Below are 53,876 nucleotides of genomic sequence, written 5' to 3'. Positions count from 1 at the left end.
GTAAGCATCCGGCGAAGACCGCGCGCGGGTCATTTTCGGCTCAGGCGGCTTGATCAACGTTCCGGATGGCAGAGCGCCAATTCCATGGCAGCAGTTCGTCGAGCCTTTGGACGGGATGCTCGGCGATGCGCGCCAGAACGTCGGCGAGCCAGGCTTGCGGATCGACGTCGTTCATCTTGGCGGTGACGATCAGGCTGTACATCACCGCCGCCCGCTCGCCGCCGCGATCCGAGCCGCAGAACAACCACGACTTCCGACCTAAAGCGATGCCGCGCACGCCACGCTCCGCCGCATTGTTGGACAGGCAGATGCGGCCGTCATCGAGGAAGCGGGTAAATGCGCTCCAGCGCTTGAGCATGTAGTCCATGGCCTTGGCGACATCGTTGCTGCGCGAGAGCTTGGCGCGTTGTGTGCGCATCCAGGCTTCCAGATCGGCCACGAGCGGCGCGCTGAGTTCCCGGCGAACTGCCTGGCGCCTTTCGGCGCTCTGACCGTTGATGGTCCGCTCGATCTCGAACAGGGCGTCGATCCGGCGGACTGTTTCCAGCGCCAGCGGCGAGATCACTGCCGGCCTCTTGCCCTGAGCCTTGCGACGCGCATTCTCGGCCAGATCAGCCATCACGAAGAACGGCCGCCGGGCATGGACCCAGCACGCGGCTTCCAGGATCGGACCTGCGTTGCGGCCCGGTTCGTAAAGCCTGCCATAGCCGCCATAGGCATCGGCCTGGAAGATTCCGCTGTAGTTGGCCAAGTGAGCCTGGGGATGCTCGCCGGCCCGATCGCGCGAGTAATAGAACACCGCGCCCGGCGGGGCCTGCCCTCCAAAAGGCTTGTCGTCGCGCACATAGACCCAGATCCGGCCGGTGTCGGTCTTGCCTTTGGCCAGGACCGGAACCGTGGTGTCGTCCCCGTGCAATCGCTCGGCGCTCAGTACGTAGGCCTCGAGGCGCTTGAACAAAGGTGCCAGCGCCGCGGTGCAGCCGCCGACCTGGTCGGCCAGGGTCGACAGACTGATCGGCACGCCCTCCTTGGCATAGCGCTCCGCTTGCCGGTTCAGCGGCTGATGTTGACCAAACTTCTCGAACAGCACCATCGCCAGCAGGCTTGGCCCCGCCCAGCCGCGGGCAAGCACATGGAACGGCGCCGGAGCCTGGCTGATCTTCTCGCAATCACGGCAAGTAAACTTCTCGCGGACGTGCTGGATCACTTTCCAGGATTTCGGGATCACCTCCAGCGTCTCGGTGATGTCCTCGCCGAGCTTGGACAGCCGCGCGCCGCCACAGCAGGCGCACGCCACAGGTCCCGGCACGATCACCCGCTCGCGAGGTAGATGCTCCGGGAACGGCTGGCGTGACGGCCGCTTGCGCGTGAACGACGCCACCTTCGTGGTTTTGGCCGCGGCCATTTCGGCGGCGAGTTCGTCCTCCGTCGCCGAACTCTCCAGCTCCTCCAGCGTCAGTTCAAGCTGATCCAATAGCCGCGCGGTACGCTCCGAGCGCGGACCATGGCGGTCGCGGTTGAGTTTCTCGATCTGCAGCTTCAGATGGGCGATCAACGCCTGGTCGTCGGACTGCCGGGCACGGGCGGCCGCAGCCTCCGCCCGAGCAACGATCAATGCCGCTTGCAGCGTTTCGATGTCGTCTGGCAGCGATTCAAGGCCGTCACCCATGGCCCCGATGGAATCACAAAAGAGGCGATTTGAGGCGTCTTTTCTTCCGCACCTCAGAACTTTTTTGAGCCTATCCTGCGCTCTGTGGCCGCCACGTGTGCTGCGGATTGCGCCAGTCGATCGCCTCCAGCAGATAACTCATCTGCGCCGCGCTCAGCCCCACCACACCGCCCACCGTCGCCGGCCAGACAAAACGGCCACGGTCCAACCGCTTCGCGTAGAGCGACAATCCAATTCCATCGTGCCACAAGGCCTTGATCAGCGAACCGCCGCGTCCGCGGAACACGAAGACATCTCCGGCGAACGGATCGCGACCAAGGCTTTCCTGCACCAATAATGACAAACCCTGCATGCCCTTGCGCATGTCAGTGTAGCCGGTCGCAATCCAGATGCGTGCGCTCGAAGAGACTGGGATCATCGACGCTCCAGAACCTGCAGCACCCGCGCCAGGGCGGCCGCATCGACGCCCGCATCGACAATCACCCGACGATCCCGGCCAACGACGATCACCATCTGCCCGCTCGTCGCTGTGGCAGCAACCGCCGGCTCGACCTCAGCGGCAAGGACGACCCGCGCAAAGCCGGATTGCTCGCTTTGAGGGCTGATCGGCTCGGGACCGAACGAGCGCCGCCATGTCATCAGCAACGAACGTGATATGCCATGGCGTCTTGCTGTCGACGATATCGCGCGCGGCGCTTGAAAGCTTTCGGTCACGATCCGCAGCTTTTCGTCATCCGACCAGCGTCGCCGGCGACCAGTCTCGACCACCTCAAGCCGTTCAAGCTGAGTACTGCGCTTATGGCTGTCCATAAGGACTGTTACGCACCAATTGGACTAATCCAACAAGGCGGCCCTCGCCGGAGGGAGACAAAGGATTTGGCGCAGGGTTAACTCCAAGCGCGCCGGAAGCTTTGGACCAAATTGACCAGAACCGGCGGAATAAACATCCTCACATTTTGCTTAAAGCGGAAGTTGTCATTCTTGGACTGGAAATATTCCGTATTGCCGGCGTGTTCGCTTTCGTCTTCGCGGCCATTGGAATAATAATAGCAAGCGGCCGAACGCCGCGGCTTGGCGCCGCGCGCTTTCTTCGTCAGGCTGACACCATGCAGGCTGAGCGCCGATTGGTAAAACAGGATAGTGCGACCTATGAGGGGCACAACTTTCTTGGCGCAGGCATTTGCTTCCTTGTCCCATAATTCCAGCAAACCGCCGTCGTCCTCGATCCAGCCTTCGTTAAGGTAGGTAATCAAAACCAACCGATTGTCGAGATTGGTGACCGGATGGTGGGTAAAATCGATATGGACGCTAAAATGGCCGCGGTTCGGGATCTCATGCAACCCGCCATTGTATAGTTCAGTATCGCAGACCAGACCGTCGATCCGGGTAATCTGTTTTAGGATATCGATGAACCGCCCGGAAGCAATCGCCTGGAAGTAGATCTGCGCCGCCGGGCCGAACTTCGCGTTGGGCAGCGAACCGCGCTTGATCTCTACCGCCGTCGCCGCGACGCGCAAGTCGTTCCACTTCATATCGTCAAATTCGGCGTACATCAGCTCAAGCAATTGAGGCGAGAACAAACGATCGATCACGAGGTGGGGAAATGGCGTGTTGGTTTGGAATTGCTGGCGCATCGCCTTGATACCCGCCGACGTCAGCATGTCTTCGTTGATGATTTCGCTGAAATCTATCCGAATGCCATGGCAAACAACATAATCGCCCGTGGCTTTGTCAGCTTGCACGTTGGTTTCGAAGGCGCTCATGACACGTCCCGCGTCTTTCCGGATTTGAAAAGCGGATCGATTTTCTACAAGTCGCGCTCTTACACCAAACTGGCTGCATTGCCGGCCATTTCAGGTGTTGGATCGCAAAATCGAACTATTCCCGCACTTCGGACCATTTAATAATCTAAAATTAAATAAAACTAATAAATAAAAATCACAACACAAATAATTAAAAATGCGGAGCAAAAAAGAGAAAAAGGGGTGACCTTTCTCATCAATGACAAGAAGATGGGAGGGCGGTTGATAGGGGGAGATCGGAAGTTTCCGACTGAGCGCCAACCGATGCTTTTGACCCCGAAGCAGATGTCACAAGAGCTGTTCTTGGTGACATAAGGACGGCCACCGGCTGTTTGATTCATCAGGCTTTGTCTGTGACGACGACATCGAAGCAATCATCAAGGCGACAGTGCTTGCCATAGGCATTTTAATCGACATTCCCGAAGACGATCCTGAACGGCGGCTCGCCATTATCGACGACGCGGGGCACGAAATTGGCACCCGTGCCCGTATACTCCAAGCCATCATACGAGAATCCCGCCAAATAAGGTTAGAGGTCCGCAGCGCGGCGTTGCCGTTCGCAGTTGATCATGGCAGCGTGCTCTCTCCGCGCTATGGAGTGCTTGACACTTTGGCGTGGCCCGACCGTCGAATCGCGCCGGAGGCTGACCACCGCTTGACCACCGAAACCCCGTCAACAAACGGGGGTAGAGGCGGCAATCGCGAGCAAACCTTATTGTTTTTGTTGATCTTTTCGCTTGCTACTTACGTTCGGGACGCAGGGGTCGCAGGTTCGAATCCTGCCACTCCGACCATTCTTCCAAAAGTCGACGTTTTCCAGAGGCTTGGCCGACCGGCCGCCGGCGCCTCGGGAGCGCCTTTTTGCAACGATTTTCGGGGCGGGTCCACGGCCGATTTGGCCGGGCAGGGCGGCCTGCCCGGGTGACATGGCTCCATTCACCGAGAACGGCAGCACAGATCCCATCGTCCAGTGATCGCTGGCCGCATGTCATGCCGTGACTGCGAAACAGGCCAGACGACCAAGCTATCATCAGGAATCGCCCAACAAATCTGCACGTGACCGACTGGTCTCGTAGCGGCAAGGCGCCTCGATTTTGTAGTTTACACATGGCCGTTCCGCAGAGCTTACTTCGCCCGAGCTGGATCTCACAGGACCGATGATGGACGCGATCCGCACCTTCCCGCCGCTTCGAGACGATCGCGCCGATGCGTTTCCGCTGGCCGGGCGTTCCGGGTCCGGTGCTGCCAATGATGTCCCGGCATCCAGTTCCGCTGAACGGTCTGCCGCGCAGGTGAAGCTGCATGTCCGCGGCGTCTCCAAGACCTACGGCACCTCGACCGTCCTCAAGCCGCTCGAATTGAAGGTGATGTCGGGAGAGCTGCTGGCGGTGCTCGGGCCCTCGGGATCGGGCAAGACGACGCTGCTGCAAATCATCTGCGGGCTGGTCGAACCGTCCGGCGGACGGCTGGTCATCGACGGGCGAGACGAGACCGACAATCCGGCCAACAAGCGCGACATCGGCGTCGTCTTCCAGAATTACGCGCTGTTCCCGCATCTCACGGTCTATGAGAACGTCGCCTTTCCGCTCCAGATGCGCAAGCTCGCCCAGGCGAAACTGCGAAACAGGGTTGAGGAGACGCTCGCGATGGTCGGGTTGTCCGACTTCGCCAAGCGTTTTCCGCGCGAATTGTCCGGTGGTCAGCAGCAGCGTGTCGCGCTGGCGCGCTGTTTCGTCTACCAGCCGTCCCTGATTCTGATGGATGAGTCGCTGTCGGCGCTCGACAAGAAGCTCAGGGACAGCATGCGGGTCGAGATCAAACGCCTGCATCGCGAGACCGGCGCGACCATCATTTTCGTCACGCATGACCAGGAAGAGGCGCTGGCGCTGGCCGACCGGATCTGCCTGATGAATGACGGCAGAATCGAGCAGCTCGGCGCGCCCGAAGAGATCTACGAGCGGCCGGCCAACATTTTCGTCGCCGACTTCATCGGCGCTTCGAACCTGATCCATGGCGAGGTCGCCGGCGACGGCACTTTCGACACGCCGGATGGCCGGGTGCCGCTGCCGCCCGGGCAGGCGATGCCTGCCGGACGCAAGGCGGCGCTGGTGATCCGTCCCGAGAAGCTCGAACTGTGCGCGCGCGACGACGCCTATGTCGCCGGGCATGTCGAGGAGACCATCTATGCCGGTTCCGAAACGCGTCTCCTGGTGCGGCTTGGCAGCGGCAGCCTGATGACGGCGCGCCGCGCCGCCGGCCTTCCACCGATCACAATCGGAGAACCGATCTTCATTCGCTGGGACCGCACTCAAGCCCGCCTGCTGGAAGGCGCGTCCACCGTCACCTGAACCACACCATCATTGCAACTCGATCTCGCGCATCACGGAGACCAGGATGTCCACCAACACGATCTCGCGACGCAAGCTTATCAAGACAACCGGTGTGGCGGCCGCAGGCCTCGCGCTGCCGGCGATCTGGACCGGACCGGCAACCGCCGCCGAGCAGATCACCGTGGCCGATGTCGGCGGCGCGCCGGGTGCTGCGATCCGCACCGCCTTCTATGAACCCTTCGAGAAGGAGACCGGCATCAAGGTGGTCGGCGTCGTCCACGAGTCCGATCCGGTGACGCAATTCAAGGTCATCGTCGACACCGGCACCAAGCTCTGGGACGTCTGCATGGTGACGCCGGATGACGTGCTGCGCCTGACCAATGAGAAGGATTATCTCGAGCCGCTCGAGATTTCGAAGGGACCGGACGACGAGTTCATTCCGGGCTCGCTGATGCCGAACTGGTTTGGCTTCTCGGCCTATGGCATCGTGATGGCCTACCGGACCGACACCTACAAGGCGGCGGCCCCGACCGGGTGGGCGGACTTCTGGGACACCGCCAAGTTTCCGGGGCGCCGTGGCCTGTACCGCAATCCCAAGGGCGTGCTGGAATCGGCGTTGCTGGCCGACGGCGTCGCGCCAAAGGACCTTTATCCCCTCGACGTCGATCGTGCCTTCGCGATGCTGGAGAAGATCCGCTCCGAGGTCGCCGTCTGGTGGACCGCCGGCGCGCAGAACACCCAGATCCTTCAGAACGGCGAAGTGGATATGGCCGACACCTGGTCAGCGCGGGCCTTTGCCGCGATCGATTCCGGCGCGCCGGTCGGCATCGTCTGGAAAGGTCTGTATTCGGTCGACGGCTGGTCGATCCCGAAGGGCACGACGAAGCTGAAGCCGGCGCGTGAGTTCGTGAAGTTCTGCATGCACCCGGAGCGGCAGGCGGCCTATTCGAACATCGTCGCCAATGGGCCGACCAATCTGAAGGCCTACAACTTCATCAAGCCGGAACGCGCAAAGGTGCTGCCGACGCTGCCCGAGAATCTCGCCGGCCTCACCATCCGCGACTTCGCCTATTGGGGTAAGAACTATGCCGCCATTTCCGAGCGCTTTCAGGAATGGCTGCTGATGGGCGGCAAGAAGGGCTGAGGCTTGGGAATCATTTCGAAGTCAACGAGGGTCGATCATGAGCAAGAAGAAACAGATGGCGATCGGGGCGTTGGTTCATGCCAACGGATCGCACGCGGCGTCCTGGTTGATGGATGAGGCGCGTCCTCATGCGTCGACCGACATCGACTACTACCGCGAGATGGCCCAGCTCGCCGAGCGCGGCAAGTTCGACTTCTTCTTCATCGCCGACACGCCGGCCGCGCGCACCGAGAACCTGAAGGCCTGGAGCCGCTCGCCGCTGTTCATGAACGTGCTGGAGCCGCTGACGCTGCTCTCGGCGATCGCCGGGGCGACGAGCCGTATCGGTCTCGGCGCCACCGCCTCGACCAGCTTCTACGAGCCGTACAACATCGCCCGGCTGTTTTCCTCGCTGGATCACATCTCGCACGGCCGCGCGGCCTGGAACGTCGTGACCTCCGCGAACGACTATGCGGCGCGCAATTTCGGCCTCGACCGTCTGCCGCCGCATGCGGACCGCTATGCCAAGGCCAAAGAGTTCATCGATGTCGTCGAAGCGCTGTGGGACAGCTGGGAGGACGGCGCCTTTGTCTACGACAAGGCCACGTGCCAGAGCTTCATTCCCGAAAAGCAGCATCTGGTCGATCACCAGGGCAAGTACTTCACCGTGCACGGCGTGCTCAACCTCGAGCGGCCGCCGCAGGGCCGCCCGGTCATCATCCAGGCCGGCGCCTCCGACACGGGCAGGGATTTCGCTGCCGAATATGCCGAGGTGGTGTTCGGCTCCAGCGGCAATCTCGACGGCGCAATCGCGTTCTATCGCGATCTGAAGGAGCGGATGGGCAAGTTCGGGCGCCATCCGGATGATCTGAAGATCGCCTCCGGCATCTCGGTCGTGATCGGCGAGAGCGAGCAGGAGGCGCGCGACAAGCTCGACAGCTGGCAGGAGCTCGTTCACCCCGATGTCGGCGTCCTGAGGCTCAGCCAGGACCTCGAAACCGATTTGTCGGATCTGCCGCTCGACGAGCCGGTGCCGGTGAGCCGGATTCCGGCAACCTCGAACCTTCATAAGGCCTATTTCGACGAGATCGCCGGCCTGATCCGGCAGGGCCTGACGCTGCGCGATATCACGCGCCGCTTCAATCGTGCCAAGGCCACGTTCTGCGGCACGCCGACGCAAGTGGCCGATCACATGGAGTCCTGGATCGAGGCGGGGGCCTGCGACGGCTTCATGATCTCGTTCGTGGCGCTGCCGAGCACGATGCAGGACTTCGTCACCAAAGTGGTGCCGGAACTCCAGCGGCGCGGCGTGTTCCGCAACGACTATGAGGGCCGTACCCTGCGCGAGCATCTCGGCCTGTCGCGTCCGGAGAACCGCCACGCCGTGGCTGCTCCTGCGCCGGTCGCCAAGCGCGCCTGAACTTGGAGCCGTGAGGGAGAGCGACCGACCGATGACCGATATCGCCTCCCTCGAGGGCGCTGCCCGACCTGCGCGGGCCAAGCTGAAGTTCGATCCGCTCTGGCTTGCAGCGCCCGCGATTGCCTTCCTGGCGGTGTTCCTGATCTGGCCGACGGCGCAGGTGTTGTCGCTAAGCGTCATCGACAAGACGGGTGCGCTGAGCGCGGCGGCATTCCTGCGGATCTGGAACGGGCCGTATCTCGCGGTGCTGTCGACCACCTTCTCTGTTGCGCTGTGGACGACGGCGCTGTGCCTGTTGCTCGGCTATCCCCTAGCCTATTGGCTGTCGTGCAAGCCGCCGCGTCAACAACGTATCGCGGCGCTGGTCGTGCTGCTGCCGTTCTGGACCAGCGCATTGATCAAAAACTTCTCGTGGCTGGTGCTGCTCGGCCGCAACGGCATCGTCGCCAAGACCATGCTCGCGCTTGGCCTGGCCGGCGGCGACAAACTCCTGTTCAGCCGCACGACCGTCATCTTCGCGATGACGCATACTTTGCTGCCGCTCGCCGTCGTCACCATGTTGCCGGTGATGAACCAGATCGATCGCCGTCTCCTGATGGCGGCATCGACGCTCGGCGCCAACGCCTCGCGCGCGTTCTGGCAGGTGTTCTTTCAACTTTCGATGCGCGGGGTCGCAGCCGCCGGGCTGCTGGTGCTGGTCGCCTCGCTTGGTTTCTTCATCACACCGGCGCTGATCGGCGGTCCCAGGGACTCGATGATCGGGCAGCTGATCATTCTGCAAATCAACGAGCTGCAGAACTGGCAGCTCGGGAGTGCGCTGGCGGCGATCCTGCTGATTTCGGCGGTCGCGACCTGCTTTGCCTACGACCGCATCTTCGGCCTGTCGTCGGTGACCGGCGGGGGAGCGAGGCCCTCCCGGCCGGACGGCCTGTTGCGGCGGGCAGGGCTCGGCATGGCACACGCGATCGGGCTGGTCTTCGGTCTCATCGAGGACGGCTGGACGCGCCACGTTCGCGGCCTGCGCGGAGCCATGTTCATGTCGGTCTACGCCTGGGCCATCCTCGGCGTGCTGCTGATCCCGATCATCGCCTTCGTGCCGATGGCGTTCACGGCATCGAACTTCCTGTCGTTCCCACCGCCTGGGTTCAGCATGCGCTGGTTCGAGGAATTCGCGACGTCGCCGCTGTGGGTTGCGGCGATGATGCGTTCATTCGGCATCGGTTTCGCGGCGGGGGCGATCACGCTGGTGGTCGCATCGATGGCCGCACTTGGCGTTGTCCACACCAAGGGACGGTTCGGCAGCCTGGCTTTCCTGCTGTGCCTGTCGCCGATGATGGTTCCCTCGATCGTGATCGCAATCTCGCTGTTTTATCTGTTCGCGAAGATGTCGTTGGTTGCGACCGATCTCGGCATCATTATCGGCCATGCCGTGATCGCGCTGCCGGTGGTCTTCATGGTGATGCTGGCAACCTTCAAGGGCTATGATTGGGGTCTCAATGCCGCGGCTTCGACGCTCGGGGCGGGGCGCTCGCGCATCCTCTGGCGGGTGACATTGCCGCTCGTCAGCGGCGGTCTCGCGGTCGGCTTTGTGACCGGATTCCTTCAGTCTTTCGAGGAATTGACGGTGGCGATGTTCGTCGGTGGAGGCCTGAAGACCACGCTGCCAAAGCAGATGTGGGACAACATCCTGCTCCAGGTCAATCCGGTCATTGCTGCGGCGTCCGTCGTCGTGCTGATGGTCGTGATCCTGATGTTCATCGTTGTTGAAATGATACGGGCACTCGCGGCGAGCCGCCAACACGCCCAATAGAAACGCGGCGGACGTTGGTCCCACTGACGACTGGGCTGAACGGCCCCCGTTAAGCTCCGCAATCGCCGCGAACGGACCGCAGCGCCGCAATGAGACCCACCAGCTCCGCCTGACCACGCACGCCGGTCTTGGCGAAGACGCGACGCAGATGCGTCTTGACCGTATTCGGTGAAACCTTGAGCCGGACCCCGATGTCGGACACGGAACGGCCGAGCGAGGCCTGCAGCGCCACCTGGGCCTCCGCCATCGTCAGCTGGTAGGCGTCCATGACCCAAACCGGCGGGAGTGTCGACGGTCGGGCCGGGTCGAGCATGAAGATGATCGCCGCGCTGTCGCGATGCCCAGGGACGGTCAAGCCGTCGTATTCGCGGCCGTGCGCCGGCGTCACCAGAATGGTGATGAGGCGCCCGTCGTCCGGATGTGGAATGGCCATCGTGCCGCCGGGCGCGCCGAGCAGGGCGGAGCGGGTCATGCGATCGAATTGTCGTGCCGAGGACGGCCAGGAGCTCGAAAGCGTCCGGCCGCGCAAGGCCAGCGCTCCATCATTCGTCATGGCTCGGAAGGCTTTGTTGGCAAACTGAACGTGGAGCTTGCGATCGAGCAGGGCTACGCCGGCAGAGAGATGATCCAGAACGGCGGGCACTGCGTGATGGTCCGCGTCCGGAAAAAGTTCCACAAGTCCGTTGGTGCGCATCCGATGTGGGCTCCTTTCGACAACGCCGCGTGCGGCGGACGATGTCGCGATTAAACAACGAAACGCGTGCGCCGACTATTCCGCCACGTGTGCAGTCCTGGCCAAAGATGGTGTAAATCCGGCCAAGGTTTACACGCATAAGTTGTTCAGGCGGATTTGCCGGCGACGTCGTTCTTCTGAAACTGCGCCCGATACCATTGCGGTGTCACGCCGAGCTGACGCACGAACGCGCGCCGCAGGCTGTGCACCGTGCCGAAGCCGCATCGTTTTGCGACAGTCTGGGCGGGAAGGTCGGTATCCTCGATTTGACGCCGGGCCTCGTCGAGGCGGATCCTCTCGACATATTCGCGCGGTGTCTCGCGCAGTTCATCGACGAACATCCGGCGAAAGTTCCGCTCGCTCATCCCGACATGGGCTGCAAAAGCCTTGGCGCTGAGGTCTTCGGAGAGATGGGCGAGCGCCCATTCCTGCGCCTTGCGGATCGCGGGAACCGATGAGAACTGCGCCTGAAGGTGCGTCGAGAATTGCGACTGCCCACCGGGGCGCTTCAGGAATACCACCAGGCTGCGGGCCACACGCAGTGCGAATGTCCGCCCGTGATCTTCCTCGATCAGCGCGAGCGCAAGATCGATTCCGGCCGTGATGCCGGCCGACGTATAGGTCTGGCCATCGCGCACGAAGATGCTGTCGATCTCGAGCGTCGTCGCCGGAAAACTTTGTGCGAAAGACAGCGCAAGAGCCCAGTGCGTCGTCGCGCGCTTGCCGTCGAGAAGACCTGACGCCGCCAGCGGAAACGCGCCGGTGCAGATCGAGCCATGTCGTCGCGCGCGAGGCGCTGCTTCGCGCAGCCAGCCGGTCAGCGCCGGGTCGCGCAAGGCTGCGACGTGACCATATCCGCCCGCGACCAGCAGGGTGTCGATCGGGCCTTCGAGATCCCTGAGCGCGTAATTCGGAACGATGCAGAACCCGAGCGACGTCCTGATCGGATCGATCGTGACGGCAGCGACCGAAAGGCGATACAGGCCGCGACCAGCAAGCGCATTCGCCATGGCGAAGGCTTCCATCGGGCCGCAGACATCCATCGCCATGATGTCCGGATAGACGAGAACGACGACATGGCGTTCAGGGCTGACTGATCCGGACATGCTCATGGATTGGGTCAATCCCTGGGATTTGCGACCGCTGTTGTTCCCTGAGATGTGGACCCGCGCGATGAACGTTCAAGATGTGGCGGGATTGTGCACAAAAGACGGGTGCTCGGCGGGCGGCGAAGAAACCCGTCGAGCGGCCCGCTGTCTTATTTCCGCAGCAATTCTCCCAACGCGGCCGTCGCTTCGGCGCAGCGGATGTCGTCGATCTCTCGCGACAGGCTGAGCGCATTCGATTTCAGCTCGTCGATCTTCCAGCTTGCGGGATGCTGATTTTCGAGCTGGCTGAGACGCTTGTTCAGGTCGTCCAGTCTGGATTGAAGCTGTCCGATGCTGGCGGCTCCATTCACTTTCCAAACGCGTTGTGCACGCATCGTCGTTCCCCTGCTTGTCTCACGGCGTTGTGAGCGGGGTTCGTGGCCGCAATGGGCGTTTCTTTTGTCCGGCTTCAGACCGTGGGGAACCGTTGCAGATTGGCAACGCGAATCCATGGGCGCTCGACATCGCAGTCGATCGAGCTACCGCCCCATCGCCACCTGCCAGCACGTCGCGCTGCAGGTCGGGCGGACACCATTCGCATCAGGCGGCGCGTTGCCACGCGGCCGATTGTTTCTCAAGGCGGCTTTCGAGGATCGTGATGCTCACCTGGATATTGTCGCGCCGAGCCCTCAGGTTCAGAGCGAGCATCGGGTAGGCCAGGTTCTTTGGGTCGGAGATCCCAGCCCGCCGCTCTTCCTCCAAAATGTCAGCATCGAGCATTTGCGTGCGCCAGCGCAGATCGGAAATCAGTGCGTGGAGCTGTGTCGGGATAGTCGCTTCGAAACGGGACGTCGGCTGCATGTGATCGCCTCACAATGAGACAGACCCACTGCGGGTCTGAGGGATTGACCCTCATGCAGCAAGGAGAATGCCAGCGCGCCGGTCAGTCGCTGTAGGATCTGAGGATGCACCGGCGACGTCTGGCCGTAGATCTGAAAGCGAGGATGGAACTGGTCTGGGAATTGTCGATTCCCAGATCAACCGGCCCTTGCCCAGGCGGCCTTGCCAGCCGAACCGGCTGGTGCCGGCTCGGCCGTAAGGATCCTGATTATCATTCGCCCGCGGGGAGAGCGGCAATGACGCTGCTCTCCTGTTTCGAGAGCGCGCTGTAAACGATCGCGCCGACGCTGGCGCCGATCAACCAGCCCCAGTCGCCGACGTTGAACATCAGCCCATAGGCGCCAGCAAGCGACAGCCCCATCGATAGCGTGCCGGATACGGCGAGCGCAATCAGCGCCTTGTGGTTCCAGCCGCCATCGTAGTGGAATTCGCCGCTCGGCGACATCGTGTAGAGGTCCTCCAGCACGACGATCTGCCGCTTCACGAGGTAGTAGTCGGCGATCATGATGCCGAACATCGGCCCGAGCGCGGAACCGAAGATGCTGACGAACAGCGTGATGGCCGACGGGCTTGCCACGAACAGCCACGGACATACCAGCACCGACAGGATCGAGGTGATGAGGCCCCCGAGCTTGAAATTGATGCGCTGGGGATTGAGGTTGGAGATGTCGTAAGCCGGCGAAACGAAGTTGGCGACGATGTTGATGCCCATCGTCGCGACGATGAAGGTGATCGATCCGACGATGACGACGAACGGATTGCCGATCTTCTCCACGATCAGTACGGGATCCATGATCGCCTCCCCGAACACCTTCAGCGTACCGGCCGTCACGATCACCGTGATGATCGAGAAGACCAGGAAGTTGACGGGCAGCCCGAGGAGATTGCCCATCTTCATGGCCTGCTCATCTTTGCCGAACCGGGCGAAGTCACCGAAATTGAGCAGGAGGGCCGAGAAGTAGGCCACGATCAGCATCGCGGCATTCGCCATCACCCCGATCGTCGCGGCGTTGGAGGCGGCCGGCGGGCTGAGCTGCAAGGACAGGCTCGAGAAACCGGCTTGCCACAACATCCAGATCGCCAGCGCGAACATGACGACGTACACCACCGGCCCGCAGAAATCGATGAAGCGGCGGATGCGCTCCATGCCGCTCAGGAAGATGAGAAGCTGGAACAGCCACATGAAGAGGAAGCTGAACCACGCGAGCGTGGATAGGCCCACGATGCTGTTGTGGGTGAGATCGGCGGCCGACGGCACCAGGGTGACGATCAGGACCTGCACGGCCTTGGAGGCGAAGTAGGTTTGCACGCCGTACCAGACAATGCCGACGACGCCCCGCACCATGGCGGCAAGATTGGCGCCCATCACCCCGAATGAGATGCGGGCAACGACCGGAAACGGAATGCCGTAGCGCAGCGACGGGCGTCCGATCAGGTTCATCAGGAAGTAGACCGCCGTGATGCCGACCAACATGGAGATCAGCACCTGCCAGCCGGTCAGGCCGAGGAAGAACAGGCTCGCAGCGAACGTGTAACCGCCGACGGAGTGGACGTCCGACATCCACATTGCAAACAGGCTGAACACGCCCCAGGTGCGTCCTTCGGGGGCGGTCGGCGCGAGGTCGTGGTTGTAGAGTTTGGGGTGAGCACCGGTGATGACCAGGGTTGGAACTTCGCCGCTCTTGGATGACATAGGCTCTCCCTCAACTGCTGGCCGCTGGTGCGATGGCCCAGAGGCGATTGTTCCGTTGTCGAGGAGCCCGCCGCTTCGGCAGCGGTCCTCGTGTCGATGCCTGCACTGCGAGGCAATTGGGTCCCAGCAAACATCGTACCAAATTATAACGATCGATAAAATTATTTTACAAAGGTGATTTCGGGCTGGAGCAACCGGCGTTTCGCCGGCGGACGTCGCGCAACGACACGCGTCGGAACGTTGGTTCGTTTGGTGGATCAAGCGAGAGGCGCGCCGTCGTGTCGAGCTGTCACAGGCCAGCGCGAAGAAAGCGCGACAAAACAAAAAGGTAAGCGCTTTGCGTGCAAGGCCGAGGCGGACGCCTCGGAGCGGTCACCCGGCCTTGCGAGGACGGCTCGATTTACCCGGCGGCCGTCCGTCGCCTTCGAGGCCGAGCCCTCCGAGAACGAGCTGGACGATTGTCGCCTTGGCGGCGTCGTAGTCGATCTGTTCGAGCTGGCGCTTCTGCTTCATGATGGTCATCTGGCTCGAAAAATCGGCATAAGCCTGGGTCATTGCCCAGATACAGAAGAACAGGTCGGCCGCGCTGATCGGCCGGACGGCTCCGCCCGCAACCCATTGGTCGACGGTTTTCACCTTCTCGAGAAGCAACGGGGTTGAGACTTTTTCGATGAAGCTGCCGACATATTGAGCGCCACTGATGATTTCGTTGGCGTAGATCCGCGACAAATGCGGGTGATCTCGCGAGAAATCGACCTTCTTGTGGATGTATTGGGTGAGGATCGTCTTGATGTCGGTCGCGGTATCGAGGCTGTCGATATCTCGGGCCCACATGTTCATCGCCCGCTCCAGGATCGCGCGATACAAGTCCTCCTTGTCCTCGAAGTAGTAATAAATATGGGGCTTCGCGATTGAAGCCTTCTTGGCGATCAGCGCAGTCGTTGCGCCGCGGAAGCCGAAGTGCCCAAAAACGAACTCGGCAGCATCAAGGATCTTTCCTTCGATATCCGGCCCTGGCGGCGGCTTGCGCCGGCCCTTTGGCGCGAGGCGGATACGAAAGAGCTTGAGCTTGTCGGCTGACGTGGCGGGCATAACGCCTTCCTGGAAAGCACCGTCATTCCGCTCGAGATGGCTGAACGGGGTACGCAGGCGCGGTTGCGTGGGTGGTTCCAGGCGCAAATTGCCCCGCCCGTCCCGGTTTATCAAGTGGAGAGACTGGCGACTGCCCGACGGGGAGAGCACGGTGTAATACGCCGCGAGAATGCGAAGTCGTAGGTATGCACATCCGGTTCAGCGCCTGAGCGGCCTGTGCGCGTGGCGTGGCGCGCGCTAAGCTTGGTTGGCTCAATGCAATCCACGAACCAAACGAAGGAACGACGCGTGGCGAGATTTGTGACGATCGCAGCCGGCCAGCTTGGCCCGATTGCCAGGACTGAGACGAGGACCGAGGTCGTGGCGCGGCTGATGGCGTTGATGCGCCAGGCCAAGGGCTGCGGCTGCGACCTGATCGTCTACCCCGAGCTCGCGCTGACCACGTTCTTTCCGCGCTGGTATTTTGAGGATCAGTCCGAGATCGACAGTTTCTTCGAGCGCGAGATGCCGGGGGCGGAGACGCAGGCCCTGTTCGACCTCGCCCGCGAGATCGGCATCGGATTTTACCTGGGTTATGCCGAGCTGACGATGGAGGCGGGCATCGTCCATCGCTACAACACGTCCATCCTCGTCGACAAGAGCGGCGCGATCGTCGCTAAATACCGCAAGGTCCACTTGCCCGGTCATGCCGAACACGAGCCATGGCGCAAGTTTCAGCATCTGGAAAAGCGCTACTTTGAGCCCGGCGCCGGCTTCGGTGTGGTCGATGCCTTCGGCGGCGTGATGGGGATGGCGATCTGCAATGACCGCCGCTGGAGCGAGACCTATCGAGTGATGGGGCTCCAGGGCGTCGAATTGGTGATGATCGGCTACAACACGCCGGTGCACAATCCGCCTGCGCCCGAGCACGACGACCTCTCGCTGTTCCACAACCACCTGGTCATGCAGGCCGGCGCCTATCAGAACGGCACCTTCGTGGTCGGCGTCGCCAAGGCAGGCGTTGAGGAGGGCGTGGACCATATCGGCGGTAGCTGCACCATCGCGCCCTCCGGTGAAATCGTGGCGAGATGCACGACCAAGGGCGACGAAATCGCGCTGGCGCGCTGTGATCTCGATCTCTGCAATTCCTACAAGCGCACTACTTTCAACTTCGACGTCCATCGCCAGCCCCGCGCCTACGGGCTGATCGTCGAGCGGAAGGGGCGATCGACCATGGCGGATGGAACGCCGGTGCCCTTGAAGGGGTGATGCGCTCCATCCGGGTCTGTTTCGCCCGTCTGTCAATCCGCCATCACGAAAATATTCCACTTTACCGAAATTCGGAATTGCGGCATAAGTCACGCAGCCCGGCCTACGGTAGAGGGGCGGTTCGCGAGTCGTTCGAAACGCGGGCCGGGTTGCGGTGGACGCGGCAGCGTCGTGTACGAGAGGTGCGGGCAGGGCGGATTGCTCTCCGTGAGCCCGAGGCATCGTGCGGACGAGCGGCGCTGTGTGCGTACGGCAAAACCGTGTGGTCCTGGCCGTCGTTGCTACGGTCAAGCTTTCGCGGAGGTGGAAGCCGGCTCAACCGGGCAGGCTTTCGCAAGTCTTCGCGAAGCAAGGGAGGCCAGAACGAACTCGGCTCCCGGGAGAGCACGGCATAAGCCGTCAACCCACTGCGCAGGGAAGGCCGTGTGTTCGGCTTCACCTGTATGCCGCTGTGCAGTTTTTCTGCGTGTGCTTTCGCACAGCGGACCGTGGGTGCCAGCCGGCACCCGGCCTTCCCTGCGCCCTCTTGGATAAGAGGGTGGAGAGATCAAGCAAAGCTCGGGCGAAATGCGTCGCGAGAACGCGAAGGCGTGTCTGTAAGTGAGGTGCGAGTTGGGGATGACGACGTTGAAGTCACGGGCGCAATTCCGACACCGTCACCCTGAGGTGCGCGCCCTACGGCGCATTAGCGCCGCAGGGCAAGCCTCGAAGGGCGACGGCCGGGCTGCATCCCGGCCGTGCATCCTTCGAGGCTCCCGATGGGGGCGCTTCGCGCCCCATCACTCGCACCTCAGGATGACGGGTACGGCAATGTCATGCAGGCAGCCACCCAATCACAATCAAATGTCTTGATTAGGAAACATTCATTTCCTATTATTCCGCAATGCAAAAAGCCGCGCGCCAATCCCTGCCTGCTGCCCATCCACCCGGCCGTCCCCGGGAATTCGACATGGACACGGCCCTGGACGGGGCGGTGCGGGTGTTTTGCGAGCGCGGCTATCATGCGACATCGATCGGAGATTTGACCGCGGCGATGCGGCTTGCCACCGGCAGCGTCTACAAGGCGTTTCGCGACAAGCATGCCGTGTTCGTCGCTGCCTTCGAGCGCTATGCCGCGGTGCGCCGGGAGCAGACCCGCAGCGCGGCTGCGCGCGGTGCAAACGGCCGTGAGCAGCTGCGCAACGTGCTGCTGTCCTATGTCGAGCACTCCCAGGGCACCGAGGGGCGCCGCGGCTGCATCGTGGTCGGCAGCGCGGTCGAGCTGTCGGCGGTCGATCCGGTGATCCGCGCGCGTGTCACGGCACAACTCAAGACCAACGAGGCTTTCATGGCCGGCCTCATTCGTGAGGGGCAGGCCGATGGCTCGATTCCCGGCCATGTCGAGGCCGACGACACCGCTCGGCTGATGATCTGCATGACGCAGGGTCTGCGCGTCGTCGGCAAGGCGCGCCTGCCGCTCGACGGCGAACGCCTGGTCGGCGTCGCGATGAAGCTGCTTGCCTGAACATTTGTCAAATTAGGAAATGATCATTTCCTATATCTGGAGACTTTGAAGTGCCGGAGATTTTGAAATGACGATGAATGCCACCATCGACACCGCGCCCGACCCGGATGCGGTGTCGCAACGACTGACTTTCCTGCTTGCGGCGGCCTGTGGCATGATCGCCGCCAACATCTATTATGCCCAGCCGCTGATCGCGCCGATCAGCGCCGCGCTTGGCCTGTCGCATGCCGCGGCAGGGCTGATCGTCACCATGACGCAGATCGGCTATGGCACCGGATTGCTTTTTATCGTGCCGCTCGGCGATCTCGTCGAAAACCGCACGCTGATCTGCACCGTTATCACGCTCGGTGCGGCGGCCTTGCTCGCCGCCGCGTTTGCGACCCATGCGCTGCCGTTCCTGATCGCCGCGCTGTTCATCGGGCTTGGCTCGGTGGCGGTGCAGATCATCATTCCCTATGCGGCGCATCTCGCGCCCGAGGCCATTCGCGGCCGCGTCGTCGGCAACGTCTCGACCGGCTTGATGCTCGGCATCATGCTGGCGCGGCCGGTGTCGAGCTTTGTCACCGCCGCCCTGTCGTGGCACGCGGTGTTCTTCTGCTCAGCTGCGCTGATGATCGTGCTCGCGACCGTGCTCTGGATGACGCTGCCGAAGCGCAAGCCGGTTGCGCGCATGCATTATGGCGCATTGCTGATGTCGATGCCGCATCTGGCGCGCACCACGCCGCTGCTGCGGCGCCGCGCGCTCTATCAGGCGGGCCTGTTTGGCGCCTTCACCTTGTTCTGGACGGTGGTCCCGCTTCAGCTCGCGAGTGAATTCGGCTTTACCCAGCGTGGCATCGCACTGTTTGCGCTCGCCGGCGTCGCCGGCGTGGCCTCGGCCCCCATCGCAGGACGGCTTGCCGATAGCGGCCATAGCCGGATCGCCACGATCGTCGCGATGATACTCGTGGCCGTGGGCTTCCTGGTGACGCATATCGGCGCGGCCGGCTCGGTGCTCAATCTCGCCTGCCTCGTCGTGGCCGCGATCGCCATCGATTTCGGCGTGCAGGGCAATGTCGTGCTGGGCTTCCGCGCCATTTTCGTGCTCGGGCATGAGCATCGCAGCCGTCTCAATGGCCTCTACATGGCGACGTTCTTCGCCGCGGGCGCTGCCGGCTCGGCGCTTGGCGCCTGGGCCTTCGCGCAAGGCGGCTGGACGCTGGCCTCGGGGATCGGCCTGGCACTGCCCGTCGCGGCCTTGCTCTATGCTGCCACCGAGTAACGGCAGCGCAGTCCGATTGTGCGCTGCGGCCGTTTACCAAGCGCCCGACCGCGCGATTTCCGCCTCGCGATTTCGGTGCGGCTGTAGTACTTTGGTCGCAATCGGGCCTGGAGAACAGGCGGCAGGGGGAGGCTCATGAGGCGTGCGGGGCTGTTTGGCGTACCGCGGGTACGGCCATGGTCGTGGCAGGCGTTTCTGCTCGGCTTTGTAATCGTGGCGGCGTCGGCCGTAGTTCAGGGCGTCTGCGTCGCGCTCGGCGCAAAGCTCTACTTCGCGGCGTTCTTGCCCAGCATCTTCGTGGTCGGACTTGTCGCAGGCGCGCCCGCGGCTGCGTTCGCCGTAGCACTCATCATTCCGCTGGTGTGGTGGGCATTCATGCCGCCCTTCTTCGAGTTCAGCCCGTTGACCAGCAACTATACAGATTCCATCAACCTGTTCTTCCTGCTTGCCGTGCTCCTGATCGGCCTCGCCGATCTCTGCCGCGCGACGATGGTGATCGTCAGCCGTGGCGGGCTAAAACCTTCGGGCGAAAGCGCGGCAACGAATCCGCAATAATTGGCCGCGCGCCGCCGGCCGTGCGTTGCGCTCGCGCAACAGTCCGGCAACCATTCGCGCGCTTGGCGTGCGCCGCTAACTTTTCGAAAAAGATTTGGCCGCAAATTCCCTCGCAGGAAGGACGAGGGAGTTTTCGACATGAACGGCCAAATTAACGGTCACGCCATCTTTGAGAACGTGCGCCGCTATCGCGGAATCGCGTCGCTTTATCGCCAGACCGCAGCATTTCGGCCGGGTCAGAGCTGGTCACTGCTCGAACAGGCGAAGGATTGGGAAGAGCGGGCGCTGGCCGAGCTGGAAAGCTACTTCGCCAGCCGGGCGGATTACACCGCCCAGCTCGCTGCCTGATCGTTAACCATCAGCATGACCCCAGGCGCCACTATCAGAACCTGTAGCTCGCCTGGACCCTCACGGTGCGGCCTTGGCCGGGCGAGATGTTGTTGTTGCCGTCGGCGGATGCCCAATATCCCTTGTTGAAGATGTTCTCGACGGTCAGCTGCGCGCGCCAGTTGGCATCGATCGTGGCATAAACGCCGGCATCGAAGCGCACGAAACTCGGCAGCCTCACCGTATCGTCCGATGACGCGAAGGAATCGCCGAAATAGATGATGCCGAGCGCCGCTGCCCACATCGGCGTGAACTGGTACTTGTTCCACCATGCGAACTGATTGTACGGCACCAATTGCACGCGGTTACCGGGCACAACAGTTGCCGACGTTGCACTGGTGATCTTCGCATCCGTATAGGCATAGCCGAGCGAGGATTGCCATTGGTCGGTGACGTAGCCGACGAGGCTCGCCTCAAACCCGCGCGTCAGCGTGCTGCCGGACGGGAAGAAGAAGCCGGGATTGTTGCCGTCCGCGATCGGCTGGTTGGTGCGGTTCAGATTATAGATCGCGGTCGAGAACAGCAGCTTCGGGTTGATGTTCCACTTCATCCCGACCTCAGTGTTCTCAAATTTCTGCGGCTGTAGGATCAGTGTGCCGTCGGTCAGCGCCGAGAACTGGTCGCCGGAGGCGGGCAAATAGGAGATGCTGTAGGCGGTGTAGACCGACATGCTCTCGATCGGCTTGATGATCAGAGCCGCCTGCGGCGACACCAGATTGTCGGTGCGGTTGCGGCTGATGTTGGTGTTCATGTCCAGCGCCGACATCTCGAAGCGGTCGAACCGCGCGCCGGCGATGACCTGGATCACGCGCGAGAATTCGATCGTGTCGCGCAAATAGCCGGACTCGATGTTCAATCCGTACTTGCTGTTGGAGTCCGGCGTGGTGACGCCATCGGCATTCGTGCCCGTGAAGTGGTGCACGAAAGTCACCGGCCCGAAATAGGTCGGCGAGAACGGGTTCTGGACAATAGTGTTGGTGCCGTTCGGGAAGACGCCGGTGTTGCGGATATCGACGCCGGTCTGACGACCGAACTCGGTGCCGAAGCCCACGGTGTGTGCGATCGGACCGGTCCAGCCCTTGTAGGTGAAGTCGGTCTGGTTGAAGACATTGTCGCGGTTGGTCGTGTGCTGATAGGCGCCGAGATTGACCGCGGTATCGGCCGGATTGACCGCACCCGCCAGTGTACCGTTCACGGGATAGACGTTCTGGTAGAATTTCTGGTAGTCGGCCGCGATCGTGCCGTTGCGCACCGTCAACCCGTTCTGGAAGTCGTGCTCGATGATCGCCATGCCGGTCTGCACGGTTGCCTGCGCGGTGTTGAGGCTCGGGCTGCCGAAAAAGGTCTGGAAATTTCCGTTCGGCGCAAACGGCGTCGTCGGATTGAACCGCGTGACGCCGCCGGGGAGGCTCTGCGAGGGATTGCCGCGATCGGCGGTGCGGCCGTCGTGGTAATATTCGTAGGAGAGCTTGACCTTGGTGAAGTCGTCCGGTTTCACCGTGACGGTCGGGTTGATGCCGTAGCGTTCGAGATGGTTGAAGTCGCGGAACGCATCGCTGCCCTCGTAGAACACGTTCAGCCGCGCCGCCACGTTCTCGTTGATGGCCTGGCCGGCGTCGAGCGTGACGCGGCGGTCGCCCCACGATCCCGTCTGCGCGGTCGCCTCGTAGATGCGGGTGCCGTCGGCCTCCTTGAGCGTGCGGTTGAGTAGGCCGCCGCCGGCGCCGCGGCCGAAGGTCAGCGCGCTCGGGCCCTTCAGCACCTCGATGCTCTGCGCATTGTACATGTCGCGAAAATACTGGACGTCGTCGCGAAAGCCGTTGACGAAGAAGTTCGCGCTGGAATCGACGCCGCGGATGACGAGCTCGTCGCGATTGCCTTCTCCCTGGTGGACGGCGACGCTGGGCACGTAGCGCGTCACATCAGTCAGGCCCTGGTAGTTCTGGTCACGGATCTGCTGCTGGGTGATGACGTTCAGCGATTGCGGGATGTTGACGATCGCCGTGTTGCTCTTGGTGGCAACCGCGGTGCTGTTGGCGAAATAGCCGACCGTGCCGGTGCGGGCATCCTGCGATTGCGCGAATGGCTTTGGCTCGGCAGCCGTCTCCGGCCGTCGCGCCGTCTGCGTCCGGCGCGTCCGCACACCGCCCGCCCGGCGCGAGGCCGAAGGCGAATTGGCGCGTCGCTGCGCGTCCGGTGCCGTGACGGTGACGGCGGGCAGCGTGGCGCCTTGTCCCGGCGCGGATTGCGCGAACGCCTGCGGGCTGGCGAGGAACGCGCCTGAGGTCATCAGTGCGGCCAACAGGCGGCCAGCGATCCCCGGAACTCTGCGATTGGAAATATGGCCTGCGGAAGACAATAGCTCTCCGTTGGCTGCGATGCGGTTCATCGCGCCCTCCCTTACTCTTCAAACTCGCCCGAATTCCCCAATGAGCGGCCGGATGCGGGGCAAGGCGCATCCGTGCACGCGAAGTCACTGCGTGCATGAACACGGAGGACGCCTGGCAATTCCGGGAAATCAGATTTGAATCGTTCGAAACATTTCGAGGTTCGGTGATCACGGGTCGGAGGCACGACCTGGGACGACTACGGAGTTACCCCGGTGCCCGCGTGTGCTAGCAACTCTCCCGTGCAGATCTCCATGACGGCCGGGGGCGACCGATGACCATTTTCAACCGCATCTTCACGACGGGGCGCCTGCTTCAGATCATCGTCATTCTGGCGGCGACGGTCGCGATGAAGCTGATGGGGTGAACTTCGGCGGCCTACTGGCCGACGAGTTCGGGCAATTCGGGCAGATAATTCGACCCCTCGGAGCCCAGGAAATCGAACATCGCCTGCGCCGGCGGCAGCAGCACCTTGTCGCTGCGGCGGATCACGTACCATTGCCGGACGATCGGCAGGCCGGCGACGTCGAGCACGATGAGCCGGCCCTCGGCAAGCTCATGCGCCACCGTGTGCGCCGAGATGAAGGCGATGCCGAGCCCGGCGATCACAGCCTGCTTGATGGTCTCGTTGCTGCTCATTTCCATGCCGATGATCGGCTCGAGATCCGACTTCTGGAACATGCCTTCCATCAGCGTGCGCGTGCCTGATCCGGGCTCGCGGGTGAGAAAGGTCTCGTGCACGAGATCGGTCAGGCTGAGGCCGGAATCCTTCTCCAGCCAGTGTCCCTTGCGCGCGATGATGATGTGCGGATTGCGTCCGAGCTGACGGACATCGACGCTGACGTCGGCCGGTGGCCGACCCATCACCGCAAAATCGAGATCGTAGCCGTGCATGGCCTCGCGGATCTCCTCGCGGTTGCCGACGGTCAGCCTGATCTCGATCTTCGGAAAGTGCTTGGAGAACGCCGCGATCGCATGCGGCACGAAATATTTTGCAGTCGAGACCGCGCCGAGATGCACGGTGCCGGCGGTCTTCCCTGCGAGCAGATCAAGCGCGCCCTGGCAGTCGGCGATCGCAGCCTCGACGCGCTCGGCGAGCGCCAGCACCTTCTGTCCCGCCTCCGTCAGCAGCATGCCGTCACCGGTCCGCTGTACCAGTGGCAGGCCGGCGAGATCCTGAAGCTGCCGGAGCTGCTGCGTTACGGCCGGTTGCGTCAGCCCAAGCTGGGTCGAGGCCGCCGTGACACTGCCCTTGGCCGAGAGCGCCGCAAGCGAGCGCAACTGCCGGATCGTCAGATGCCGGAGCTGGGTCGCCGCATGGCCGGGGCCATTATAAGAAAAATCTTTGATAGCCATTATGAATAGAAATTTTCCTTATTAAGCCGGCCCTGTCAATCTCATCGTGCTGGGACCGACCGCGACCTGCCTCCGCCGGGGAGGGAACTGGATGCGGCGCCCGCAAGGGGATGGACGCAGATGACCGGGCAACTCAGGCTGGACGACCACCTTCAACGGTATTCCGAGACGGCGCCGCATGCGCTGGCTGTGGCGGCCGCAGTCGATGCCATCGCCGCAGCCGCGATCGAGATCGCCGACCTCATCGGCACCGGGGACCTCGCGGACGCTTCGGGCCTGACCACGGGCCGCAACAGCGACGGCGATCTCCAGCGCGATCTCGATGTCCGGGCGGATGCGATTCTCCGCCGCTGCCTCAGCAAGCTGCCGATCGCGGCGCTGGCGTCCGAAGAGATGCGCGAGCCGCAGATCGGCGACCGCACGGCCAAGATCTGCGTCGCGATCGATCCGCTCGACGGCTCCTCGAATATCGACATCAACATGACTGTCGGCACGATCTTCTCGATCCTGCCGGCGCCGGATGATCTCACGCTCGCCTTCCACCAGCGCGGCTCCGCGCAGCTTGCCGCGGGCTTCGTCACCTACGGTCCGCAGACCTCGTTGGCGCTGACGCTCGGCGACGGCGTCGACATCTTCACGCTTGATCGTAAGGCAGGCTGCTTCCGTCTCGCGCGCAGCGGCGTGCAGATCTCCGAGGCCTGCGACGAGTTCGCGATCAATGCGTCGAACCGCCGGCATTGGGATCCACCGGTGCGCGCCTTCGTCGACGAGTGCCTCGCCGGCGTCGATGGGCCCGCCAATCATAATTTCAACATGCGCTGGATCGGTTCGCTGGTCGCGGAGGCCTATCGCATCCTCACCCGTGGCGGCGTGTTCCTCTATCCCTCAGACGCGCGGCCCGGCTATGGCGATGGCCGCCTGCGCCTCACTTACGAAGCGCACCCGATGGCGATGATCGTCGAGCAGGCCGGCGGCTCCGCCTCGACCGGGCGCGAGCGCATCCTCGACCTCTCGGCGGAAAGCCTGCATCAGCGTGTGCCGCTGGTCATGGGATCGAGCAACGAGGTGCGGCGCCTCGCGGAACTGCACTGCGATCCACTGCTCGTTGCCAGTGTCTCTGCGCCGCTGTTCGCGCGGCGCGGCTTCTTCCGGTTGTGATGGGAGGCGACGCATGTCCAGGAAGCATCCGATCATCTCGATCACCGGCTCCTCCGGCGCCGGCACCACTTCGGTCAAGAAAACCTTCGAGCAGATTTTCTTCCGCGAGAAGGTCAACGCCGTCTACATCGAGGGCGACGCCTTCCATCGCTACGACCGTGCCGAGATGCGCGCGCAGATGGCCAAGGAGGCCGAGCGCGGCAACAAGCATTTCAGCCATTTCAGCCCGGAGACCAATCTGTTCGAGGAGCTGGAGCGCGCCTTCCGCGACTATGGCGAGACCGGCACGGCGACGACGCGGCACTACGTGCACGATGCAGAAGAGTCCGCGCTGCACGGCGCGGCCCCCGGCACCTTCACCGAATGGGAGCGGCTGCCGGAGAATTCGGATCTGCTGTTCTACGAGGGCCTGCACGGCGCCGTCGTCACCGACAAGGTCAACGTCGCGCGTTATGCCGACCTCAAGATCGGCGTCGTGCCCGTCATTAATCTCGAATGGATCCAAAAGCTGCACCGCGACCGCAGTGCACGTGGTTATTCGACCGAGGCCGTCACCGACACTATTTTGCGGCGGATGCCCGACTACATCCACTACATCTGCCCGCAATTCACAGACACCGACATCAACTTCCAGCGCGTGCCGACGGTGGACACGTCCAATCCGTTCATCGCGCGATGGATCCCGACGCCGGATGAATCAATGGTGGTGATCCGCTTCAAGAATCCGCGCGGCATCGACTTTCCGTATCTGCTGTCAATGCTGCCGCACAGCTTCATGTCGCGCGCCAATTCGATCGTGTGTCCCGGCGCGAAGCTGGACTTGGCGATGCAGCTGATCCTGACGCCGCTGATCATGCAGCTCATCGAGCGCAAGCGAAACCTGAAGTGAACAAGGGGAGGATCCGATGAACATCTCCGTCCACGCCGACGCCGACCTCACGGCGGTCTCGCACTACGACCTCGCCAATGCCGCCCGCTTCCTCGCGGTCGACGCTATCGAGACCTCACAGTCCGGCCATCCCGGCCTCCCCATGGGCATGGCCGATGTCGCGACCGTGCTGTTCTCGCGCTTCCTGAAGTTCGACTCGGCTCATCCCAATTGGCCGGACCGCGACCGCTTTGTGCTGTCGGCCGGTCACGGCTCGATGCTGCTCTATGCGCTGCTCCATCTCACCGGCGGCGATGTCAGCCTTGACGATATCAAGGCGTTCCGGCAGTGGGGCTCGAAGACGCCGGGACATCCCGAATATGGCCACACGCCGGGCGTAGAGACCACGACGGGGCCGCTGGGGCAGGGGATCGCGACTGCCGTCGGCATGGCGCTCGCCGAGCGTATGGCCAATGCGCGGCACGGCGACGGTCTGGTCGATCACTTCACCTATGTGATCGCCGGCGATGGTTGCCTGATGGAAGGCATCAGCCAGGAGGCGATTTCGCTCGCCGGTCATCTCCAGCTCGGTCGCCTGATCGTACTATTCGACGACAACGGCATCTCCATCGATGGGCCGACGTCGCTTGCGACATCGGATGACCAGCTCGCACGTTTCGCCGCCTCCGGCTGGTCGGTGCGCCGTGTCGACGGACATGATCCCGAGGCGATCGCGCAGGCGATTGCGGAAGAACGCGAGACGACAAAGCCGTCGCTGATCGCCTGCCGCACCATCATCGGCTACGGCGCACCGGACCGTCAGGGCACCGAGCAGGCGCATGGTGCTCCGCTCGGCGCCGAGCAGACGGCCGCAGCGCGCCGAACGCTCGGCTGGGACTATCAGCCGTTCGTCGTGCCGATCCCGATCCTGAAATCGTGGCGGATGATCGGACAGCGTGGGCAGGTGGAGCGTCTCGCCTGGCTCGATCGCTACGAATGCGCGACGCCCGAGCAGCGCGACCTCTTCGTCGAGGGCAAGGCCGTTGCCTTGCCGGCCGCCTATGCGCTGGCCGCGGCGAAACTGCGCGAGCGTTTTGCCACCGAGCGTCCGAAGCTCGCGACGCGGCAAGCCTCGCAACAGGTGCTCGATGGTATCGCCGGGTCAATTCCCGGCTTGGTCGGCGGCTCCGCGGACCTGACGCATTCGAATCTCACACACGCCAAAGCGCAGACCGCCGTCACGCGTGACGGATTCGCCGGCGATTACATCCATTACGGCATCCGCGAGCACGGCATGGCTGCTGCGATGAACGGTCTCGCGCTGCACGGCGACTTCATTCCCTATGGCGGCACCTTCCTCGCCTTCTCCGACTACAGCCGGCCGGCGATCCGTCTTGCGGCCTTGATGCGGCTGCGCGTCATCCACGTCATGACCCACGACTCCATCGGGCTCGGCGAGGATGGTCCGACGCATCAGCCGGTCGAGCATCTCGCCGCGCTGCGCGTCATTCCGAACCTCCTGGTGTTTCGTCCTGCAGACGCCGTGGAAACGCTGGAAGCCTGGGACTGTGCGCTCGAGTCCGAGCATCGTCCGTCGGTCCTGTGCCTGTCGCGCCAGGCGCTGCCGACCTTCCGCAGCGATGCCCGCGGCAGGAACCGCGTCGCGCGGGGTGCCTATCTCGTCGTCTCGCCGGATGGCAGCCGCGACGTGACGCTGGTGGCGACCGGCTCGGAAGTCTCGATCGCACTGGAAGCAGCCCGCTTGCTCGCGACCGAGCACATCCGTGCGGCCGTCGTCTCCGCTCCGTGCTTTGCGCTGTTCGAGGAGCAGTCCGAGGATTACCGCGCCACCGTGCTGGGCAACGCGCCGCGCGTCGGCATCGAGGCGGCGGTGCTTGGCGACTGGCCGCGCTGGATCGGCACCGACGGGGAATTCGTCGGCATGCGCGGCTTCGGCGCCTCGGCGCCGGCACCCGTGCTCTACCGCGAATTCGGCATCACGCCGCCGAGTATTGCTGAAGCGGCCCGGCGGGCGATCGCCCGCGCAGGCAAGCGATAACAGGAGGATCTTTCATGGCTCGTATCACCCTTCGCCAATTGCTCGATCACGCCGCGACCCACGGCTATGCCGTGCCGGCGTTCAACATCAACAACATGGAGCAGGGGATTGCGATCATGCAGGCGGCGGCCGAGGTTGATGCGCCCGTGATCATCCAGGCCTCGCGCGGCGCGCGCAGCTATGCCGGCGATCTCATGTTGTCGCACATGGTCGATGCGCTGGAGCGGACCTATCCCGATATTCCGCTGTGCATGCATCAGGACCACGGCAATGACGAGGCGACATGCGCGTCCGCCATCGCCCACGGCTTCACCTCGGTGATGATGGACGGCTCGCTCAAGGCCGATGCCAAGACCGCAGCCGATTACGACTACAACGTCGCGATCACCCGCCGCGTCGTCGATCTCGCGCATTGGGTCGGTGCCTCCGTCGAAGGCGAGCTTGGTGTTCTCGGCTCGCTCGAACACGGCGGCGGCGAGCAGGAGGATGGCCATGGCGTCGAAGGCAAAGTGAGCCACGATCAATTGCTGACCGATCCCGACCAGGCCGTCGATTTCGTTCGTGCCACCAAGGTTGATGCACTTGCCATCGCGATGGGCACCTCGCACGGCGCCTACAAGTTCAGCCGCAAGCCGGACGGCGACATTTTGGCGATGCGGGTGGTCGAGGAGATCCATCGGCGGTTGCCGAACACGCACCTTGTAATGCACGGGTCGTCTTCGGTGCCGCAGCCGCTTCAGGACATGTTCAATGCGTTCGGCGGTGAGATGCCGCAGACCTGGGGTGTGCCGGTCGAGGAGATCGTCCGCGGCATCAAGAGCGGCGTGCGGAAGGTCAACATTGACACGGATTGTCGCCTCGCGATGACCGCGGTGTTCCGCAAGGTCGCCGCGCAAACCCGCTCCGAGTTCGATCCGCGCAAGTTCCTCAAGCCGGCGATGGATGCGATGCGCGAGCTGTGCCGCGACCGTTTCGAGCAGTTCGGCACCGCAGGCCACGCCAGCAAGATCAAAGTCATTCCCTTGAGCGAGATGGCCCGGCGGTACCGCGCCGGCGAACTCGACCCGCAGATAGATGCCCGCGAGCCGGTCGCCGCCTAATCATTCAGAGAGAGAAGAGCAGGAGAGAGCCATGAACGCACACGCAGGAACGGTCCGCGGCAAAGAGCGCTATCGCTCGGGTGTGATGGAATATGCGCGCATGGGCTATTGGGAGCCCGACTATGTGCCGAAGGACACCGACGTCATCGCGCTGTTCCGCGTGACGCCGCAAGAGGGCGTCGATCCGATCGAAGCGTCCGCGGCAGTTGCCGGTGAATCCTCGACCGCAACCTGGACGGTGGTGTGGACCGATCGCCTGACCGCGGCGGAGAAGTATCGCGCAAAGTGCTATCGCGTTGATCCGGTGCCGGGCACGCCTGGCTCCTATTTCGCCTATATCGCCTATGACCTCGACCTGTTCGAGCCGGGCTCGATCGCCAACCTCTCGGCCTCGATCATCGGCAACGTCTTCGGATTCAAGCCGCTGAAGGCACTGCGGCTGGAGGACATGCGCTTCCCGGTCGCTTATGTGAAGACGTTCCAGGGCCCGGCGACCGGCATCGTGGTCGAGCGCGAGCGGCTCGACAAATTCGGCCGGCCGCTGCTGGGCGCGACGGTGAAGCCGAAGCTCGGGCTTTCCGGCCGCAACTACGGCCGCGTGGTCTATGAGGCACTGAAGGGCGGACTCGACTTCACCAAGGACGACGAGAACATCAACTCGCAGCCCTTCATGCACTGGCGCGACCGCTTCCTCTATTGCATGGAGGCGGTGAATCGTGCGCAGGCCGCCTCCGGTGAGGTCAAGGGCACCTACCTCAACATCACCGCCGGGACGATGGAGGACATGTATGAGCGCGCCGAGTTCGCCAAGGAGCTTGGATCGTGCATCGTCATGATCGATCTCGTGATCGGCTACACCGCGATCCAGTCCATGGCGAAATGGGCGCGACGCAATGATATGATCCTGCATCTGCATCGTGCCGGCCACTCGACCTATACGCGGCAGAAGAGCCACGGCGTGTCGTTCCGCGTCATCGCCAAATGGATGCGGCTCGCTGGCGTCGACCACATCCATGCCGGCACCGTGGTCGGCAAGCTCGAGGGCGATCCCAACACCACGCGCGGGTACTACGATGTCTGCCGCGAAGATTTCAATCCGACCAAGCTCGAGCATGGCCTGTTCTTCGACCAGTCGTGGGCGAGCCTGAACAAGATGATGCCGGTCGCCTCCGGCGGCATCCACGCCGGCCAGATGCACCAGTTGCTCGATCTGCTCGGCGAGGACGTCGTGCTGCAATTCGGCGGCGGCACCATCGGCCATCCCATGGGGATTGCGGCCGGTGCGATCGCCAACCGCGTGGCGCTGGAGGCGATGATCCTCGCCCGCAACGAGGGACGCGACTACGTCCATGAGGGTCCAGAGATCCTGGCCAGGGCGGCCGAGACGTGCACGCCGCTGAAGGCCGCGCTCGAGGTCTGGAAGGACGTGAGCTTCAACTATCAATCCACCGACACGCCGGACTTCGTGCCGACGGCGCTGGAAACGGTCTAGGGAGTCACAAGATGAAACTGACGCAAGGGTGTTTTTCATTCCTGCCCGATCTCACCGATGATCAGATCACCAAGCAGGTGCAATATTGCCTCGCCAATGGCTGGGCGGTGAACATCGAGTTCACCGACGACCCGCATCCCCGCAACACCTATTGGGAGATGTGGGGACTGCCGATGTTCGATCTCCAGGATGCCGCCGGCGTGATGATGGAGCTCGCCGAATGCCGCCGGGTGTACGGCGACCGTTACATCCGCATCAGTGGCTTCGATTCCAGCCATGGCTGGGAGTCGATGCGGATCTCGTTCCTGGTGAATCGCCCGCCGCAAGAGGCCGAGTTCGAGCTGGTGCGGCAGGAGGTTGGCGGGCGCGCAATCCGGTACAGCACCGTACGCAAGCCGCCCGCGCACGCGCCGCAATAGCCATTCCTCTCCGCGCGGAGCTCTCCCTGCTCCGTATCCTTGGCGGACCACTGCTTCGCCGCTTCCCCCGCGGCGAAGCTCTTTTCTTCGAGGTGCCGATGCTCGATGTCCCCCATGCAACGATGACCGATCACAGCGAGGCCAGTTTCGATCTCCGCAAGGAAGCCGAAGCGGCCGGGATCACCGCGACGCTGCAACAGCTCGAGCAGGAACTGATTGGGCTGCGGCCGGTCAAGAAGCGCGTGCGCCAGATTGCGTCGCTCCTGCTGATCGAGCGGATCCGTCAGCGTGCGGGACTGGCCTCTGCGCCGCCGACGCTGCACATGTCGTTCACCGGCAATCCCGGCACCGGCAAGACCACCGTGGCGCTACGCATGGCCAAAATCCTGCACGGCCTTGGCTTCGTGCGGCGCGGACAGGTGATCTCGGTGACGCGCGACGATCTCGTCGGCCAGTATATCGGCCACACCGCGCCGAAGACCAAAGAGATATTGAAGAAGGCGATGGGCGGCGTGCTGTTCATCGATGAGGCCTATTATCTGCACCGGCCCGACAACGAGCGCGACTACGGCCAGGAAGCGATCGAGATTCTGCTCCAGGTCATGGAGAACCAGCGCGAGGATCTCGTGGTAATCCTGGCCGGCTATGGCGAGCGGATGACGAGCTTCTTCGCCTCCAATCCCGGCTTCCGCTCGCGCATTGCCCATCACATCGACTTTCCGGACTATGCGGAGGCCGAACTGCTCGTCATCGCCGAGCTGATGCTGAGGGAGCGCGGTTATCGCTTCTCGGCTGCGGCACGCGAGGCCTTTGAAAGATACATCGCGCTACGCCGGACCCAGCCGTTCTTCTCCAATGCGCGCTCGATCCGCAACGCGGTGGACCGTATTCGCCTGCGTCAGGCCGATCGCCTGGTCTCGGACCTCGACCGCATGCTGGATCTTGCCGACCTCGAAACCATCGATCCGGCCGATATCCTGGCGAGCCGTGTGTTCAGCGGCGGAGCCGACGTCCGGAGTGCAAAGCCATGACAAGAGAGATTTTCATCGCACCCTCGATCCTGGCCGCGGATTTCGCGCGCCTCGGCGAAGAGATCGCGGCGATCGATGCGGCCGGCGCCGACTGGATCCATTGCGACGTTATGGACGGGCACTTCGTGCCGAACATCAGTTTTGGCGCCGAACTCATCAAGGCGATTCGGCCACTGACAAAGAAGACGTTCGACATCCATCTCATGATCGCACCGGTCGACCCCTATCTCGAAGCCTTCGCGGAGGCGGGCGCCGACGTCATCACGATCCATTCTGAGGCCGGTCCGCATCTCGATCGCTCGCTTCAAGCGATCCGCACGCTCGGCAAGAAGGCCGGCGTCAGCTTGTGCCCCGCCACGCCCGAGAGCGTGATCGAATATGTGCTCGATCGTATCGATCTCGTGCTGGTGATGACGGTCAACCCGGGCTTCGGCGGTCAGTCCTTCCTCGAATCCCAGCTCGAGAAGATCAGGCGGATCCGGACCATGATCGGCGACAGGCCGATCCGGCTCGAAGTCGATGGCGGCGTCACGCGCGACAATGCCGCGGCTGTTGCCGCCGCTGGCGCAGATACGCTCGTGGCAGGTTCCGCCGTGTTCCGCGGCGGGAATAGTGCCGACTACGCCGGCAATATCGCGGCCATTCGCATCGCCGCCGAAGGCGGGCGGGTTCCGAAAATCCAGGATAATTCCGCGCAGGCGGTGCGAGTCGGCGAGACCGCGCGCCTCCGGTAGACTACGGATGGATCGGGCGATGAAGGTTCCTTGGTGTCGATTGTACCAGGGCGCGCCACTTTTCCCGGGGTTCTACGGAGGATGCCGCGCAATGCGATCGGCTCCCTTCATGGCGGGGTAACCAACGCGCCTGAGACGAAAGTGCGATTAACGCCCGCGCAATGCTAAACGTCTCAATCTGCGGTTTAGGAACGCAAGAGAGCGCGGGGATGCGGATCGAATCTTTCTGCGGGCATGAGGCCCGCACGCGGCGTGGAGCGATGGCATGACCATGCATCGCCTGCTCGCCGAGCAGCTTCGCTGTGCCACTGACACGAACGGACAGGTCAACCTCGTCAAGCTGGGCGAGCTCGTCAGTGCGGCCTACGAGGCGGGCGACCGTGATCGCCAGCGCGCGATCGACGCGCGCGCGCACACGCACGATGAGGTCGAGCAAGATTTGTTGCGGACCCAGGAGTTTCTCGACACCATCGTCGAGAATATCCCGATCGCGGTGTTCGCGAAATGCGCCAAGGACTCCCGCTACATTCTGCTCAACCGCGCCGGCGAGGACTATTACGGCCTGCCGCGTGAACAGATGCTGGGCAGGACGCCCGAGGAGATTTTCCCGGCGGACGTCGCCCGCGTGGTCAGGGAGCAGGACCGCAGGGTTGTCGCCAGTGGCATGCCGATGTTCCTCGAGGAGCATATGCTCGAAGTGGGCGTCAAGGGCCACGACCGCGTGATCAATTCGCGCAAGATGCTGATCACCGACAGCGCCGGCGACCCGCAATATCTGGTCGGCGTGATCGAGGACGTCACCGAGCGCGTGACGACCCAGGAACGGATCAGCCATCTTGCACATCATGATGCCTTGACCGACCTGCCGAACCGCAGCGCTTTTAACGCGACGCTGAGTGAGCGGCTGGAGCGGGCGCAGGAGGCGTCGACCAGTTTTGCGGTGCTGAGCCTCGATCTCGACCGATTCAAGGAGGTCAACGACGTGTTCGGCCATCCCGTCGGCGACATGCTGATGCGCGCGGCGGCCGACCGCCTCGCCGCGGAGGCCGATGGCGCCTTCGTCGCCCGCATCGGCGGCGACGAGTTCATGATCCTGATGCCGGACGAGGTCTGCCGCGAGGAGGTGCTGGCGCTCGGCGAGCGCCTGGTCACGGCGATCGGCAACGAACTCGAGGTCGACGACTATCTCTCTCATGTCGGCTTGAGCGTCGGCATCGCGGTCTATCCGGATGACGGCGTGGATGCGGCCACGCTGCTCGCAAACGCCGATTCCGCGCTCTATCGCGCCAAGCGTGAGGGCCGGGGCAGGGTTCGCTTCTTCCAGTCCGAGATGGATCAGGAGCTGCGCGACCGCAGGCTGTTGCAGCACGATTTGCGACAGGCGCTCGAGCAGAACCAGCTCCTCGTCTACTTCCAGCCGCAGGCGCGGACGGATGGCGAGGTCATCGGCTTCGAGGCGCTGCTGCGCTGGAACCACCCGACGCGGGGATTCGTACCGCCCGACCAGTTCATTCCGCTGGCCGAGGAGAACGGGCTCATCATCCAGATCGGCGAATGGGTCTTGCGCGAGGCCTGCCGCGAAGCAGCGTCCTGGCCGCGGCCGTTACAGGTGGCGGTCAATCTCTCACCGGTCCAGTTCCAGGCCGGCGACCTCGAACGGTCCATCCACCAGATTCTGCTCGAGACGGGGCTCGCGCCGACTCGGCTCGAGGTCGAGATCACCGAGGGCGTGCTGATCGGCGATTTCACCCGCGCGCTCAATTTGCTGCGGCGGCTGAAGGCGCTCGGCATCCGCATCGCGATGGACGATTTCGGCACCGGGTACTCCTCGCTCTCCTATCTCCAGTCGTTCCCGTTCGACAAGATCAAGATCGACCGCAGCTTTATCTCCAACCTAGAAGCGACGCCGCAATCAGCGGAGATCGTCCGCGCGGTTCTGAGCCTCGCCCATGCGCTGAATATGCCGGTCGTCGCCGAAGGGGTCGAGACGGAAGCGCAGCGCGCCTTCTTGGCGCGCGAGGCCTGCGAGGAGATGCAGGGCTATCTCGTCGGTCGTCCCGATCTGATCGAGCGGTATCTCGATCTGATCGGCGTCAGCGTGGAACGTCGCCTCTACGCTTAGCAAGCTGGCCCGGTAAGCCAAGTTCCACGTGCAAGCCTGCGCGTTTGGAACTAAAGTGCGCATGCGCATTTCTCAAAAGTTAACTGCGATCAGGCGTGCTGTGCACGCAGCAAATGTTTTGCACAACCGCCATCGGCCTGACGCAAATCAGGACAATAAGCCCTGTGAACGAGAGGGAGGTCTCATGGAGAACGTACGTCGCTACCGCGCGCTGGCGTCCCTCTGTCGTCAGCAGGCGGCCTACCGGCCGCTCCAGAACTGGCAGCTCCTCGGCCAGGCCGAACATTTCGAACATCTCGCCGAGATCGAGCTCAAAGCGTACTTCGCAGCGTGCAATGCGAAAGGCGAGGATGACGCAGTCGCAGTAGCGGCATGGGAAGCCCCCGCCGCGGCGTAAGCGTGTTAGGTTCGCGGGCAATCAAAGCAAACCGCGGCTCTCGGCGCTCTCGAGCTCATCCATGAGCGCCTTGTTCTCATAGCGCGCGAGCGAGAGAACGCCGGCGAAGGAGGGCACTGGCGCGCCGACCACGGCACGGGCGCAGAGGTCGCCTGCCGCGCACGCCGACATCGTGCCGTAGCCGGACAGCGCGGCCGTCAGGAACACGCCCGGCGTCTTCGCGGCCCCGATCAACGGCCAGTTCTCTTTCGTCATCGGATAGAAGCCGCCGTAATGCACGCGGTCGCGGGGCAGGGCGCCGAGATATTGCCCGAGCGCAGGCTGGAGCCGGCTCGCGGCGCGAAGCACGATCTCCGGGAAGTAGGGATTGAGCTCGGGTTCGCGGGTCGGCTCAGACGGTTCCGCGTTGAAGGCCCAGCCGAGCTTGATCCATTGACCGTGGTCGCCGCCGTTGGGGCGGCAATGAATGCTGCCCGGCATCGGTTCCAGCAGGCGGGCCAGCTCGGGGGCCGCGGCGAGTGCCTCGCGTTCGTCGACCGACCAGCCGAGGGTCTGGCCGTCGAGATCGATCGCAAAGGGCATCTTGCGATCCACCGCGCGGTTGCGGTCGACGAAGGCGATCTTCTGCTGAAGCACGTTCACGATCGGCAGCTTCTCGCCATGCATCGCCGCGATGTGTGCCGCGAACGGGCCGGCGGCGTTGACGATGATATCGGCCTTGATGCTCTGCCGCTCGCCATCGGCGATGATTTCGACCACGAAGCGGTCGGTCTTGGCGATGCCGACTACGCGCGCCTGCTGAAACTGCGCACCCAGCGGGCGCATTGTTTCCAGCATGTACTGGCCGAGCTGCTGACCGCTGATGTCGCCGGCCCTGCGGATGTGCAGTGCCGTGGCGATCCCCCTGTCGAAGGCCGGATAATATCGCTGGATGAGGTCGCGGCCGAGCAGCACGTCGACGCCGTCGGGCGCGGTTTGCCAGTCTTCGGAGAGCGCCGGCGAATAGTTCCTGCTCACGCCTTCGTGCGGGCGGATCAGTTTCGACGCCGAAGCGCCATAGCCCGCGTATAATTGCCGTAGCAGCTCTTCCGGCCTCTCCTCGCGTGTCACCAGAAGATAGCCGCGCCGCGTCATGTTGAAGCGATTGTCCGTGCGGCGTGCGATGTCTTCCATCAGGTCGGTGCTGTGGTCGGTGAAGGCCGCCATGGTCTGATGCGGCCACCAATTGCGATAGTTTTCGCCCGATTGCGCCGACGTCAGCGCCATCGGCTGGCCTTCGTCCACGATCAAGAGGTGTGAGCGCTTGTGCTCGACGGCAAGATAATAGGCTGTCGCAAGGCCCGCGATGCCTGCGCCAATGACCAGGATTTCGACGTCGTTCGCTTTCAAGCGCAGTCTCCTTCAACTCGATGGCCGATCGACCGCCGGATCAATCGGCCTCGTTCCGCGATGCATGACGCTGCGCCGATCGCAGCGTCTTCTGCGTCTGCACGATGTGCTCGCGCAGTAGGCGCACGGCTTTCTCGACCTCGCCACCGCGGCAGAATTCCAGCAACTGGTAGTGCTCTCGCTGCGGACGATCCTTGCCGGTGGCACGCGACACGAGCGCGCGCGTGAAGCGGCCGACATGGCCATAGTTCGCCTCGATCATTGCAAGCAGGCGCGGGCGATTGCAGGGCGCGTAAAGCGCCTTGTGGAAGCGCCAGTTGAACGCGCCCCATTTTTCCGCATCGGGTTCCTCGTCATAGGAGCGGAGGATCTCCCTGGCATCGTCGAGATCGATATCGCCCATGGCCGGAATGGCCAGACGCAACGCGTGACATTCGAGCGCGATGCGAATCTCAAGCAGCTCGATGACCTCATCGATGGAAAGGTCCGAAACGACGGCCCCGCGGTTGGGCTGGAACGTCACAAACCCTTCGGCCTCCAACTGCCTCAGCGCCTCTCTCACCGGAATGCGACTGGTGCCAAACCGTTCGGCCAGCTCGTCCTGTCGGAGCTGAAATCCGGGAGCGATCTCGCCCGCGCTGATCGCGCGCCGGAGCGCCTCACGAACGGCGTCGGGCGTGGAGCCGTGAATGCCGCCACTCCGTTGCTTTGCCACTTCACCCGATTTCATCCGGCGTCTCGTCGCAGTTTGCCCAAGCCGATTGTATAAAATCAGTTTGTATATTATGCAATCGTGTGTATAAAATATTGAGTGATTATATCCATTATTGGAGTAGCGCCATGAAGGGGCTGTTGTATTCGTTCATGTTTCTGACCGCGGTCGCGGTCCCAGCCCAAGCCCAATCCCCCGGGGGGACGCTAGCCAAGATCAAGGCTGTCGGTGAAATCCGACTCGGGCATCGCGATGTCTCCGTTCCGTTTTCCTATCTCGACGACAACCAGAAGCCCGTCGGCTTCGCGATGGATCTCTGCGCGCGGATCGTTGATGCCGTGAAGGAAGAGCTGAAGCTCCCCTCGCTTCAGGCAACGCTTCAGCCGATCCAGCTCAGTACCCAGATTCCGTTGATCCAGAACGGGACCATCGACATCGTCTGCGGTCCCGCGACCAACACGCTGGAGCGCCAGAAGGTGGTGGCCTTCAGCAACACCATTTTTGTGTCGAGCATTCGCGCCGTGGTCCGCAAGGATGCGGCGATCAAGACGTTCGAGGATCTGAGCGACAAGCCGGTGTCGTTGACCACGGGATCAACATCGATCGCACTTCTGCTCACGCGCGGCCAGGAGAAGAACTTTGGGGTCAAGCAAGTGCTGTCTCCGGATCACGCTGCCTCATTCCTGGCGCTGACGACCGGCCGCAGCGAAGCTTTCGTCATGGACGACATCCTGCTCGCCGGTCTCATCGCCAACAGCCAGGCGCCGGACAATTGGCGGATCATCGACGACAACCTTCGCACCGAGCCGTACGGGCTGATCATCCGCAAGGACGATCCGGAATTCAAAGCGTTGGTTGACAAGACTCTGGTCGCGACGATGAACAATGGTCAGTTCGCGGAGCTCTATGCGAAATGGTTCACAAAACCCATTCCGCCGAAAAACGTGAACCTGAACTTCCCGATGCCGGCACCGCTAAAGGACGCTGTCGCCCATCCGAACGACAAGGGTGTGTGATCGCGCAAAACCTGCGGCCGCTCGCCGCGCTTTCTTTGCCAAGATTTAATCGCGTGGACGGGACACCGTAAGGTGGCTGCGCCCATGTTGCGTGCAAGGCGACACCTTCACCAACATGGACATTTCGACATGAACGACCGCGTCAATTCCGACATCTCCACGTCCCGCAAGATTTTGAGGCCGCGCCGGCTGGCGCTGCTTGGTACTGTGGCCGCGCTTGGTGTGGCCGTGCTGGCCGCCTCTCCCGGTTCGTCGCCGCTCAGCGTGAACTCCCTCATTCCGCCGGCGCAGGCTGCTGAGATCGCCGCAACGCCGTCGGGCTTCGGCGATCTCGTCGCCAAGGTCAAACCCGCCGTCATCTCGGTGCGGGTGAAGATCGACCAGGACAACGACAAGAGCGCGATGCTGCAACAGAACCGGATGGATTCTGACGAGCAGACGCCGTTCGACCAGTTCTCACGGCAGTTCGGTTTCCCGGGCGGCATGAACGGGACGCCGCGCCAGCGCCACCAGGTGATCACGGGCGAGGGCTCCGGCTTCTTCATCTCCGCTGACGGCTTTGCCGTCACCAACAATCATGTCGTCGACCATGCCCAGTCGGTGCAGGTGACGACGGACGACGGCACGGTCTACACCGCGAAGGTGGTCGGCACCGATCCGAAGACCGACCTCGCGTTGATCAAGGTCGAAGGCAAGAAGGACCTTCCGTTCGTCAAATTCTCCGACCAGAAGCCGCGAATCGGCGATTGGGTGGTCGCGGTCGGCAATCCCTTCGGCCTCGGCGGTACCGTGACTGCGGGCATCGTCTCGGCCAGCGGCCGCGACATCGGCAACGGTCCCTATGACGACTTCATCCAGATCGACGCGCCCATCAACAAGGGCAATTCCGGCGGTCCGGCCTTCGACATGAACGGCAACGTCATCGGCGTGAACACCGCGATCTTCTCACCCACCGGCGGCTCGGTCGGCATCGGCTTCGACATTCCGGCCTCGACCGCAAAGCTCGTGGTCGCCCAGTTGAAGGACAAGGGCGCGGTGACCCGTGGCTGGCTCGGCGTGCAGGTCCAGCCGGTGACCTCCGATATCGCCGACAGCCTCGGCCTCAAGGAAGCACGCGGCGCGATCGTCGACAATCCGCAGGACGGCAGCCCGGCGGTGAAGGCCGGCATCGAGGCCGGCGACGTCATTACCGCCGTCAACGGCAATGCGATCAAGGACTCCCGCGATCTCGCACGCACCATCGCCACGCTGGCGCCGGGTACGTCCGTGAAGCTCGACGTCTTCCACAAGGGCGAGAGCAAGACGGTGACGCTCGCGCTCGGCGAGCTGCCGAACGAGCAACAAGCTAAGGCTGGCGAGGACAAGGTGCAGCCGGGCGCCGGCACACCGCGCCTCGGACTGAGCCTGGCGCCCGCCGGTGATGTCCAAGGCGCCGGCCAAAAGGGTGTCGTGGTGACCGAGGTCGATCCGCAGGGACCGGCGGCGCAGCGCGGCATCCAGACCGGCGACGTCATCCTCAATGTCGGAGGCAAGCCCGTCGCCAATGTCGGCGAGGTCCGCTCCGAGCTGGCGCAGGCCAAATCGTCCGGCAAGAACAGCGTGCTGTTGCAGGTGAAGAGCGCGGAGGCGACCCGGTTCGTCGCGGTACCGCTGGCGTAAGCTGAGCCCGCTCACGCAAATCCAAAAGGCGGCCTGCGGGCCGCCTTTTTCGTTCTGAGCCGAGAGATACCCACAGGCTGCCGATAACATTCTCGTTAACGGCAGCAATGGTGACGGGTTCGTCCGAAAAAGCCGCGTTCGCTCGTCAGACTTTGGAGTCGCGTGTTGCGCTTTGGCGTGAAAACGCCGAGGCGAATTGCAAGCGTGGAACTTCGGACGTCCGGTTGCTTTTTGGAACCCGCCGGTGGTTCGCATTTGATCGGTGCCGATATGGATCGATTGAAGCTCTCGCTGAGGTGTGCGCTGCTCGTGGCGCCGCTCGTGCTGTCGTCCGGAAGCGCCATGGGGCGCGACGACGGTCGCTACGCCGATTCGCCGCTCAAGCCCTGGTTCGACAGCCTGCGCAGCCATCTCGGTCCATGCTGCTCGGATGCCGACGGCGTTGCAGTCGCCGATCCCGATTGGGAATCGTTCAACGGGCACTATCGGGTGCGCCTTGATGGGCAGTGGGTCGAAGTTCCGGATGAAGCCGTCATCACCGAGCCGAACCGCGCCGGCCGCACCATGGTCTGGCCGGTCAAGACGGCGTTTGGCATTTCGATCCGCTGCTTCATGCCGGGCAGCATGATCTGAGGACGGCAAGTCTTATCGCTTGGCGGATTTGCGCTTCGACGTTTTCTTTGTCGCCGTCTTGGCCGTCTTTCGCTTCGACGTCTTCTTCGGGACCTTCTTGCCCTTCTTGCGCGCTTCGGACAGGCCGATTGCGATCGCCTGCTTGCGGCTCTTCACGCGTCCGCCACGACCGCCCGGTCCGCTCTTCGCGGTACCTTTCTTGTAACGCCGCATCTCGCGCTCGACATCGTCGCCGGCGCTGCGCGAGTAACGGCGCTTCTTTGCCTTGCGTGCCATCAACTCTCTCCCTAAGGCCGAGAGAACGGCTCGAAGCAGGCTTGGTTCCGAAACGCGCCGCAGGGCGCGAAGGCAGCAAGCAACCTAGAAGGAATTCGCCAGCTCGATCTCCGCCTCGAGCACTTGGATGCGCCGCGCGGCTTCGACGCAGGACAGCTCACGATCATATTGCGCGGGCTGGTAGGCCTCCTCACTGAGCCGCTTCAGCCTCATCCCCTGCGCCCGGGACATCTGTTCCATCAGAAAAGCCTTGGCGTCGTATTTACCCTGAACCTGCATGTGCGCTCTCCGTCCTGAATTCGAGACTTGACTATATGTTCTTATTTTGTTCTAACAAGCCATGGACAACAGAATCAATGAAATTCGACGTAAAATCAGCGCCTTGAGGCTGGAAATGGCCAATGTCGAGGTGTCCGTGCGCGATCTCGTCAATCGCGATCGCGACTGCTCCGAGCAAGCTCTGGCGCAGATGGAGCTGCGCCGGAAAATCAACCTGTTGATCGGCGAATGGAAGGCGGCTGGTGGCGGCGATGTCTTGCCGGACATTCGTGACCGGGTACGCCTTCGCCCCGTGAAGGAAGGTCGATAAGCCGGCAGGTGCAATCGCACGTCGCTGAGACATTTGGAGGCACGCGGTGGAGGAAGACCCGGACGCCTACCGGATTCTGAAACTGCGCGCCGAGATTCTCGAACTGGGCTCCGCGATCCGGCAATTGCAGCGTGAGGGCCTCGACGATGCCGCGGCCCAGCTCCTGATCGCGCGCAAGCGGGCGCAGCTCGACCACCTCGCGAAGACAAATTCCGAAAGCCGCCGCCTAAACATCGCTGACATTCGCCGCAGCTAAAGCGGTGGCGCGACGCGACATGCTGGAACTCAGCAATGCCTGCTGCCGAGGCATGACAGCAAAAAGGCCCCGCTCTCGCGGGGCCTTTCGTGAACTTCGGCGAAACTTACTTGGTGTTGCTCGTGGCGCCCTTGTTGTTCGACATCGTGCCACCCTGGTCGGAGCCCGGACCGGAACCACCCTGGCCGGAGGCGTCGCTGCCCTTGGACTTCGTGTTGGCACCCGTCGTCTGCGAGGACGAGGTCGAGGTCGAGGATTCATGCTTCGCCTTGTGCGACTTGGCCTGTGCAGCGAAAGGCGCGACGGCAAGGCCGGTTGCCAACATCACGGCGAGAGCGAGTTTGGTCGTCTTCATGCGCGGGAGCTCCTGAGTTAAATTGACGCAGGCAGCCAACTGCCGTTCACGGCAGGAGTTCCACGCAAAGCACGTCGCAATTTTCACACGTACTTCAAGTTTCCTTGTCCTCGGACAGGATGAACACGACGCCCGTGAGCGTCGCGCCAATAGTAAAGGTCGTCACCAGCGTGATGACGAAGACAAAAACCGCCGGAGTTCCGCCGTGGTTCAGCAGGTTGGCGACCGCCGGATTGAACAGAACAAGCGCGAGACCGAAGGCGAGGCCGAGCGCTGCGCCCATCATCGCATGCGTCATCAGTTTGATGACGCCGGCGGGAGAGATCAGGCTTTGCGACTTCTTTGCGCGCATGGAACCGCCCCTCGATTTTGCATGCAACGCAGCCGGCGATCGCAGGTTCCATCCTGCACGAAGGAATTGTCATCACCGGCTTCATCGAGCGTTCATGCCCATCTTGAGAGGATGAATGGCATCAACACGGGAACATTTGATATGGGTAAGGTGGTCTTTCTCTATCGCTCGCTGGCCTATCGCAACGCGGCAGCCGACATGCTGCGCAAGGCGCGCAAGCTGCCGCGTGGCGCGGAGCGGAGTGCGGCCCGCCGTTACGCGACGGCGCTGCGCGATCTCGCACAAACGGAAGCCTGGCTCGAAGGGCGCGTTGCCAATCAACCCCGGTCGGTGCGACGAATGAAGGCTGCCGCGTCGCGTTAGCCCAACGCGCGCTGTAACGCAGGGGAGGTCTCGGCGTCGAACTTGCCCTGCGCTGCCGTGGCCGCAGTCTTGGGAGTCAACGGCACCTCGAGACGGCAAACCAGGCCCTCGGCGCGCCAATCGAATTGAGCTTGTCCGCCGAGCTGGGATTCGACACTCGCCAGCAGGCTCCTTGTGCCGAAGCCGCGTGATTTCGGCGTCCTGACCAGCGGGCCACCGGACTCTTCCCAGGTCAGGATGAGGAGATCGTTCTCGGCCTGCCAGCCAATCGCGAGCCGTCCCGACCGCGTCGATAGCGCGCCGTACTTGGCCGAGTTGGTGAACAGCTCGTGCAGCGCCAGCGCCAGTGTTTGCGCGGTGGCCGGCAGTAGCTGGACCTCGGGACCCGCAAGCTTGATCTGTCCGCCGAGCGAATAGGGCGCAAGCTCCTCGTCGATCAGCTTGGAGAGCTCGGCGCCCTGCCAGCTCGACAGCGACAGGATGGTGTGCACGCGCGCCAGCGCATTGATGCGGCCCTCGACCGCGCTGACATAGGCCTTGACCTCGTCGGCGCGGGTGAGGCGCACGATCGATTGCGCCAGTGCCAGCGCGTTCTTGGCGCGATGATCGACTTCCCGTGCCAGCAGATTCTGCCGCTCCTCAGCACGCTTGCGTTCGGTGATGTCGACGGTGACGCCGCTCACCCGCACGACGCGGCCACTCTCGTTCACCGTCGCCGCCGCCGTGCCGACGCACCAGCGCACCTCGCCGTCTGGGCGGCTGACGCGGAATTCCCCCTCATAGGAATGCGCGCCGGTATTGAATGCAGCGACGGCCTGGCGGAACTGGTCGACATCGTCAGGGTGAAGCAAGGCCTGGATATTCGCCGGACTGACGTTGAACGTCTCAGGCGTCACGCCGAAGATACGGTACTGGCCTTCGTCCCACATCCAGTCGCCGTTGATCCAGTCCCAGTCCCAGGAACCCATTTTGCCGGCGGCGATCGCCATGCTGCGGCGCTGCTCGCTTTCGCGCAGTTTTGCGGTGGAGTTCTCCAGTTCCGCCGTACGCGCGCGGACGCGATCCTCGAGCTCCTGGTTCAGCCGTTCGAGCTCGCGGGTCTTGCGATAGAGTTCGGAAAACACCTTGATCTTGGCGCGCAGCACCTCCGGCACCACCGGCACCGGAACGTAATCGACCGCGCCCATCTCGTAGCCGCGCAACCGATCGATGTCGGAGACCTGGATCGCCGAGATGAAGATCATCGCTGTCTTCTGGAAGCGCGGATGCTCGCGGATCATCGCTGCGAGCTCGAAACCGTCGAGCTCGGGCATGCAGACATCGACCAGGATCACCGCGATTTCGGTCTTGAGCAGCACTTCCAGCGCTTCGCGACCGGACGAGGCGATCACGAGGTTCTCGCCGAGTTCCTTCAGGATCACTTCATAGGCGAGCAGCTTGGCCGGCTGGTCGTCGACGAGGAGGATGTTGACCTTTTCGTGGTCCATTCGCGATCCAACTCAGCGGTGCAGCCACATGCGGATCGCAAGCAGCAATTGATCGGTGTTGACGGGTTTGGCGAGGTAGTCGGACGCGCCGGCTTCCAGACATTTCTCGCGATCGCCCTTCATCGCCTTCGCTGTCAGCGCGATGATCGGCAGGCGCAAGAAGGCAGGGTTTTCCCGGATCACGCCGATGGTCTGATAGCCATCCATCTGCGGCATCATGATGTCCATCAGCACGATGGCGATTTCCGGGTTGGATTCGACCAGTGTCACCGCCTCGCGGCCGGTGGTCGCCGTCAGCACCTTCATGCCGCGCCGCTCCAGCACGCTCGACAGCGCGAAGATGTTGCGGGCGTCGTCGTCGACGAGCAGCGCGGTCTTGCCGATCAAATCCTCGTCGGAACTGTTCAGTTTCTCCAGCATGCGCTGCTTCTCGACCGGCAGTTCCGTGATCACGCGATGCAGGAACAATGCGGTTTCGTCGAGCAGGCGTTCCGGCGATTCCACGCCCTTGACCACGATGCTGCGCGCCATGGTGTGGAGTTCCGCATCCTCCTCGGCGGATAGCTCGCGGCCGGTGAATACCACCACCGGAACGTTCGACAGCGCCTCGTCGTTGCGGATCTGGTCCAGCACCTCGAAGCCGCTCATATCGGGCAGCCGCAAGTCGAGCACCACGCAATCGCACGGCGCCTCGCGAAGCGTCGAAAGTGCACCGGCGCCCGTATCGGTCGTCACGATCTCGATATCGTCGTGATGCAGGAGCTCGCGGATCGAGAGCTGCTCGGCCTCGTTGTCCTCGACGATCAGGAGCCGCTTGCGCCGTGGTCGCGCATATTCCTTGATCTGCGTCAGTGCGGCTGAAACGCCCTCCGTCGTCGTCGGCTTGTTGACGAAAGAGAAGGCGCCGCGCGCCAGTGCATGCTGGCGGTCCTCGTCGAGGGTGATGATCTGCACGGGGATATGGCGGGTCAGCGGATTGTGCTTGAGCTGGCTCAGCACGGTCCAGCCCAGCATGTCCGGCAGGAACACGTCGAGCGACACGGCTCTCGGCTGGTACTGTTTCGCAAGCTCGAGCGCTTCTGCGCCACGCGCCGCAACCAGGACCTTGAAGCCCTTGTCGCGCGCGAGGTCGACCAGAATTCGCGCATAATGCGGGTCGTCCTCGACGATCAGCAGGATGCTATCGCCGGGCTCGAGGTTGAGCCGGTCGTCGGGCAACTGCTCGATGACGCGATCGGGCGCTGTCGTTGCCGGCTGGAGCGCCGGTGGCTGGTTGTATTGCTGCTGCGGCGTGACGCGCGGCGCGAGCGTCGGGCCGGAATATTTCAGCGGCAGATAGAGCGTGAAGGACGAGCCCTTGCCGGGCGAGCTGCGCAAATGGATCTCTCCGCCGAGCAGGCTCGCGAGCTCGCGGCTGATCGCGAGGCCAAGGCCGGTGCCGCCATATTTGCGGCTGGTACCGGCGTCCGCTTGCTGGAACGCCTCGAAGATCAGCTTCTGCTTCTCCAGGGGAATGCCGATGCCGGTATCGGACACCTCGAACGCGATCACGGCCGGTGCGGAGTTCAGCACCGGGTGATCCGTCCCCCAGCCGCCAACTGCGGCGGCGACCTTGAGCCGCACCTCGCCTTCGGCGGTGAACTTGAAGGCGTTGGAGAGCAGGTTCTTGAGAACCTGTTGCAGCCGCTTGGAGTCGGTGACGATGCTGCGCGCGAGGTTCGGATCGACGTCGATCTTGAACGACAAATTGCGGTTCTCCGCTTCGTGCCGGAACGGCCGCCCGACGGTCTCCAGCAGGTTCGCGGTCAGGATTTCCTCGGCGTCGACCGTCACCGTGCCGGACTCGATCTTGGAGAGATCGAGGATGTCGCTGATGAGGTTGAGCAAGTCGGTGCCGGCGCCGTGGATGGTGCGGGCGAATTCGACCTGCTTGCCCGTGAGGTTGCCGTCCGGATTGTCGGTGAGCTGCTGTCCGAGGATCAGGATCGAGTTCAGCGGCGTGCGCAGCTCGTGGCTCATATTGGCGAGGAATTCGGACTTGTACTTCGAGGTCAGCGCGAGCTCGGTCGCCTTTTCCTCCAGCGCGCGGCGGGCTTGCTCGATTTCCTGGTTCTTGCGCTCGACTTCGACGTTGCGCTCAGCGAGCTGCTGCGCCTTCTGCTCGAGCTGGTCATTGGTCTGCTGCAATTCACGCTGCTGCGTCTGGAGCTCGCCGGCGAGCTGCTGCGATTGCTTGAGCAGGCCTTCGGTCTGCATCGTCGCTTCGATCGAGTTGAGCACGATGCCGATGGAGTCGGTGAGCTGCTCCAGGAACGTCATTTGCGAGGTCGTGAACGAGGTCAGCGACGCGAGCTCGATCACGGCCTTGACCTGACCCTCGAACAGCACCGGCAGCACAACGAGGTTCTTCGGCGCGACGCGGAGCAGCGCCGAATTGATCGGAACCACATCGGCGGGAATGTCCGCCACGACGCGCGGGCGCCGGTCGAGGGCGCATTGGCCGATCAGACCATCACCTAACGGAAGCATGCGCGGGTAGGGATAGAGGCCGTCGCCAGCATAGGACGCGAGCAGCAGCAACTGAGGACTGTCCTCGTTCTCGATCTGATAGATCACGCCGGTATGCGCGTTCACCAGCGGCGAAAGCTCGGTCAGCAACAGCCGGCCGACTGTGGCGAGGTCGCGCTGGCCCTGGAGCATGTTGGTGAATTTGGCGAGGTTGGTCTTCAGCCAGTCCTGCTCGGTGTTCACGTCCGTCGTCAGACGGAGGTTCGTGATCATCGTGTTGATGTTGTCTTTCAGCTCGGCGAGCTCGCCGCGGGCATCGACCTGGATCGACGGGGTGAGGTCGCCCTTGGTCACGGCGGTCGCAACTTCCGCGATCGCGCGCACCTGCGACGTGAGGTTGGCCGCCAGCAGGTTGACGTTGCCGGTCAGGTCCTTCCAGGTGCCGGCGGCGCCGGGCACGTCGGCCTGGCCGCCCAGCCGTCCTTCGACGCCGACCTCGCGCGCCACCGACGACACCTGATCGGCGAAGGTCGCGAGCGTCTCGGTCATGTTGTTGATGGTGTCGGCGAGCGCCGCGACCTCGCCCTTCGATTTCACGGTGAGGTTCTGCTTGAGGTCGCCGTTGGCAACCGCGGTCACCACCTTGACGATGCCGCGGACCTGCTCGGTCAGGTTCGCCGCCATGAAGTTGACGGTGTCGGTGAGATCCTTCCAGGTGCCGGCGACACCGGGCACCTGGGCCTGGCCGCCGAGCTCGCCTTCGGTGCCGACTTCGCGCGCGACGCGCGTGACTTCGCCCGCGAAGGCGTTGAGCTGGTCCACCATGGTGTTGATGGTGTTCTTCAGCTCGAGGATTTCGCCCTTCACGTCCACGGTGATCTTGCGCGACAAGTCGCCGCGCGCGACCGCCGTGGTGACTTCGGCGATGTTACGGACCTGGGTCGTGAGGTTCGCGGCGAGCAGGTTGACGTTGTCGGTGAGGTCCTTCCAGGTGCCGCCGACGCCAGGCACCACGGCCTGACCGCCGAGCCGGCCTTCGGTGCCGACCTCGCGCGCCACGCGCGTCACTTCGGCGGCGAAGGAGCGGAGCTGTTCGACCATGGTGTTCAAGGTGTCCTTGAGCAGCAGGATCTCGCCGCGCACGTCCACCGTGATCTTCTTCGACAGGTCGCCGCCGGCGATGGCGGTTGCGACCTCGGCGATGTTGCGGACCTGGGCCGTGAGGTTCGACGCCATGAAGTTGACGTTGTCGGTGAGGTCCTTCCAGGTACCGGCAACGCCGGGCACTTCGGCCTGACCGCCGAGCTTGCCTTCGGTGCCGACCTCGCGCGCCACGCGCGTCACTTCGCCGGCGAAAGCGTTGAGCTGGTCCACCATGGTGTTGATGGTGTTTTTCAGTTCGAGGATTTCGCCCTTCACGTCCACCGTGATCTTGCGCGACAGGTCGCCGCGCGCCACGGCGGTGGTCACCTCGGCGATGTTGCGGACCTGGGCGGTGAGGTTGCCGGCCATCGAATTGACGCTGTCGGTGAGATCCTTCCAGGTGCCGGCGACGCCGGGCACGTTGGCCTGACCGCCGAGACGGCCTTCGGTGCCGACCTCGCGCGCCACGCGCGTCACCTCGCCGGCGAAGCGGTTGAGCTGGTCGACCATCGTGTTCAGGGTGTCCTTCAGTTGAAGGATCTCGCCGCGGACGTCGACCGTGATCTTGCGCGACAGGTCGCCGCCGGCGATGGCGGTTGCGACCTCGGCGATGTTGCGGACCTGGGCGGTGAGGTTGCCCGCCATCGAGTTGACGTTGTCGGTGAGATCCTTCCAGGTGCCGGCGACGCCGGGCACCTGGGCCTGACCACCGAGCTTGCCTTCGGTGCCGACCTCGCGCGCCACGCGCGTGACTTCGCCTGCGAAGGCGTTGAGCTGGTCCACCATGGTGTTGAGCGTTTCCTTCAGCTGAAGGATTTCGCCCGACACGTTCACGGTGATCTTCTTCGACAAATCGCCCTTGGCGACCGCGGTCGCGACTTCGGCGATGTTACGCACCTGACCCGTCAGGTTCGACGCCATCGAGTTGACGCTGTCGGTCAAGTCCTTCCAGGTGCCGGCGACGCCGCGCACCTGGGCCTGGCCGCCGAGCTTGCCTTCGGTGCCGACCTCGCGCGCCACGCGCGTGACTTCGCCGGCGAAGGCGTTGAGCTGGTCCACCATGGTATTGATGGTGTCTTTCAGCTCCAGAATCTCGCCGCGCACGTCCACCGTGATCTTCTTCGACAAGTCGCCGCCCGCAACTGCGGTGGTCACCTCGGCGATGTTGCGGACCTGCGCGGTCAGGTTCGACGCCATCGAGTTAACGCTTTCCGTCAAGTCCTTCCATGTGCCGGCGACGCCGAGCACGTTGGCCTGGCCGCCGAGCCGCCCCTCGGTGCCGACCTCGCGCGCCACGCGCGTGACTTCGCCGGCGAAGGCATTGAGCTGGTCCACGCAGGTGTTGAGGGTTTCCTTCAGCTGAAGGATCTCGCCCGAGACGTTCACCGTGATCTTCTTCGACAGATCGCCGCCGGCGATCGCGGTGGCGACGTCGGCGATGTTGCGGACCTGCGCGGTCAAGTTCGACGCCATGAAGTTGACGTTGTCGGTGAGGTCCTTCCAGGTGCCTGCGACGCCGGGCACCTGGGCCTGGCCGCCGAGCTTGCCTTCGGTGCCGACCTCGCGCGCAACGCGCGTCACTTCGGAGGCAAACGAGTTGAGCTGGTCCACCATGGTGTTGATGGTGTCCTTCAGCTCCAGGATTTCGCCGCGGACGTCCACGGTGATCTTGCGGGACAAGTCGCCGCGCGCCACGGCGGTGGTGACGTTGGCAATATTGCGGACCTGCGCGGTGAGGTTGCCGCACATTGCGTTGACGGAGTCGGTCAGATCCTTCCAGGTGCCGGCGACGCCGGGCACGATCGCCTGTCCGCCGAGCTTGCCGTCGGTGCCGACCTCGCGCGCCACGCGCGTCACTTCGGAAGCGAAGGAGCGGAGCTGGTCCACCATCGTGTTGATGGCTTCCTTGAGCTGAAGGATCTCGCCGCGGACATCGACGGTGATCTTCTTGGAGAGGTCGCCGTTGGCGACCGCGATCGTCACCTCGGCGATGTTGCGAACCTGGTTGGTCAGGTTGTTCGCCATCGAGTTGACGCTCTCGGTCAAATCCTTCCAGACGCCGGTCACTTCCGGCACCTGGGCCTGGCCGCCGAGCTTGCCCTCGGTGCCGACCTCGCGCGCGACGCGCGTCACTTCGGAGGTGAACACGCCGAGCTGCTTGATCATCGTGTTGACGATGGTCGCCGATTGCAAAAATTCGCCGCGGAGCGGGCGGCCGTCGACGTCGAGCTTGACGGTCTGGAGCAGGTCGCCCTGCGCAACGGCCGCGACCGCGCGGGTCACCTCGCGCGTCGGCCACAACAGGTCGTCGATCAGTGTGTTGACGGAGCCTTCCATGTCGGCCCAGGAGCCGGAGGCGAGACCGAACTTCACGCGCTGCCGGGTCTTGCCTTCGCGCCCGACGACTTGGCCGACCAGCTCGAGCTGCTGCGCCATGCGCTGGTTGGCTGCGATGATTTCGTTGAAAGTGTCGGCGATCTTGCCGTCGATGCCGAGATAGTCGCCGCTCATGCGCACGGAAAAGTCGCCGCTGCGCATGGCCTGAAGCGTGAGCAGCAGCTCCTGCCGGGAGTCCGGCTCTGAGGTGCCGTTGATTTTGGGTTTAGGGACGCGACGACCGGATCGTGAAGGTCCGGGATCGAGGTCGCTCATATCATTCCCCCGCAGGCGTCGCGAATCCAAGGCACGACGCATTAGCCGAAATAGAGCGTCTGCCGAATCGCAAATCAAGCGCCATGGTTGTGGCGCCCGGAAATGGAACCTGCTTCGCTCAGCCCGGTTCAAATAACCGGGGTGAATGCAATTGGTTCCATTCGGTTCCAGATATTTTGGGGGCCGCGCGGTGCGCTCACCGGGGGCCGTCGGGCCGCTACTTGTCCGCCATGCTGCGCTCGGCATCCTCGGCCTGGGCACGCAATATGGGCAATTGCTCACGCGCAAAGGCGGCGAGGGCGGCATTGTCAGGCGCTCTCAGATAGCGCTCGATCAGGCTGATGGCCGAATCATATTGTGGGATCTGCGCGGCATAGAAGCGTCTGACGTAGCCTGGTCCGTCCGAGTTTTCGGGCTCGGTTAGGCTCGCGCTGGCCGATGGTGCCTTGCTCACACGCGGTTCGGCGCCGATCGCATCCTGAACCTGCTTGAGGGTCTTGTCGCGCTTGGCCCCCTCTTCTGCGCGCAGGGCCGCGTGGTTCCTGACCTCCGCATTGCCTTGCAGGTCCGTGCTCTCCAGCAGCCCCTGCTGGAATCGGCCGAGGGCGTAGAGACCGCTGATGACATCGGTTGCTGTCGGCGTGCGCTCGCCCCGCATCTGCTCACCCGAGCTGTCGGCGAGTGCTGCGGTGCTGATGAACGCCAGGATGATCGCGACAAGAATCCGCATAAGCAACCAATGACGCATGGCGGGCGAAGTTCCGGCAAAGGTTAAGATCCTGTAAGGCCGGTTGCGGAACGTTGGTTCCGTGCCCACGTCTTCTCCATGAAGCAGTCTGACATTTTCCGGGATAACGCGGACAACTGCCTGCAGCTCGCCGAGCGCGCCAAGGGGCAGCCGACCTACAAGCGCTATTCGCGCATGGCGGAGGCTTGGAGGGCGCTCGCGAACGAGCAGGACTGGCTTGATGGCGAAATCCCGCCCGTCATGGTCCGCATCCGCCAAAAGCAGGATGCCTGACCGGTCTTGTTTTCGTGCCGGTCTCCTTTTCGTGAATCTGCGTGTGAGACCGATCACGGAATGAATGCGACCAATCAACAATGATCTGGGAATAGTCGATCGCGTTGGTTTTTTTGATTCCAGAAGGAGGTTTTGCAATGGCTCCACGTCTGGCACTTCTCTCACTCATACTCGCCTTCGGAGTCTCGGTCGCCTTCGCGACGGTGACGACGGTCCGCCAGGTGCACCAGGAAAATGCATCGGTTGCGGCGCACGCGGCGCATAGCTAGTGCCGCGACGCTCTCGCGCGTGCCGGAACATTCGACGCTCCGGTGCGTAAGCGCTTCGAGACATCAGGAGAGGCGAGAGGACATCATGGCGCATTCCGACCACGGCATCGTCAAGGACAAAAAGGCAGAGGATCAGCCGCGCGACAAGCAGCGCGCGCAGACCGCCCACAAGACAGAGGGAAAGGGCTCGCCCTCGCGTGAAGCGACGCGCGATCCCAAGCTCAACGACAACAGCAAGACGCCCGGCTCCGGCATGACGCCGGATGATTCCGGCGCCGCGCCGAGCGGCTAATTCCGCGAGGAACGAATCTTCTCGCGACGAGTCGACTGATTGCTTCCGGATGTCATGCCCCCGGTGCTTCGGAAGCAATCTCCAAGGACGGCCCTGGCACCCCCCTGTGCCGGGGTCGTTTTGCTTGTGAGAGACCGGGAATCAATCCTCGGCGTCGCCCTCGGCTTTTCCGGGTGCATGTCCCTCCGGACCGCGGCCGAAGACACCAAACTCGCTTGATTTGACGCCTACCGAAGGATTGATACTCGTTTCGATGCCTGCGGCTGCGAGTCCGAATTTGAGGAGTTCGCGAACCGCCGCAGCGCGCGTCGGCATGCGGTGCTTGAACCGGAAATCATCAACTGCGGCCATCTCTTCCGGTGAGAGCATGACTTGAAGTCGCTCGGCGCGAAGGTCGTTCATGGTCGCTCACGCAAAGTTAGCAAGATGAGTAATTTGCTAAACTTGCCAACTTGCCGAGAGTTCCACAGGAGTCCAAAAAAACGTCAGTTGAGTAAGATAGTCAAATAAAATCAATGCGTTATGACTTGAAACTATTCCCGCGCAAGCGCATTTTCAGAGGGAAAGGGAGACGTACCATGACGGACGAGGTCAGGTTACCCCGCAAGCTTTCTGAGCAGCGCGAAGCACCGAAGCCGGTGCGACCGAGCCATCAGAAGGTGATTGAGCAAGTCGAGCGTTGGGCCAACAGCCCAGGTCTGCAACCCCCGAGGATCGAAGATGCGAAGACGGTCTGAGCCCCACACATTCGAACAACGCCTCGACGCGCAGAGGCTGCGGCTGGAACATGAGCTGGCGCGCCTGCCACAAGGCAAGCTGCGCGACGCCGTCGGCGTGCGCATCGAGCAGCTTCAGGCTGCCGCCGAGATGTACGGTTTCCTGATGTTACGCGAGGAAGCTGCGGCTCCTCGCTGATTGCAAAGGGCGTCCGGGTCGCGGGCGGCGGGAGACGGTGCGAAGCTTCCGCCTCAGCCACCATGTCGACATCGAGGCGGCGGTCCAGGCCACGACGGCGGCAGCAAATGCACCGATGGTGCTCATTGGGGTGGTGACGTAGAAGACGGCGGCGAAAGCAGCAAGACCAATGCTTCCCATGGCTGCGCCCGCCGCGTCGAGTGCTGCGGCCTCTTGCCCGCGTCGTCGGCCGCTAAGGCCGGCTTTCTCCT

The 53,876-nt window shown here is 63.1% G+C and carries 53 protein-coding genes (1 of these 53 running past the window's edge); 30 read left to right on the top strand and 23 right to left on the bottom strand.

The genetic code is table 11. From position 1 onward, the window contains the following. Window positions 1–40: 40 nt before the first annotated feature. The 4 genes from tnpC to UP06_RS13420 form a co-directional block, all read right to left on the bottom strand. On the bottom strand, window positions 41–1,669 hold the full coding sequence (tnpC, locus tag UP06_RS13435; RefSeq protein WP_044999807.1) for an IS66 family transposase: 1,629 nt from the start codon (window positions 1,667–1,669) through the stop codon (window positions 41–43). A 70-nt stretch (window positions 1,670–1,739) separates the two neighbouring features. Continuing rightward, window positions 1,740–2,087, bottom strand: a complete 348-nt coding sequence (tnpB, locus tag UP06_RS13430; RefSeq protein WP_044999806.1) for an IS66 family insertion sequence element accessory protein TnpB — start codon at window positions 2,085–2,087, stop codon at window positions 1,740–1,742. Then, entirely contained in the window at window positions 2,084–2,479 is a 396-nt protein-coding gene (gene tnpA / locus UP06_RS13425) for an IS66-like element accessory protein TnpA (RefSeq protein ID WP_044999804.1), read from the bottom strand. The genes tnpB and tnpA overlap by 4 nt, the downstream gene beginning before the upstream one ends. Window positions 2,480–2,556: 77 nt before the next feature. After that, entirely contained in the window at window positions 2,557–3,432 is an 876-nt protein-coding gene (locus UP06_RS13420) for a 2OG-Fe(II) oxygenase (protein WP_050031611.1), read from the bottom strand. A gap of 1,196 nt (window positions 3,433–4,628) precedes the next feature. Between UP06_RS13420 and UP06_RS13410 the strand changes: the two genes are divergently transcribed. The 4 genes from UP06_RS13410 to UP06_RS13395 are packed head-to-tail and all read left to right on the top strand — an operon-like array spanning window position 4,629 to window position 10,154. After that, on the top strand, window positions 4,629–5,819 hold the full coding sequence (locus UP06_RS13410; protein ID WP_245305467.1) for an ABC transporter ATP-binding protein: 1,191 nt from the start codon (window positions 4,629–4,631) through the stop codon (window positions 5,817–5,819). Between the two features lie 46 nt (window positions 5,820–5,865). Beyond that, window positions 5,866–6,945, top strand: a complete 1,080-nt coding sequence (locus UP06_RS13405; protein ID WP_045003043.1) for an ABC transporter substrate-binding protein — start codon at window positions 5,866–5,868, stop codon at window positions 6,943–6,945. 37 nt (window positions 6,946–6,982) lie between these two features. Next, window positions 6,983–8,344: an LLM class flavin-dependent oxidoreductase gene (locus tag UP06_RS13400; protein ID WP_156162941.1), complete on the top strand. Its 1,362-nt coding sequence runs from the start codon at window positions 6,983–6,985 to the stop codon at window positions 8,342–8,344. 31 nt (window positions 8,345–8,375) lie between these two features. After that, window positions 8,376–10,154, top strand: a complete 1,779-nt coding sequence (locus UP06_RS13395) for an ABC transporter permease subunit (RefSeq protein WP_045003042.1) — start codon at window positions 8,376–8,378, stop codon at window positions 10,152–10,154. Between the two features lie 49 nt (window positions 10,155–10,203). Here the strand turns inward: UP06_RS13395 and UP06_RS13390 are convergent, their stop codons facing one another. From UP06_RS13390 to UP06_RS13365, 6 genes are all read right to left on the bottom strand, one after another. After that, complete coding sequence (locus tag UP06_RS13390) at window positions 10,204–10,848, bottom strand: helix-turn-helix transcriptional regulator (RefSeq protein ID WP_045003041.1); 645 nt, start codon at window positions 10,846–10,848, stop codon at window positions 10,204–10,206. Window positions 10,849–10,994: 146 nt separating this feature from the next. Further along, on the bottom strand, window positions 10,995–11,999 hold the full coding sequence (locus tag UP06_RS13385) for a GlxA family transcriptional regulator (RefSeq protein ID WP_197087213.1): 1,005 nt from the start codon (window positions 11,997–11,999) through the stop codon (window positions 10,995–10,997). Window positions 12,000–12,145: 146 nt separating this feature from the next. Further along, entirely contained in the window at window positions 12,146–12,487 is a 342-nt protein-coding gene (locus UP06_RS13380; RefSeq protein WP_245305466.1) for a hypothetical protein, read from the bottom strand. Between the two features lie 88 nt (window positions 12,488–12,575). Beyond that, window positions 12,576–12,836, bottom strand: a complete 261-nt coding sequence (locus tag UP06_RS13375) for a hypothetical protein (RefSeq protein WP_045003039.1) — start codon at window positions 12,834–12,836, stop codon at window positions 12,576–12,578. 250 nt (window positions 12,837–13,086) lie between these two features. Further along, entirely contained in the window at window positions 13,087–14,568 is a 1,482-nt protein-coding gene (locus tag UP06_RS13370) for an NCS1 family nucleobase:cation symporter-1 (protein ID WP_045003038.1), read from the bottom strand. A gap of 372 nt (window positions 14,569–14,940) precedes the next feature. Next, window positions 14,941–15,810 (bottom strand): TetR/AcrR family transcriptional regulator, encoded by an 870-nt coding sequence (locus UP06_RS13365; protein ID WP_156162940.1) that lies wholly within the window; start codon window positions 15,808–15,810, stop codon window positions 14,941–14,943. Window positions 15,811–15,948: 138 nt separating this feature from the next. On the opposite strand from UP06_RS13365, the gene UP06_RS13360 reads away from it, so the two are divergent. The 5 genes from UP06_RS13360 (at window position 15,949) to UP06_RS13340 (ending at window position 20,576) form a co-directional block, all read left to right on the top strand. Beyond that, window positions 15,949–16,908 carry an N-carbamoyl-D-amino-acid hydrolase gene (locus tag UP06_RS13360; RefSeq protein ID WP_045003037.1) on the top strand — a complete coding sequence of 320 codons (960 nt, stop codon included), beginning with the start codon at window positions 15,949–15,951 and terminating at the stop codon, window positions 16,906–16,908. Between the two features lie 949 nt (window positions 16,909–17,857). Then, window positions 17,858–18,412, top strand: coding sequence for a TetR/AcrR family transcriptional regulator (locus tag UP06_RS13355; protein WP_245305465.1), 555 nt, complete (start codon window positions 17,858–17,860; stop codon window positions 18,410–18,412). A gap of 67 nt (window positions 18,413–18,479) precedes the next feature. Next, the gene (locus UP06_RS13350; protein ID WP_045003035.1) at window positions 18,480–19,673 is read left to right on the top strand and encodes an MFS transporter; all 1,194 of its coding nucleotides are present in this window, start codon (window positions 18,480–18,482) and stop codon (window positions 19,671–19,673) included. A gap of 135 nt (window positions 19,674–19,808) precedes the next feature. Beyond that, entirely contained in the window at window positions 19,809–20,228 is a 420-nt protein-coding gene (locus UP06_RS13345) for a hypothetical protein (RefSeq protein ID WP_045003034.1), read from the top strand. Between the two features lie 138 nt (window positions 20,229–20,366). Next, a complete protein-coding gene (locus UP06_RS13340) occupies window positions 20,367–20,576 on the top strand; it encodes a hypothetical protein (RefSeq protein ID WP_045003033.1) in 210 nt (69 codons plus the stop codon). A 34-nt stretch (window positions 20,577–20,610) separates the two neighbouring features. Here UP06_RS13340 and UP06_RS13335 read toward each other — a convergent pair whose 3' ends face one another. Both UP06_RS13335 and UP06_RS13330 read right to left on the bottom strand, forming a co-directional pair. Next, entirely contained in the window at window positions 20,611–23,004 is a 2,394-nt protein-coding gene (locus UP06_RS13335) for a TonB-dependent receptor (RefSeq protein WP_045003032.1), read from the bottom strand. A gap of 376 nt (window positions 23,005–23,380) precedes the next feature. Continuing rightward, window positions 23,381–24,358 (bottom strand): LysR family transcriptional regulator, encoded by a 978-nt coding sequence (locus UP06_RS13330; protein ID WP_045003031.1) that lies wholly within the window; start codon window positions 24,356–24,358, stop codon window positions 23,381–23,383. A 120-nt stretch (window positions 24,359–24,478) separates the two neighbouring features. Here UP06_RS13330 and UP06_RS13325 point away from each other — a divergent pair, with 120 nt between their 5' ends. The 10 genes from UP06_RS13325 to UP06_RS13280 all read left to right on the top strand — a co-directional run bounded on the left by UP06_RS13325 (window position 24,479) and on the right by UP06_RS13280 (window position 35,738). Then, the gene (locus UP06_RS13325) at window positions 24,479–25,516 is read left to right on the top strand and encodes a class 1 fructose-bisphosphatase (protein WP_045003030.1); all 1,038 of its coding nucleotides are present in this window, start codon (window positions 24,479–24,481) and stop codon (window positions 25,514–25,516) included. 13 nt (window positions 25,517–25,529) lie between these two features. Beyond that, window positions 25,530–26,405, top strand: coding sequence for a phosphoribulokinase (locus UP06_RS13320; protein WP_045003029.1), 876 nt, complete (start codon window positions 25,530–25,532; stop codon window positions 26,403–26,405). Window positions 26,406–26,421: 16 nt separating this feature from the next. Further along, complete coding sequence (gene tkt, locus UP06_RS13315; protein ID WP_045003028.1) at window positions 26,422–28,443, top strand: transketolase; 2,022 nt, start codon at window positions 26,422–26,424, stop codon at window positions 28,441–28,443. 14 nt (window positions 28,444–28,457) lie between these two features. Continuing rightward, the gene (fba, locus tag UP06_RS13310) at window positions 28,458–29,543 is read left to right on the top strand and encodes a class II fructose-bisphosphate aldolase (RefSeq protein ID WP_045003027.1); all 1,086 of its coding nucleotides are present in this window, start codon (window positions 28,458–28,460) and stop codon (window positions 29,541–29,543) included. 31 nt (window positions 29,544–29,574) lie between these two features. Further along, window positions 29,575–31,035 carry a form I ribulose bisphosphate carboxylase large subunit gene (locus UP06_RS13305; RefSeq protein ID WP_045003026.1) on the top strand — a complete coding sequence of 487 codons (1,461 nt, stop codon included), beginning with the start codon at window positions 29,575–29,577 and terminating at the stop codon, window positions 31,033–31,035. 11 nt (window positions 31,036–31,046) lie between these two features. After that, a complete protein-coding gene (locus UP06_RS13300) occupies window positions 31,047–31,454 on the top strand; it encodes a ribulose bisphosphate carboxylase small subunit (protein ID WP_045003025.1) in 408 nt (135 codons plus the stop codon). A 98-nt stretch (window positions 31,455–31,552) separates the two neighbouring features. Continuing rightward, window positions 31,553–32,485 (top strand): CbbX protein, encoded by a 933-nt coding sequence (gene cbbX, locus UP06_RS13295; protein ID WP_045003024.1) that lies wholly within the window; start codon window positions 31,553–31,555, stop codon window positions 32,483–32,485. Next, complete coding sequence (gene rpe / locus UP06_RS13290; protein WP_045003023.1) at window positions 32,482–33,219, top strand: ribulose-phosphate 3-epimerase; 738 nt, start codon at window positions 32,482–32,484, stop codon at window positions 33,217–33,219. Before cbbX ends, rpe begins: the two co-directional genes overlap by 4 nt. Before the next feature lie 265 nt (window positions 33,220–33,484). Next, on the top strand, window positions 33,485–35,341 hold the full coding sequence (locus tag UP06_RS13285) for a putative bifunctional diguanylate cyclase/phosphodiesterase (RefSeq protein WP_045003022.1): 1,857 nt from the start codon (window positions 33,485–33,487) through the stop codon (window positions 35,339–35,341). Window positions 35,342–35,525: 184 nt separating this feature from the next. Beyond that, window positions 35,526–35,738: a hypothetical protein gene (locus tag UP06_RS13280; RefSeq protein WP_045003021.1), complete on the top strand. Its 213-nt coding sequence runs from the start codon at window positions 35,526–35,528 to the stop codon at window positions 35,736–35,738. A gap of 21 nt (window positions 35,739–35,759) precedes the next feature. Here the strand turns inward: UP06_RS13280 and UP06_RS13275 are convergent, their stop codons facing one another. After that, window positions 35,760–37,127 (bottom strand): NAD(P)/FAD-dependent oxidoreductase, encoded by a 1,368-nt coding sequence (locus UP06_RS13275; RefSeq protein WP_045003020.1) that lies wholly within the window; start codon window positions 37,125–37,127, stop codon window positions 35,760–35,762. Between the two features lie 40 nt (window positions 37,128–37,167). After that, window positions 37,168–37,857: a GntR family transcriptional regulator gene (locus UP06_RS13270; RefSeq protein WP_045003019.1), complete on the bottom strand. Its 690-nt coding sequence runs from the start codon at window positions 37,855–37,857 to the stop codon at window positions 37,168–37,170. Between the two features lie 110 nt (window positions 37,858–37,967). Here UP06_RS13270 and UP06_RS13265 point away from each other — a divergent pair, with 110 nt between their 5' ends. From UP06_RS13265 to UP06_RS13255, 3 genes are all read left to right on the top strand, one after another. Continuing rightward, entirely contained in the window at window positions 37,968–38,855 is an 888-nt protein-coding gene (locus UP06_RS13265; protein WP_045003018.1) for a transporter substrate-binding domain-containing protein, read from the top strand. Between the two features lie 129 nt (window positions 38,856–38,984). Next, on the top strand, window positions 38,985–40,514 hold the full coding sequence (locus tag UP06_RS13260; RefSeq protein WP_045003017.1) for a Do family serine endopeptidase: 1,530 nt from the start codon (window positions 38,985–38,987) through the stop codon (window positions 40,512–40,514). 270 nt (window positions 40,515–40,784) lie between these two features. Beyond that, window positions 40,785–41,147, top strand: coding sequence for a hypothetical protein (locus tag UP06_RS13255; RefSeq protein ID WP_045003061.1), 363 nt, complete (start codon window positions 40,785–40,787; stop codon window positions 41,145–41,147). A 12-nt stretch (window positions 41,148–41,159) separates the two neighbouring features. Here UP06_RS13255 and UP06_RS13250 read toward each other — a convergent pair whose 3' ends face one another. Both UP06_RS13250 and UP06_RS13245 read right to left on the bottom strand, forming a co-directional pair. Continuing rightward, complete coding sequence (locus UP06_RS13250; protein WP_045003016.1) at window positions 41,160–41,423, bottom strand: DUF6496 domain-containing protein; 264 nt, start codon at window positions 41,421–41,423, stop codon at window positions 41,160–41,162. An 84-nt stretch (window positions 41,424–41,507) separates the two neighbouring features. Then, a complete protein-coding gene (locus tag UP06_RS13245; RefSeq protein ID WP_045003015.1) occupies window positions 41,508–41,702 on the bottom strand; it encodes a DUF3072 domain-containing protein in 195 nt (64 codons plus the stop codon). Between the two features lie 61 nt (window positions 41,703–41,763). On the opposite strand from UP06_RS13245, the gene UP06_RS13240 reads away from it, so the two are divergent. Together UP06_RS13240 and UP06_RS13235 are read left to right on the top strand one after the other, a co-directional pair. After that, window positions 41,764–42,012: a hypothetical protein gene (locus tag UP06_RS13240; RefSeq protein ID WP_502691546.1), complete on the top strand. Its 249-nt coding sequence runs from the start codon at window positions 41,764–41,766 to the stop codon at window positions 42,010–42,012. A 46-nt stretch (window positions 42,013–42,058) separates the two neighbouring features. Continuing rightward, a complete protein-coding gene (locus UP06_RS13235) occupies window positions 42,059–42,268 on the top strand; it encodes a hypothetical protein (protein WP_045003013.1) in 210 nt (69 codons plus the stop codon). Between the two features lie 106 nt (window positions 42,269–42,374). On the opposite strand, the gene UP06_RS13230 is transcribed toward UP06_RS13235, so the two are convergent. Beyond that, complete coding sequence (locus UP06_RS13230; RefSeq protein ID WP_045003012.1) at window positions 42,375–42,623, bottom strand: hypothetical protein; 249 nt, start codon at window positions 42,621–42,623, stop codon at window positions 42,375–42,377. 94 nt (window positions 42,624–42,717) lie between these two features. Continuing rightward, window positions 42,718–42,975: a hypothetical protein gene (locus tag UP06_RS13225; protein ID WP_045003011.1), complete on the bottom strand. Its 258-nt coding sequence runs from the start codon at window positions 42,973–42,975 to the stop codon at window positions 42,718–42,720. Between the two features lie 111 nt (window positions 42,976–43,086). Between UP06_RS13225 and UP06_RS13220 the strand changes: the two genes are divergently transcribed. Next, entirely contained in the window at window positions 43,087–43,338 is a 252-nt protein-coding gene (locus tag UP06_RS13220) for a hypothetical protein (RefSeq protein ID WP_245305464.1), read from the top strand. On the opposite strand, the gene UP06_RS13215 is transcribed toward UP06_RS13220, so the two are convergent. The 3 genes from UP06_RS13215 to UP06_RS13205 form a co-directional block, all read right to left on the bottom strand. Continuing rightward, window positions 43,335–44,825: an HWE histidine kinase domain-containing protein gene (locus UP06_RS13215; protein WP_045003009.1), complete on the bottom strand. Its 1,491-nt coding sequence runs from the start codon at window positions 44,823–44,825 to the stop codon at window positions 43,335–43,337. The two genes, UP06_RS13220 and UP06_RS13215, sit on opposite strands and share 4 nt — an antisense overlap. Before the next feature lie 12 nt (window positions 44,826–44,837). Beyond that, a complete protein-coding gene (locus tag UP06_RS13210) occupies window positions 44,838–51,128 on the bottom strand; it encodes a HAMP domain-containing protein (RefSeq protein WP_045003008.1) in 6,291 nt (2,096 codons plus the stop codon). A 217-nt stretch (window positions 51,129–51,345) separates the two neighbouring features. Further along, on the bottom strand, window positions 51,346–51,858 hold the full coding sequence (locus tag UP06_RS13205) for a DUF4142 domain-containing protein (RefSeq protein ID WP_045003007.1): 513 nt from the start codon (window positions 51,856–51,858) through the stop codon (window positions 51,346–51,348). Window positions 51,859–51,954: 96 nt separating this feature from the next. On the opposite strand from UP06_RS13205, the gene UP06_RS13200 reads away from it, so the two are divergent. From UP06_RS13200 to UP06_RS13195, 3 genes are all read left to right on the top strand, one after another. Beyond that, the gene (locus UP06_RS13200) at window positions 51,955–52,149 is read left to right on the top strand and encodes a hypothetical protein (protein WP_045003006.1); all 195 of its coding nucleotides are present in this window, start codon (window positions 51,955–51,957) and stop codon (window positions 52,147–52,149) included. A gap of 137 nt (window positions 52,150–52,286) precedes the next feature. Further along, window positions 52,287–52,418 (top strand): hypothetical protein, encoded by a 132-nt coding sequence (locus UP06_RS42425; protein ID WP_283806027.1) that lies wholly within the window; start codon window positions 52,287–52,289, stop codon window positions 52,416–52,418. 85 nt (window positions 52,419–52,503) lie between these two features. Then, window positions 52,504–52,710: a hypothetical protein gene (locus UP06_RS13195; RefSeq protein WP_045003005.1), complete on the top strand. Its 207-nt coding sequence runs from the start codon at window positions 52,504–52,506 to the stop codon at window positions 52,708–52,710. Between the two features lie 141 nt (window positions 52,711–52,851). Here the strand turns inward: UP06_RS13195 and UP06_RS13190 are convergent, their stop codons facing one another. Further along, window positions 52,852–53,112: a hypothetical protein gene (locus UP06_RS13190; RefSeq protein WP_045003004.1), complete on the bottom strand. Its 261-nt coding sequence runs from the start codon at window positions 53,110–53,112 to the stop codon at window positions 52,852–52,854. Between the two features lie 176 nt (window positions 53,113–53,288). Here UP06_RS13190 and UP06_RS41470 point away from each other — a divergent pair, with 176 nt between their 5' ends. Further along, the gene (locus UP06_RS41470; RefSeq protein ID WP_197087211.1) at window positions 53,289–53,447 is read left to right on the top strand and encodes a hypothetical protein; all 159 of its coding nucleotides are present in this window, start codon (window positions 53,289–53,291) and stop codon (window positions 53,445–53,447) included. Next, window positions 53,431–53,625 (top strand): hypothetical protein, encoded by a 195-nt coding sequence (locus UP06_RS13180; protein ID WP_045003002.1) that lies wholly within the window; start codon window positions 53,431–53,433, stop codon window positions 53,623–53,625. Before UP06_RS41470 ends, UP06_RS13180 begins: the two co-directional genes overlap by 17 nt. On the opposite strand, the gene UP06_RS13175 is transcribed toward UP06_RS13180, so the two are convergent. Further along, window positions 53,596–53,876, bottom strand: the 3' portion of a protein-coding gene (locus tag UP06_RS13175; protein WP_045003001.1) for a DUF3147 family protein. Its footprint extends 205 nt past the window's final position; 281 of the gene's 486 nt are visible here — the last part of the coding sequence; its start codon lies beyond the right edge, outside the window — the gene reads right to left on this strand; it ends in the stop codon at window positions 53,596–53,598. The genes UP06_RS13180 and UP06_RS13175 overlap by 30 nt on opposite strands.

This window comes from Bradyrhizobium sp. LTSP857, from assembly GCF_000938285.1.
Classification (GTDB): domain Bacteria; phylum Pseudomonadota; class Alphaproteobacteria; order Rhizobiales; family Xanthobacteraceae; genus Bradyrhizobium.
The sequence above is the reverse complement of the archived record's forward strand: the minus strand, read 5'-3'. Positions and strand labels throughout refer to the sequence as shown.

Bases quoted from the DNA above. Each gene is read 5' to 3' on its own strand.
- tnpA (WP_044999804.1), bottom strand. From the start codon at position 2,479: ATGGACAGCCATAAGCGCAGTACTCAGCTTGAACGGCTTGAGGTGGTC.
- UP06_RS13355 (WP_245305465.1), top strand. From the start codon at position 17,858: ATGGACACGGCCCTGGACGGGGCGGTGCGGGTGTTTTGCGAGCGCGGC.
- UP06_RS13250 (WP_045003016.1), bottom strand. From the start codon at position 41,423: ATGGCACGCAAGGCAAAGAAGCGCCGTTACTCGCGCAGCGCCGGCGAC.
- UP06_RS13375 (WP_045003039.1), bottom strand. From the start codon at position 12,836: ATGCAGCCGACGTCCCGTTTCGAAGCGACTATCCCGACACAGCTCCAC.
- UP06_RS13330 (WP_045003031.1), bottom strand. From the start codon at position 24,358: ATGGCTATCAAAGATTTTTCTTATAATGGCCCCGGCCATGCGGCGACC.
- fba (WP_045003027.1), top strand. From the start codon at position 28,458: ATGGCTCGTATCACCCTTCGCCAATTGCTCGATCACGCCGCGACCCAC.
- UP06_RS13420 (WP_050031611.1), bottom strand. From the start codon at position 3,432: ATGAGCGCCTTCGAAACCAACGTGCAAGCTGACAAAGCCACGGGCGAT.
- UP06_RS13230 (WP_045003012.1), bottom strand. From the start codon at position 42,623: ATGAAGACGACCAAACTCGCTCTCGCCGTGATGTTGGCAACCGGCCTT.
- UP06_RS13240 (WP_502691546.1), top strand. From the start codon at position 41,764: ATGGACAACAGAATCAATGAAATTCGACGTAAAATCAGCGCCTTGAGG.
- UP06_RS13340 (WP_045003033.1), top strand. From the start codon at position 20,367: ATGAACGGCCAAATTAACGGTCACGCCATCTTTGAGAACGTGCGCCGC.
- UP06_RS13305 (WP_045003026.1), top strand. From the start codon at position 29,575: ATGAACGCACACGCAGGAACGGTCCGCGGCAAAGAGCGCTATCGCTCG.
- UP06_RS13335 (WP_045003032.1), bottom strand. From the start codon at position 23,004: ATGAACCGCATCGCAGCCAACGGAGAGCTATTGTCTTCCGCAGGCCAT.
- UP06_RS13210 (WP_045003008.1), bottom strand. From the start codon at position 51,128: ATGAGCGACCTCGATCCCGGACCTTCACGATCCGGTCGTCGCGTCCCT.
- UP06_RS13300 (WP_045003025.1), top strand. From the start codon at position 31,047: ATGAAACTGACGCAAGGGTGTTTTTCATTCCTGCCCGATCTCACCGAT.
- rpe (WP_045003023.1), top strand. From the start codon at position 32,482: ATGACAAGAGAGATTTTCATCGCACCCTCGATCCTGGCCGCGGATTTC.
- UP06_RS13205 (WP_045003007.1), bottom strand. From the start codon at position 51,858: ATGCGGATTCTTGTCGCGATCATCCTGGCGTTCATCAGCACCGCAGCA.
- UP06_RS13260 (WP_045003017.1), top strand. From the start codon at position 38,985: ATGAACGACCGCGTCAATTCCGACATCTCCACGTCCCGCAAGATTTTG.
- UP06_RS41470 (WP_197087211.1), top strand. From the start codon at position 53,289: ATGACGGACGAGGTCAGGTTACCCCGCAAGCTTTCTGAGCAGCGCGAA.
- UP06_RS13200 (WP_045003006.1), top strand. From the start codon at position 51,955: ATGAAGCAGTCTGACATTTTCCGGGATAACGCGGACAACTGCCTGCAG.
- UP06_RS13220 (WP_245305464.1), top strand. From the start codon at position 43,087: ATGAATGGCATCAACACGGGAACATTTGATATGGGTAAGGTGGTCTTT.
- UP06_RS13265 (WP_045003018.1), top strand. From the start codon at position 37,968: ATGAAGGGGCTGTTGTATTCGTTCATGTTTCTGACCGCGGTCGCGGTC.
- UP06_RS13325 (WP_045003030.1), top strand. From the start codon at position 24,479: ATGACCGGGCAACTCAGGCTGGACGACCACCTTCAACGGTATTCCGAG.
- cbbX (WP_045003024.1), top strand. From the start codon at position 31,553: ATGCTCGATGTCCCCCATGCAACGATGACCGATCACAGCGAGGCCAGT.
- tnpC (WP_044999807.1), bottom strand. From the start codon at position 1,669: ATGGGTGACGGCCTTGAATCGCTGCCAGACGACATCGAAACGCTGCAA.
- UP06_RS13285 (WP_045003022.1), top strand. From the start codon at position 33,485: ATGACCATGCATCGCCTGCTCGCCGAGCAGCTTCGCTGTGCCACTGAC.
- UP06_RS13350 (WP_045003035.1), top strand. From the start codon at position 18,480: ATGACGATGAATGCCACCATCGACACCGCGCCCGACCCGGATGCGGTG.
- UP06_RS13280 (WP_045003021.1), top strand. From the start codon at position 35,526: ATGGAGAACGTACGTCGCTACCGCGCGCTGGCGTCCCTCTGTCGTCAG.
- UP06_RS13190 (WP_045003004.1), bottom strand. From the start codon at position 53,112: ATGAACGACCTTCGCGCCGAGCGACTTCAAGTCATGCTCTCACCGGAA.
- UP06_RS13195 (WP_045003005.1), top strand. From the start codon at position 52,504: ATGGCGCATTCCGACCACGGCATCGTCAAGGACAAAAAGGCAGAGGAT.
- UP06_RS13320 (WP_045003029.1), top strand. From the start codon at position 25,530: ATGTCCAGGAAGCATCCGATCATCTCGATCACCGGCTCCTCCGGCGCC.
- UP06_RS13255 (WP_045003061.1), top strand. From the start codon at position 40,785: ATGGATCGATTGAAGCTCTCGCTGAGGTGTGCGCTGCTCGTGGCGCCG.
- UP06_RS13405 (WP_045003043.1), top strand. From the start codon at position 5,866: ATGTCCACCAACACGATCTCGCGACGCAAGCTTATCAAGACAACCGGT.
- UP06_RS13400 (WP_156162941.1), top strand. From the start codon at position 6,983: ATGAGCAAGAAGAAACAGATGGCGATCGGGGCGTTGGTTCATGCCAAC.
- UP06_RS13245 (WP_045003015.1), bottom strand. From the start codon at position 41,702: ATGCAGGTTCAGGGTAAATACGACGCCAAGGCTTTTCTGATGGAACAG.
- UP06_RS13270 (WP_045003019.1), bottom strand. From the start codon at position 37,857: ATGAAATCGGGTGAAGTGGCAAAGCAACGGAGTGGCGGCATTCACGGC.
- UP06_RS13370 (WP_045003038.1), bottom strand. From the start codon at position 14,568: ATGTCATCCAAGAGCGGCGAAGTTCCAACCCTGGTCATCACCGGTGCT.
- UP06_RS13390 (WP_045003041.1), bottom strand. From the start codon at position 10,848: ATGCGCACCAACGGACTTGTGGAACTTTTTCCGGACGCGGACCATCAC.
- UP06_RS13180 (WP_045003002.1), top strand. From the start codon at position 53,431: ATGCGAAGACGGTCTGAGCCCCACACATTCGAACAACGCCTCGACGCG.
- UP06_RS13380 (WP_245305466.1), bottom strand. From the start codon at position 12,487: ATGGATTCGCGTTGCCAATCTGCAACGGTTCCCCACGGTCTGAAGCCG.
- UP06_RS13225 (WP_045003011.1), bottom strand. From the start codon at position 42,975: ATGCGCGCAAAGAAGTCGCAAAGCCTGATCTCTCCCGCCGGCGTCATC.
- UP06_RS13385 (WP_197087213.1), bottom strand. From the start codon at position 11,999: ATGAGCATGTCCGGATCAGTCAGCCCTGAACGCCATGTCGTCGTTCTC.
- UP06_RS13215 (WP_045003009.1), bottom strand. From the start codon at position 44,825: ATGGACCACGAAAAGGTCAACATCCTCCTCGTCGACGACCAGCCGGCC.
- UP06_RS13395 (WP_045003042.1), top strand. From the start codon at position 8,376: ATGACCGATATCGCCTCCCTCGAGGGCGCTGCCCGACCTGCGCGGGCC.
- tkt (WP_045003028.1), top strand. From the start codon at position 26,422: ATGAACATCTCCGTCCACGCCGACGCCGACCTCACGGCGGTCTCGCAC.
- UP06_RS13345 (WP_045003034.1), top strand. From the start codon at position 19,809: ATGAGGCGTGCGGGGCTGTTTGGCGTACCGCGGGTACGGCCATGGTCG.
- tnpB (WP_044999806.1), bottom strand. From the start codon at position 2,087: ATGATCCCAGTCTCTTCGAGCGCACGCATCTGGATTGCGACCGGCTAC.
- UP06_RS42425 (WP_283806027.1), top strand. From the start codon at position 52,287: ATGGCTCCACGTCTGGCACTTCTCTCACTCATACTCGCCTTCGGAGTC.
- UP06_RS13410 (WP_245305467.1), top strand. From the start codon at position 4,629: ATGATGGACGCGATCCGCACCTTCCCGCCGCTTCGAGACGATCGCGCC.